At 63.8% G+C, this 56,794-nt stretch carries 57 protein-coding genes and 3 pseudogenes (1 of these 60 cut by a window edge); 30 read left to right on the top strand and 30 right to left on the bottom strand.

The window, feature by feature from the left end; translation table 11 throughout:
* The 5 genes from J1902_RS16345 to J1902_RS16325 all read right to left on the bottom strand — a co-directional run.
* On the bottom strand, positions 1–127 hold the beginning of the coding sequence (locus tag J1902_RS16345) for a helicase-like domain-containing protein (RefSeq protein WP_207617367.1). Its footprint begins 4,850 nt before the window's first position; 127 of the gene's 4,977 nt are visible here — the first part of the coding sequence; its start codon is at positions 125–127; the stop codon falls past the left edge of the window.
* Positions 128–240: 113 nt separating this feature from the next.
* Positions 241–543, bottom strand: coding sequence for a TnpV protein (locus J1902_RS16340; protein WP_207617366.1), 303 nt, complete (start codon positions 541–543; stop codon positions 241–243).
* Positions 544–691: 148 nt separating this feature from the next.
* Positions 692–991 carry a hypothetical protein gene (locus J1902_RS16335; RefSeq protein ID WP_207617365.1) on the bottom strand — a complete coding sequence of 100 codons (300 nt, stop codon included), beginning with the start codon at positions 989–991 and terminating at the stop codon, positions 692–694.
* A 39-nt stretch (positions 992–1,030) separates the two neighbouring features.
* Complete coding sequence (locus tag J1902_RS16330; RefSeq protein ID WP_207617364.1) at positions 1,031–1,168, bottom strand: hypothetical protein; 138 nt, start codon at positions 1,166–1,168, stop codon at positions 1,031–1,033.
* Between the two features lie 476 nt (positions 1,169–1,644).
* Complete coding sequence (locus J1902_RS16325; protein WP_207617363.1) at positions 1,645–2,415, bottom strand: ParA family protein; 771 nt, start codon at positions 2,413–2,415, stop codon at positions 1,645–1,647.
* A gap of 579 nt (positions 2,416–2,994) precedes the next feature.
* Here J1902_RS16325 and J1902_RS16320 point away from each other — a divergent pair.
* Positions 2,995–3,522, top strand: a complete 528-nt coding sequence (locus J1902_RS16320; protein ID WP_207617362.1) for a hypothetical protein — start codon at positions 2,995–2,997, stop codon at positions 3,520–3,522.
* On the opposite strand, the gene J1902_RS16315 is transcribed toward J1902_RS16320, so the two are convergent.
* Positions 3,519–4,973, bottom strand: coding sequence for a hypothetical protein (locus J1902_RS16315; RefSeq protein ID WP_242702111.1), 1,455 nt, complete (start codon positions 4,971–4,973; stop codon positions 3,519–3,521). The two genes, J1902_RS16320 and J1902_RS16315, sit on opposite strands and share 4 nt — an antisense overlap.
* A 542-nt stretch (positions 4,974–5,515) precedes the next feature.
* The gene (locus J1902_RS16310; protein ID WP_207617360.1) at positions 5,516–5,758 is read right to left on the bottom strand and encodes a hypothetical protein; all 243 of its coding nucleotides are present in this window, start codon (positions 5,756–5,758) and stop codon (positions 5,516–5,518) included.
* A 480-nt stretch (positions 5,759–6,238) separates the two neighbouring features.
* On the opposite strand from J1902_RS16310, the gene J1902_RS16305 reads away from it, so the two are divergent.
* The 4 genes from J1902_RS16305 to J1902_RS19455 are packed head-to-tail and all read left to right on the top strand — an operon-like array spanning position 6,239 to position 8,634.
* Positions 6,239–6,673 carry a hypothetical protein gene (locus J1902_RS16305; protein WP_207617359.1) on the top strand — a complete coding sequence of 145 codons (435 nt, stop codon included), beginning with the start codon at positions 6,239–6,241 and terminating at the stop codon, positions 6,671–6,673.
* Positions 6,670–7,665 (top strand): hypothetical protein, encoded by a 996-nt coding sequence (locus tag J1902_RS16300; RefSeq protein ID WP_207617358.1) that lies wholly within the window; start codon positions 6,670–6,672, stop codon positions 7,663–7,665. Before J1902_RS16305 ends, J1902_RS16300 begins: the two co-directional genes overlap by 4 nt.
* Positions 7,619–8,206 (top strand): hypothetical protein, encoded by a 588-nt coding sequence (locus J1902_RS16295; protein ID WP_207617375.1) that lies wholly within the window; start codon positions 7,619–7,621, stop codon positions 8,204–8,206. Before J1902_RS16300 ends, J1902_RS16295 begins: the two co-directional genes overlap by 47 nt.
* Positions 8,203–8,634 (top strand): hypothetical protein, encoded by a 432-nt coding sequence (locus J1902_RS19455; RefSeq protein ID WP_242702110.1) that lies wholly within the window; start codon positions 8,203–8,205, stop codon positions 8,632–8,634. The genes J1902_RS16295 and J1902_RS19455 overlap by 4 nt, the downstream gene beginning before the upstream one ends.
* A gap of 203 nt (positions 8,635–8,837) precedes the next feature.
* Here J1902_RS19455 and J1902_RS16285 read toward each other — a convergent pair whose 3' ends face one another.
* The gene (locus tag J1902_RS16285; protein ID WP_207617357.1) at positions 8,838–9,206 is read right to left on the bottom strand and encodes an ArsR/SmtB family transcription factor; all 369 of its coding nucleotides are present in this window, start codon (positions 9,204–9,206) and stop codon (positions 8,838–8,840) included.
* Between the two features lie 146 nt (positions 9,207–9,352).
* Between J1902_RS16285 and J1902_RS16280 the strand changes: the two genes are divergently transcribed.
* The 16 genes and pseudogenes from J1902_RS16280 to J1902_RS16210 all read left to right on the top strand — a co-directional run bounded on the left by J1902_RS16280 (position 9,353) and on the right by J1902_RS16210 (position 24,636).
* Positions 9,353–10,426: a CHAP domain-containing protein gene (locus J1902_RS16280; protein WP_207617356.1), complete on the top strand. Its 1,074-nt coding sequence runs from the start codon at positions 9,353–9,355 to the stop codon at positions 10,424–10,426.
* A complete protein-coding gene (locus J1902_RS16275; protein ID WP_207617355.1) occupies positions 10,423–10,941 on the top strand; it encodes a hypothetical protein in 519 nt (172 codons plus the stop codon). Before J1902_RS16280 ends, J1902_RS16275 begins: the two co-directional genes overlap by 4 nt.
* Positions 10,942–10,977: 36 nt before the next feature.
* On the top strand, positions 10,978–12,375 hold the full coding sequence (locus J1902_RS16270) for a MinD/ParA family ATP-binding protein (protein ID WP_207617354.1): 1,398 nt from the start codon (positions 10,978–10,980) through the stop codon (positions 12,373–12,375).
* A gap of 41 nt (positions 12,376–12,416) precedes the next feature.
* Positions 12,417–13,022, top strand: a complete 606-nt coding sequence (locus tag J1902_RS16265) for a DUF6668 family protein (RefSeq protein ID WP_207617353.1) — start codon at positions 12,417–12,419, stop codon at positions 13,020–13,022.
* Between the two features lie 42 nt (positions 13,023–13,064).
* Positions 13,065–13,337 carry a TrbC/VirB2 family protein gene (locus J1902_RS16260; RefSeq protein WP_207617352.1) on the top strand — a complete coding sequence of 91 codons (273 nt, stop codon included), beginning with the start codon at positions 13,065–13,067 and terminating at the stop codon, positions 13,335–13,337.
* 21 nt (positions 13,338–13,358) lie between these two features.
* Entirely contained in the window at positions 13,359–14,114 is a 756-nt protein-coding gene (locus tag J1902_RS16255; protein WP_207617351.1) for a DUF8175 domain-containg protein, read from the top strand.
* Positions 14,115–14,175: 61 nt separating this feature from the next.
* Positions 14,176–15,396 (top strand): TrbL/VirB6 family protein, encoded by a 1,221-nt coding sequence (locus J1902_RS16250; protein WP_307794478.1) that lies wholly within the window; start codon positions 14,176–14,178, stop codon positions 15,394–15,396.
* Positions 15,383–16,891 (top strand): SCO6880 family protein, encoded by a 1,509-nt coding sequence (locus J1902_RS16245; RefSeq protein ID WP_207617349.1) that lies wholly within the window; start codon positions 15,383–15,385, stop codon positions 16,889–16,891. The genes J1902_RS16250 and J1902_RS16245 overlap by 14 nt, the downstream gene beginning before the upstream one ends.
* Positions 16,892–18,472 carry a helicase HerA domain-containing protein gene (locus J1902_RS16240; protein ID WP_207617348.1) on the top strand — a complete coding sequence of 527 codons (1,581 nt, stop codon included), beginning with the start codon at positions 16,892–16,894 and terminating at the stop codon, positions 18,470–18,472. It abuts the gene before it with no gap.
* Positions 18,469–20,244 (top strand): type IV secretory system conjugative DNA transfer family protein, encoded by a 1,776-nt coding sequence (locus J1902_RS16235; RefSeq protein ID WP_207617347.1) that lies wholly within the window; start codon positions 18,469–18,471, stop codon positions 20,242–20,244. Before J1902_RS16240 ends, J1902_RS16235 begins: the two co-directional genes overlap by 4 nt.
* Before the next feature lie 9 nt (positions 20,245–20,253).
* Complete coding sequence (locus tag J1902_RS16230) at positions 20,254–20,694, top strand: DUF4913 domain-containing protein (protein ID WP_242702109.1); 441 nt, start codon at positions 20,254–20,256, stop codon at positions 20,692–20,694.
* Between the two features lie 439 nt (positions 20,695–21,133).
* Positions 21,134–22,521, top strand: a pseudogene (locus tag J1902_RS16225) (IS3 family transposase).
* Positions 22,522–22,889: 368 nt separating this feature from the next.
* Complete coding sequence (locus J1902_RS16220; RefSeq protein WP_207617346.1) at positions 22,890–23,831, top strand: peptidoglycan-binding domain-containing protein; 942 nt, start codon at positions 22,890–22,892, stop codon at positions 23,829–23,831.
* A gap of 68 nt (positions 23,832–23,899) precedes the next feature.
* Positions 23,900–24,280 (top strand): annotated as a pseudogene (locus J1902_RS19450) (6-phosphofructokinase); the annotation flags it as partial.
* A gap of 54 nt (positions 24,281–24,334) precedes the next feature.
* A complete protein-coding gene (locus J1902_RS19445; RefSeq protein ID WP_307794479.1) occupies positions 24,335–24,505 on the top strand; it encodes a DUF1016 N-terminal domain-containing protein in 171 nt (56 codons plus the stop codon).
* Positions 24,436–24,636, top strand: a complete 201-nt coding sequence (locus tag J1902_RS16210; protein WP_242702119.1) for a recombinase family protein — start codon at positions 24,436–24,438, stop codon at positions 24,634–24,636. Before J1902_RS19445 ends, J1902_RS16210 begins: the two co-directional genes overlap by 70 nt.
* Positions 24,637–24,930: 294 nt before the next feature.
* On the opposite strand, the gene J1902_RS19925 is transcribed toward J1902_RS16210, so the two are convergent.
* Together J1902_RS19925 and J1902_RS19920 are read right to left on the bottom strand one after the other, a co-directional pair.
* Entirely contained in the window at positions 24,931–25,299 is a 369-nt protein-coding gene (locus tag J1902_RS19925; RefSeq protein WP_372434579.1) for a helix-turn-helix domain-containing protein, read from the bottom strand.
* Positions 25,300–25,313: 14 nt separating this feature from the next.
* The gene (locus tag J1902_RS19920; RefSeq protein WP_207617343.1) at positions 25,314–25,523 is read right to left on the bottom strand and encodes a sigma factor-like helix-turn-helix DNA-binding protein; all 210 of its coding nucleotides are present in this window, start codon (positions 25,521–25,523) and stop codon (positions 25,314–25,316) included.
* A gap of 34 nt (positions 25,524–25,557) precedes the next feature.
* Here J1902_RS19920 and J1902_RS16195 point away from each other — a divergent pair, with 34 nt between their 5' ends.
* A complete protein-coding gene (locus J1902_RS16195; protein WP_207617342.1) occupies positions 25,558–25,992 on the top strand; it encodes a recombinase family protein in 435 nt (144 codons plus the stop codon).
* Between the two features lie 152 nt (positions 25,993–26,144).
* On the opposite strand, the gene J1902_RS16190 is transcribed toward J1902_RS16195, so the two are convergent.
* The 8 genes from J1902_RS16190 to J1902_RS16155 all read right to left on the bottom strand — a co-directional run bounded on the left by J1902_RS16190 (position 26,145) and on the right by J1902_RS16155 (position 33,816).
* A complete protein-coding gene (locus J1902_RS16190) occupies positions 26,145–27,044 on the bottom strand; it encodes a hypothetical protein (RefSeq protein WP_207617341.1) in 900 nt (299 codons plus the stop codon).
* A 91-nt stretch (positions 27,045–27,135) separates the two neighbouring features.
* On the bottom strand, positions 27,136–27,720 hold the full coding sequence (locus J1902_RS16185) for a P-loop nucleotide/nucleoside kinase family protein (RefSeq protein WP_207617340.1): 585 nt from the start codon (positions 27,718–27,720) through the stop codon (positions 27,136–27,138).
* Between the two features lie 62 nt (positions 27,721–27,782).
* On the bottom strand, positions 27,783–28,559 hold the full coding sequence (locus J1902_RS16180; RefSeq protein WP_207617339.1) for an SDR family oxidoreductase: 777 nt from the start codon (positions 28,557–28,559) through the stop codon (positions 27,783–27,785).
* A complete protein-coding gene (locus J1902_RS16175; RefSeq protein WP_207617338.1) occupies positions 28,556–30,055 on the bottom strand; it encodes a mannitol dehydrogenase family protein in 1,500 nt (499 codons plus the stop codon). Before J1902_RS16175 ends, J1902_RS16180 begins: the two co-directional genes overlap by 4 nt.
* An 81-nt stretch (positions 30,056–30,136) precedes the next feature.
* Complete coding sequence (locus J1902_RS16170) at positions 30,137–31,120, bottom strand: ABC transporter substrate-binding protein (RefSeq protein ID WP_207617337.1); 984 nt, start codon at positions 31,118–31,120, stop codon at positions 30,137–30,139.
* A gap of 46 nt (positions 31,121–31,166) precedes the next feature.
* A complete protein-coding gene (locus J1902_RS16165; RefSeq protein ID WP_207617336.1) occupies positions 31,167–32,252 on the bottom strand; it encodes an ABC transporter permease in 1,086 nt (361 codons plus the stop codon).
* Positions 32,249–33,013 (bottom strand): ATP-binding cassette domain-containing protein, encoded by a 765-nt coding sequence (locus J1902_RS16160; RefSeq protein ID WP_207617335.1) that lies wholly within the window; start codon positions 33,011–33,013, stop codon positions 32,249–32,251. Before J1902_RS16160 ends, J1902_RS16165 begins: the two co-directional genes overlap by 4 nt.
* Positions 33,014–33,111: 98 nt before the next feature.
* A complete protein-coding gene (locus tag J1902_RS16155; protein WP_207617334.1) occupies positions 33,112–33,816 on the bottom strand; it encodes a nucleoside/nucleotide kinase family protein in 705 nt (234 codons plus the stop codon).
* Between the two features lie 359 nt (positions 33,817–34,175).
* On the opposite strand from J1902_RS16155, the gene J1902_RS16150 reads away from it, so the two are divergent.
* Positions 34,176–35,186, top strand: coding sequence for a LacI family DNA-binding transcriptional regulator (locus J1902_RS16150; RefSeq protein WP_242702114.1), 1,011 nt, complete (start codon positions 34,176–34,178; stop codon positions 35,184–35,186).
* A gap of 351 nt (positions 35,187–35,537) precedes the next feature.
* The gene (locus tag J1902_RS16145) at positions 35,538–36,752 is read left to right on the top strand and encodes an AGE family epimerase/isomerase (RefSeq protein ID WP_207617332.1); all 1,215 of its coding nucleotides are present in this window, start codon (positions 35,538–35,540) and stop codon (positions 36,750–36,752) included.
* A gap of 225 nt (positions 36,753–36,977) precedes the next feature.
* Here J1902_RS16145 and J1902_RS20010 read toward each other — a convergent pair whose 3' ends face one another.
* The 5 genes from J1902_RS20010 to J1902_RS19825 form a co-directional block, all read right to left on the bottom strand.
* Positions 36,978–37,214, bottom strand: a complete 237-nt coding sequence (locus J1902_RS20010) for a DUF1889 family protein (RefSeq protein WP_504739366.1) — start codon at positions 37,212–37,214, stop codon at positions 36,978–36,980.
* A 43-nt stretch (positions 37,215–37,257) separates the two neighbouring features.
* Positions 37,258–37,542: a hypothetical protein gene (locus tag J1902_RS16140; RefSeq protein WP_207617331.1), complete on the bottom strand. Its 285-nt coding sequence runs from the start codon at positions 37,540–37,542 to the stop codon at positions 37,258–37,260.
* Positions 37,543–37,625: 83 nt separating this feature from the next.
* Positions 37,626–38,822, bottom strand: coding sequence for a hypothetical protein (locus tag J1902_RS16135; protein WP_207617330.1), 1,197 nt, complete (start codon positions 38,820–38,822; stop codon positions 37,626–37,628).
* Between the two features lie 43 nt (positions 38,823–38,865).
* Positions 38,866–40,497 carry a relaxase/mobilization nuclease domain-containing protein gene (locus J1902_RS16130; protein ID WP_207617329.1) on the bottom strand — a complete coding sequence of 544 codons (1,632 nt, stop codon included), beginning with the start codon at positions 40,495–40,497 and terminating at the stop codon, positions 38,866–38,868.
* Positions 40,498–40,499: 2 nt separating this feature from the next.
* A complete protein-coding gene (locus tag J1902_RS19825) occupies positions 40,500–40,889 on the bottom strand; it encodes a MobC family plasmid mobilization relaxosome protein (RefSeq protein WP_307794477.1) in 390 nt (129 codons plus the stop codon).
* Positions 40,890–41,142: 253 nt separating this feature from the next.
* On the opposite strand from J1902_RS19825, the gene J1902_RS16120 reads away from it, so the two are divergent.
* Positions 41,143–41,448 carry a hypothetical protein gene (locus J1902_RS16120; RefSeq protein ID WP_207617328.1) on the top strand — a complete coding sequence of 102 codons (306 nt, stop codon included), beginning with the start codon at positions 41,143–41,145 and terminating at the stop codon, positions 41,446–41,448.
* A 503-nt stretch (positions 41,449–41,951) separates the two neighbouring features.
* Here the strand turns inward: J1902_RS16120 and J1902_RS16115 are convergent.
* The 3 genes and pseudogenes from J1902_RS16115 to J1902_RS16105 form a co-directional block, all read right to left on the bottom strand.
* On the bottom strand, positions 41,952–43,955 hold the full coding sequence (locus J1902_RS16115; RefSeq protein ID WP_242702108.1) for a primary-amine oxidase: 2,004 nt from the start codon (positions 43,953–43,955) through the stop codon (positions 41,952–41,954).
* A 552-nt stretch (positions 43,956–44,507) separates the two neighbouring features.
* Positions 44,508–44,834, bottom strand: a pseudogene (locus J1902_RS16110) (transposase); the annotation flags it as partial.
* Positions 44,835–46,048: 1,214 nt separating this feature from the next.
* On the bottom strand, positions 46,049–48,553 hold the full coding sequence (locus J1902_RS16105) for a 3-keto-alpha-glucoside-1,2-lyase-like domain-containing protein (RefSeq protein ID WP_207617326.1): 2,505 nt from the start codon (positions 48,551–48,553) through the stop codon (positions 46,049–46,051).
* Between the two features lie 658 nt (positions 48,554–49,211).
* On the opposite strand from J1902_RS16105, the gene J1902_RS16100 reads away from it, so the two are divergent.
* Together J1902_RS16100 and J1902_RS16095 are read left to right on the top strand one after the other, a co-directional pair.
* Complete coding sequence (locus J1902_RS16100; RefSeq protein WP_207617325.1) at positions 49,212–51,488, top strand: zinc metalloprotease; 2,277 nt, start codon at positions 49,212–49,214, stop codon at positions 51,486–51,488.
* The gene (locus J1902_RS16095; RefSeq protein ID WP_207617324.1) at positions 51,485–51,784 is read left to right on the top strand and encodes a hypothetical protein; all 300 of its coding nucleotides are present in this window, start codon (positions 51,485–51,487) and stop codon (positions 51,782–51,784) included. Before J1902_RS16100 ends, J1902_RS16095 begins: the two co-directional genes overlap by 4 nt.
* A 208-nt stretch (positions 51,785–51,992) precedes the next feature.
* Here the strand turns inward: J1902_RS16095 and J1902_RS16090 are convergent, their stop codons facing one another.
* Positions 51,993–52,238, bottom strand: coding sequence for a hypothetical protein (locus J1902_RS16090; RefSeq protein WP_207617323.1), 246 nt, complete (start codon positions 52,236–52,238; stop codon positions 51,993–51,995).
* A 254-nt stretch (positions 52,239–52,492) separates the two neighbouring features.
* On the opposite strand from J1902_RS16090, the gene J1902_RS16085 reads away from it, so the two are divergent.
* Positions 52,493–53,500 (top strand): DUF2278 family protein, encoded by a 1,008-nt coding sequence (locus J1902_RS16085; protein WP_207617322.1) that lies wholly within the window; start codon positions 52,493–52,495, stop codon positions 53,498–53,500.
* A gap of 235 nt (positions 53,501–53,735) precedes the next feature.
* Here J1902_RS16085 and J1902_RS16080 read toward each other — a convergent pair whose 3' ends face one another.
* The 3 genes from J1902_RS16080 to J1902_RS16070 form a co-directional block, all read right to left on the bottom strand.
* Positions 53,736–54,389 carry a hypothetical protein gene (locus tag J1902_RS16080; protein ID WP_207617321.1) on the bottom strand — a complete coding sequence of 218 codons (654 nt, stop codon included), beginning with the start codon at positions 54,387–54,389 and terminating at the stop codon, positions 53,736–53,738.
* Positions 54,390–54,554 (bottom strand): ParB family protein, encoded by a 165-nt coding sequence (locus J1902_RS16075; protein WP_207617370.1) that lies wholly within the window; start codon positions 54,552–54,554, stop codon positions 54,390–54,392.
* A gap of 63 nt (positions 54,555–54,617) precedes the next feature.
* On the bottom strand, positions 54,618–55,223 hold the full coding sequence (locus J1902_RS16070; RefSeq protein WP_207617320.1) for a DNA-binding protein: 606 nt from the start codon (positions 55,221–55,223) through the stop codon (positions 54,618–54,620).
* Positions 55,224–55,756: 533 nt separating this feature from the next.
* Between J1902_RS16070 and J1902_RS16065 the strand changes: the two genes are divergently transcribed.
* Together J1902_RS16065 and J1902_RS16060 are read left to right on the top strand one after the other, a co-directional pair.
* Positions 55,757–56,518, top strand: a complete 762-nt coding sequence (locus J1902_RS16065) for a GmrSD restriction endonuclease domain-containing protein (RefSeq protein WP_307794476.1) — start codon at positions 55,757–55,759, stop codon at positions 56,516–56,518.
* 136 nt (positions 56,519–56,654) lie between these two features.
* Positions 56,655–56,794 (top strand): HU family DNA-binding protein (locus tag J1902_RS16060; protein WP_207617369.1); only part of this gene is annotated, 140 nt, incomplete at its 3' end.

Here is a 56,794-nt window from a genome sequence, read left to right as displayed (position 1 = left end):
GGGTACGCTCGTCCGCCCAGTCTGCCTTGTCGAACAGCTGGGGGACGGCGCCCCAGCTGGACCACCGCGCCAGGCTCCGCTGCTCCGCCTCCGTGGCCGGGCGCTGCCGCGCATCCAGTTCCCGCACGATGCGGATCGCTTCGAGGTTGGCCGCGAAGCGTGCCTTCTGCCCCGACGGGGCCAGGTCGGCCTGGGACTGCGGCCTGAATCGTGCCGCCGCTGCTGACGGGGCCGGCTGGTCTAGTCGTTCTGGGGCAGGGGCGTCGTCTCCATTTCCTCCGGTTCCTGCGGCAGGTCCGCGTAGATCATCTCCTGGTACACCATCTCCCGGGCGCGCAGCTTGGCCATGTTCACCAGGCCCACGTATTCCAGCGGCGGCTCGTCGCCCCGGACCGGGGTCAGCTGTTCGCTCAGCTCCCAGATCTGCTGCTGGATCTCCTCCCCCAAAGTCGAAAAGTGTGTCTCGGGGTCCGCGATCTGCGCGAACGTCGCCGGGTCGTGCTTCTGCATCGTTTCCATGGCGTGTCTGCCGTGCTCGTTCATTTACAACCTCTTCCGGTTCGCCCCACAAGGACTCCAGACTCAGCTGGCCCTCAATGTGGTTTTTCGATTTTCTCGGTGCCATGTGCGCCTGTTCCCCTCCGTTTGCCTCCACGCTAGCGAAGGCACCGGCGGATTAACAGCCGCGGCTTTACCCTGGCGGGGTTCTCACTGCATTGACGACGGAGACGACCACAGCGATGACGAACGCCACCATGAGGACGGCGAAGATCACCAGGGCAGGATTGATCCAAGAGGGGACCAGGTCATAGGCGGCGTTGCACTTGTTGTGCATCGGAAAGATCCGGCTCGGTTCCTGCCAGTTCTCGCTCCGGTAGCCGCTGTCGTACGTTTGACCCCTGGCCGCACAGGTCTCGTCGACCTCGTGGCCTCCGGCCCAGGCCCCGATCATGAAAGTGACCGCGACCGCGACGAAAGAAACGAATGCCATCCGCAGCCAGACCAGTGGCGTAATCCGCCGCATCTCCGATCAGCCCTCCTTCTCAGCCCCGGACTGGCCCGGCGCGGTCTGCAGGCTTTTCCGTTGCCGGGCGAGGTCACGAATGACGGTGGCCTCGCTGACGTCGATGGTCTTGGCGATGTCGTGCACCTGGCGGGGGACACACACGACAACCGAGATCGCCGAACGCTTCGCGGTGTGAATTCCGTACCGATCCTTCTCGGACCCCGAACACGGTCATCTGAGCCTTCGCATGTACTAAGGATATTAATAAATCTGTCTAGACGGATTTATTAACGTCGGAGCCTGTCCCGAATGGCCTCATCCAAGAAGTCGATGATGGTGATCCCGGTTTCATCAAGGTAGGCATCGAGTTCGTCACGGAGGTTGATTTCAATCTTTGACGAAAACGGCTCCATCCTGCGCTTACTCCGGGGCCGGCCCGGTCCGGGACGCTTTAGGGATGGGCCTGTTTCCCCTGCCTGCTGGGAGGCGGGCGTAGCCTGCTCTCTTCGCTTTTCAGCTGGCTCAGTGCGCTCGGCACTAGTAGTTTCCGCTACGCTCCTAGGATCCGTCGATGTAAGCACTTCAACGACATCAGCAGTGGGTACTTTTCGGATAGACGACTTTCTCTCCAGCGCCAACTACTTCGCTCCGTCCAAGAACCGTGCGTGTGCCACGAATTTTTCCGTCATGATGGCTGCTCCTCTGCCGCTGAGCTTGGTCAGTGGCGATCGAGTACTGACCGAGTCCTGCATCGCAGTTCTGAGTGGAAGATGTGGCGTCTTAATATCGCTGCCATAGGTCCCTTCAAGTTCACCGATTTGAAAGGCGTGTTCGGAGGTCAGGGGTGAGCTCGTCTTGTTGATGATGATGCCCATGAATTCCAAAGCGGGGTTCAAATGGGGCAAGGACTTGACCTTCTTGACTGTTTCCAGGAACTCGGTGACTCCTTTCACCGAGAATGCTGCAGGCTCAGTGACAGCCAAGACCCGGTCCGCCCAGATCAGGCCGTTCAGCGTCAAGCGGCCGAGGGCGGGAGGCAAGTCGATGAGGATGTGGTCGTATTCTGAGAGCTCATCCGCTCCCCATGCCGCCGTCTTAAGCCGCAGCTCAGGCGTCAGCATTGATTCAGACTCCAGCCGCGCTAGAGATTCCGAGCTGGGGATCAGATCGATTCCTGACCAGGATGTTTCCGTAATGGCCTGCCCGAGAGTGCCAGCTTCGCCTCCATAGAGCACATCAAAGACATCGAACTCTCCAGTTCCTTCCAACGCTTCTGTGACGTTGGCCTGCGGGTCCAGATCAATGACCAAGACCTTCTTCCCGATGAGCCGGAGGCCGGTGGCCAGGCCGAGGGTCACGGACGTTTTACCGACCCCGCCCTTGCGATTGCCTACTGCCGTGACTTTCACGTCGATCCTCTCGTTGCAAATTATCTCCAGACAGATTGGCAGACGGACGGACATATGTCAATCCGTCTGTCAATCAATACATCATGACGTATTTAATTATTGAGTGATGAGAGCAGACTGCGACTCCATGACCGGGCGCCGCATGCCTTGTAGTCTCCTGCTGACCGGAGGGGGGCCGTCAGCATATGGGGACTTTCGCGTTCGGCCATCACGTCAAACGTCATCGACACTCATCAGTAATTCAATACGTCATGACGTATTGAATTACTGGGGGCCTCACGTGCTCGGACATGCCACTCCACTTCCTGGGGTCTCTTCAACTCCCACACCGAGTGGCTACTTCTTGGGCTCGCAGCAGAGGCCTGCACCGTTGTTCATTAAATATGTCATGACGTATTTAATGAACAACCAGCGAAAGCGATCTTCGTTCCTCGGGGTTAAGCTCCTAGGACCCGATGGGGCCCATGACGTCCCGGGGCCAGCGAGGTCCAAATGGTGCCCTCATTGGCATGGATAAGGATCATGTCAGGGTTTCCTGACATGCTTTCGTGAGGAAACCCCGACATTGAGGAGTGATTCGTGGGCTGGGATGTGGGTGATGGCTTCCATGAGGGCCGGGCGGGTTGTGTGGTGCCTGACGGGCGGGTGGCGCGGGCCGTCACCGGTGCCGGTGTCCTGGTCGAGGGCGTCACGGGCCGCTATCCCCGGGATGAGGTCCTCCGGGGCCACGAGCTCGTGCCTGACAAGGATGTCGTTGGCTGGCAAGGGGCGTGTGAGTGCGGTTGGCAGGGTGTGCGGTGGGACCGGGTCCGGTCCTCTGCCCAGGCCAATCTGTCCAAGCGCCGCGCCTACGTCGCGTTTGATGGTTTCGCGACCCCGCCGGTCGCGGTGGAGGATGCCATCCTGCAGGAATGGCGGTGCCATGTGGCGTCGTGGGAGGTGGACATGGCCGCCCGCAACCATGCACGAGCCTTGGAGCGGCTCAACCAGGCCGTGGCGGCGGCCAGGACCGCCGGAGCCAGCTGGGCCGACATCGGGCGGGACACAGGCATGTCGCGCCAGTCCGCACACGAACGCTGGACCCGCCGCCCGGACACCCGCAGTTAGGCCGCGTACCATATCCGGTGCGCCAGCCCGGGGTCATCGGGAGAGGGCGGCAGCCAGTACTCATCAACCTCGACGTCGTGGACCTCGTATTCGGCTAGGTCCGGAACCAGGTGGCGGTCCAGCCAAGCATGCCAGGCGGCCCGCTCCCGGCGGTGCCGGCTGATCTGCGCGGACACCTCCTCCATCACACCCAGACGCCTGGCCAGATCCAGGAGGCCTACTGCCGGATTCACCCTCCAGCTCCGGTCCTGACGGGCAATCATGTCCAGCGCGGCCATGTCGGCCAGGGCCGTTTCCACGGCCGAGCGGCTCAGCCCGGTGGAACGGATGATCTCGGCGCCGGTGGGGGCGTGGCGGCCGCGTTCGATGGCTTCGTACACCAAAGCCGCAGGGTCCCCAAGCCCGCGGAAAACCGGCCGAATCCCGTGGATCTTGCCCCTGCGCCAGCTCAGCTCCCGCGCCAGCTCCCGGTACGCGGCCGGCAGCTGGACTAGGTAGACGTCCGCCGTGCGCCGGCGCCCCTCGGCGACCTTAACCAGAATCCCATCGGAAGCCGTCACCAGGACCGGCAGGAGCCGGGCGATCGTGACGTGGTGTTTGCCCAGCGCCGTGGCCAGCGTCCGGCACCCTACATCCAGCACATCGGTCTCCATCGTGCGCATGTAGCCCAGGATCGCCCGCAGCAGCAACCGCAGCCCCAGGCCTTCCCGGCCGCGGTCCTTAAGCCGGTGGTCCAGGACCGCATACAGAACGTTCTCAACGTCGTTCACCAGCTGGTGGACAGCAGCTTTGCTGCTGGAGATTCCTCCCCCCCCGGTGGGTTCAGGGAGGCTTGTGTTGTTAATAAACGCATGCTTTGCCCCCCGCTGAGGGGTGGCTGGTTTTTGGATCCAGGCGCAGGCCCTGGCCCATTCCCGGTGCAGGAGCCGCTCCTGCCGGGCCTGGCTCCCGTACAGGGCCGCCAGGCCCGGGAACTGGCCAGCGAGTTCCCGCTGGACCTGCTCCAGGGTCCAACCACAGGCGGCGAAGTGGTTCAGCACCGCCATCCGGGCCTCAGACGGGCCCTTGTACCGGGCCGTGTCGTACAGGCCGGTACGGGCAACCCGACGCAGTGTGGACTCGCTTCCCGAAAGAGGGTCAGAGGCGGTTGCAGGCATCTGCATGGCGCGGTTGGCCATTTTGGCATTGCGGGCTTTCAGTTCCCGAGTGCGGTGCAGCTCCGGTGTGAGCGCAGTGAGCAGGCGGTCCACGGCGGCAGCGGGGTTGCGGCGGCGCAGGACGTCGTAGGCCGCCGCCAAGGGAGTGAGTAATACCTGGTGGCCACCAGACTTGTGGACCGATCCCGGAACACGGATGCAACCGTCAGAAACGTTCTGATGCGGGCCTGGATCAAGGCTCGGAGCCAGCAATGTCATCGCCTCAACGAGCTCACGCACAACTGCGCCGTCCATGCGCTCGACCAAGGGGACGTAGAGATGGCGGCCTCCGCTGGGCGAGAAATCCTCCACCCAACGTAGACCGCACTCCGCCAAGAGCCTGCCCAACCGGACAGCGTCCTGATCCACCACGGCTCTTGCGGCTTTGGACGTATCCAAGTCAAGACAGACGGTGGCTACGGACCCATCAACTCCGTGGACCACGACAGCTGCCGGCCGCTCGGGCAAGGCTACCGATATTCTCGGCGGATTCTGAGGGCGCGGGTACTGGAATCGATCGCCGATCCACCGGCCAATACGGTACGTCGGCTGCCCCGCGATAAGGGGCGCCAGCGCCGCCCAGGCCTCCTTGGGAGATCCTTGATAGGCGACACTCGGGCGTTCATGTGTTGACGACGAGGGCATTGCCTGTAGCATTAAGGCCGTAGCTCCTTCCAGGAGGGTACGCAAAAGGACACCTACTCGTAGGTGTTCGGTTCAGTTCAGATCGTGATCCGCCAAGATAAGGATCTGAACGACATACTTTTTGAAGGCCCGCGAAAGCGGGCCTTCTTGGTTTAACTTGCCTTAGCGATAGGCAGAGCTCCTTGGAGTTGTTCACGGTCGAACCACGCAGGCAGACCGTCGGACTGAATCTCCGTCCGAATGTGCTTGAGGACCACTTCCATTGCCTCGCTCACGGACATGCCAGCCTTGCGGCCAATCTCGAATACGAGTTCTTTATCTTCCAGAGGGACAGACGTCACCAGCTGGACATTGTCCTTTGCTGTCCCGCGCTTACGGCGAAGTGAGGTAGTCATACAAGAAAAGTTAGCGTTAAGGCTAACGCTTTCGTGGGATCGATTGGCCTGGCGTGTCGTTGGACACTCTCTAGATGCCGCCGGTCGGAACGCTTCGTAGCGGGCGGATCCGGTGACTGGTGCCCGCTCGTGAGAGACACGCACGAGGGCGCGGACGTCGGAAGCGATGCCGTCAGCGATGCTCCGGGGTTCGTCCCTGGCATGTTTGAGGGCGCCGCTGCTCGGCGAGTAGCGCTTCGATCCTGGCGGCAATTCCTCGTCCCTTCCCGTGGCAAGCGTTCTTGTTGATTTGATGCTAGGCCGGCTCTTCATGTCATCCTGAACTTAGAAGCCTGGGGGATCTAAGTCAGAGAATAGTCTAGTCACACATGCGTGAGTCATGTGTGACGTTTAGTAAAAGTTGGGGAAGAAGTGTCACCGACGATGCCCGGGAGTAGCGCGGCCCTGGACAGTGGCTTGTCGCCCCAAGTAGCCGTTTCCATGCTGACCCTGCCAGAGCAAATCACCTTCGAAGCACTTCTTCAGGGGGTCTCCTTGGCCCACGGTAAGCCAGTCGTCATTCGTGAGGTCCCTGGCCACGTCCTGTCCGGAGTGTCGGGGCTTTGGGTTGAATCAGCGCATCGCTCTCTTGTGCTCGTCCGGAGCGGACTTTCCGAGTTGCACCGAATGCACGTGATCTGCCATGAGTTTGGCCATATCCTCCTTCAGCATCAAGGGTGCGAAGGGCTCGCCGCTTCCATGCCGTCAGTCTTCAATCACGTAGGCCGGACGAAGGGCATCAAGCGGATGCTTGCGCGATCCCCTCAATGGAATGACATGGAAAAGGCCGCCGAAGAGGTGGCTTACCGGCTTTCCGGCTTTGTGTTGGCCAAGCCAACAGTGCCGGGCAGCGACTTCGAAAAGGTCTTTGGATGAAACTCCTGCAGATACTGCCCGCTCTCATCCTTTGGTCTGTGGTGATAACCCGGATCATTGGGTTGAAGTTCGGGTGGAAGCCAGGAATCCTCAAGGCGATGGTTCTCGTGTCGATCGGCACGACACTGAACATAGACGCGGTCTACTTGGCTGTTGATGCAGGGCTGGGCCATCGGAACATCCTGAACCTGGTCGTCCATGTCGCTTTGGGGCTTGGCATGACCGAGCTAAGCCGCCTGATCGTGGCTGCCACGGGTGCGTCAAACGCCCGCTGGCGTCTGCTGGTACTCGTGGGCATTGGCTTGGCCGGCGCGCAGGCAGCCCTGCTGTTCTCGACGGGAACGCCTGGATCGGCCACCAATTTCACGGACGTTTTTGCGGGCATCCCCGCCATCGCTTGGTACCAGGGCTTGTTCTTCGCATGGATCGGCCTTATCACCGCTTACACGGGGGTAGAGTGCCTGCGCCGCAACCGGGCAGGTGAAACGGCGTCTTTCCGTATCGGATTCGACATCATTGCCGTCTCTTGCTTCGTCGGGGTGCTGGCGGTGGCAACCAAGCTGCTGCTGGTGGCACAGGAAGCGGCTGGGGCAGAGAACAGTGTCTCGGATATCGTGTATGTCGGATATCGCGTGTTGATCGCTCTCACCTTGATCGGCTTCGCGGTGGGCTTCGCGCTTCCTGCGTACCATCGGGGCCGGCAGCAGTGGACTGACCGCGCACGGTGCCGCAGCGCGCTGGTGAGGCTTCAGCCGATTGTGAGCAGGCTCCTTGAAACCGATGCAGGTCAACAGGCCCGAGAGGCTGCCGCGCTTAGCCTGCGGCCGCGATCCTCTCAGGATCAGCTGTACCGCTGGGTGATCTTTGTTGACGACATCCGGATTGAGAATCCGGAGCTCCTGTCAGCTGAGGAAGTCGACTTACTAGATGATATTGAGGCAAGAATTGCACGACGAGGCCCGGTTGGCGCCCAGGTTCCCACTGGCAGCTAGCTTTTCCAAGATTTTCACCCCAGCTGGTGTCCTGCTGGTGGTTGTTGTTCTCGCCGGTGTCAGGGCTGGACTCGGGATCCTGGGTGTTACGGCCCTTGCCCTCGGCGTCATTGTCGTTCCGGGGCTCGCCTACAAGAAGTTTTCGCTGCTGGCTGGGCCATTCGGAATGCCCGCGACCTGGCGAACGAGAGTAGTAACCATATTGACCGTTGTCGGGGCTCTGGCTTGTGCCTTGCTGAACGTTCCGGCCCCCGTTCCTGCGACCGTCGTCGCGCTGGTAGCCGGCAACGCGGGGTTGGCTTTGGCCCGCCGCTGGATGAACGCATCTGCACATGTGTCAGTTCTGACCTTCGCCGTTCTCTGGGGAACCGCGGTGTTCGGCCCGGCCGCAGCGTGGCTGTTGGTACTATCACCGATGATGCTGATCAGCCGGACCGCTCTCAGGGAACACACCTGGGGCGAAGCCGTGGTCGGCGCATTTATCGGAATGGTCTCCTTCGGCTGTTTTGTCGGAGCTAATAATTGGAGCTGGATCTCTTGAGTGATTTTGATCTGTCCCCGCGGCGGGCAGCCGGGATCCGGCGAGCTGAAACGCTCGCACGGAAGATCAATCTCCTTCTGGACGTCATCGTGTCCGATACCGGCAAACCCTTCGACTACACCGCCATCAGGGACGGGGCCCAGAAAGCCGGCTACTACCTGTCGCGGACCAGATGGTCCTTGCTGAAGTCCGGGAAAGAGCAAGTCGTGCCGGATGAGGCACTCCGCGCAATAGCCTCCGTCTTCGACGTCGACGCCGAATACCTCCTCCAGGAGGGGGGCAAGCTGCCCGAGCGAGTTGAGGCAGAGCTGGAACTGATCCGCAGCATGAGGCGCGCTGAAGTGCGCAATTTCGCTGCGCGGGCCCTTGGCCCCGTGGACCCGGAAGCGCTAAGAGCCATCGCCAAAATCCTCGATGAGGGCGTGTAGCCGCCGCCCGGCAACCCTCAGGCAAGTTTGACAGGACTCGTCACACTGCTATCGTCTTAGCTGTACTCACACATGCGTGACTCACGCCTGAGATCTGGAACCGGTCGACGAAACATGAACCCACCTCCGCGCAATCCGTCGCTTCCGCGCTCGGGGAAAGTGCCTGTGGCGCCAGCTCGAACGGCCCGCCATCGGACACCGGGTCACTTGGGGATTTCCGCCTGGCCTTGGGGGACAGGCGGCATCTCGCCCCTGCCGTGCACATACTTTTGGACCAGCCTGAGGAGATGCTCGGCCCTGGGCCGGTTGAGGGAATACGTCAGGGCGCGCGTTGACCGCTCGGAGGCTGGAAGGTTGGCTTCGATAACCCCGACGCTCTCGAGCTTACCGAGGCTCTGCACAAGCACGCTCTGACTAATGCCCGTGGACTCGGCTATCTGATAGCGCATCGAGGGCCCCTTGATCCTTAGGTGGCGCAGGATCTGCATCCGCACAGCCGTTCCGTAGGCCACGAGCGCGGCGTCGAGGTCCTGGGACCACTCGGGATCAACGGGGCGGACTTTCTTGGGCATAGTCCCTATTCTGCCGATAGATCAAAGGGGCTTGCTAATCATCATGATCAATTTAATACTTTAAATACTAAATCGCATACTTATAGTGTGTAGCTGTAGTCACTTTCCGAACACTGGGGAGTCCGTCGATCGCGCAAGGGGCAACTATGAAACCGAAGGGGCTATTGATCGGCGCCGCTGTTGCGGTGCCGTCCTTGTTCTTTGGGCTGATTTTCTCGATGGTGCTGCTTCTTGCCAGGCCGGCCGCTGCCGATTGTGGCCCCACCGGTTCCGTCACGGCCAGCGAAGACACCAAGGTCGAGGGCTACACGGCGGAGCAGCTTAGGAATGCTGCGGCGATCATGAACGCGGGCCGGACGTTGAATCTGCCGGTCAGGGGCCAGTTGGTCAGTGTGATGGTGGCCTTGGGGGAGTCGGGGTTGCGGGTGTTGGACCATGGCGACGGCCCCGGCCCGGATTCCAGGGGCCTGTTCCAGCAGCGCGATAACGGTGCGTGGGGGTCATACGAGGACCGCATGAGCCCGTCGATCAGCGCCGCCAACTTCATCAAGGCGCTCCAGAAGGTGGAGAGCTGGGAGCTGTTGGAACCGACGATTGCCGGCAACAGGGTCCAGCGCAATGCCGACCCGTACCACTACCAGAAGTACTGGAGTGCGGCGGTCCGGATCGTTGACGTCCTTTCCGACGCGTCCTTTTCCCTTGAAGGCAGCGGTTGCCCGCTGCCCGGTGACTCCGGGGCCGGGGATGACCTTCCCTGGAGGGATGCGCCGAGCTGGGTGCAGGTCGGCGCCAACGCCGCCAGCACCTCGCCGCTGGGCATGTACAACCGGGAGTGCGTGGATTTCGCGCTCTGGCGGGTGAACCAGCAGCTGGGCAGCACCAGCGCACCGTTCAAGGTCCACAACGGCACCTTCCGGCCCGACGGCCGGAAACTCGGATCGGCGGTGGCCTGGAGGGACGGCTGGCAGGCGAAGGGCTGGCCGATCGGCGGTACGCCGCGCGTTGGCGCGGTCGTCTGGTACGCCCCCGGGGTAGGCGGCGCGGACGGCACCTACGGTCACGTGGCCGTGGTGAAGGAAGTCAAGGGCAACGGGACCTTCGTTGAAGAGGGCTACAACGGCAATCCGCCACCGGACGATCACAACTACTACACCCGGACCGTCAGCAACGGCGTGCCCAGCGCCTTCCTCTACCTGCCCACCGAACAGGAGCACCCGTGAAGAAACCCCTTGCCCTTCTGGCCGCGGCCCTACTGTGCACCTCGTGTGCCCAGGCCGCCGGCACGTCTCCGGAGCCCCCGGCGAAATCCTCCACCAGCGCCGCACCGTCTGCTCCCGTCTCGTTGAGCGCGGGCAGCGGCCCGCAGGCCCCGGGAGCGACCCCGCCCGCGACGATGGGCATCACCTGGGATGAGGCCGGCAGGAAGTCAGCCGTGGAAGTGGCCGAACGGGCCATGGCCGATTTCGCCCGCCCTCGCACCGAAGCGACCCGGTGGGCCAATGACCTGGCACGCTGGATGACCCCGCAGGCCACGGCCGACTACTCCGCGGTCGACCCGGCCACTATCCCCGCCACCCGGCTGACGGGGCCCGCCCGGCTCACCGTCGATGAGGCCAACGGCTACGGGGCCGCGGCCACGGTTCCCACGGACGCCGGAACCTACACCGTGCAGCTCCTCCGGACCGCCAAAGATTCCCCGTGGAAGGTCCACCGGCTCACCCCGCCGGCTTCCTGACATCCCAGCCATCCCCGCCACGAAAGGAAGAACCCCATGGGTCTCAACCCAGCAGACGTCCTGGCTTTCCCGAAGATCCAGGCCATTGTCCGCGACAACGGCACGGCCGAAGTGGTTGTTGCCGGTAACTCCCGGAACGTGCAAACGGCAGAGTCCCTGCAGGAACTCCGCGAGAACGCCCTGGCCGTCGTCGTCGGAGAGGCCAGGACCTTGAACCGCCCCGTCCGGGTCCAGATTGATGACCCCGAGGGCCACGGTGAACTCCTCGTCAGTCCCGACGGCAGCAAAGAATCCGTCAGCTACACCGCCAAGGCCCCACGCCGCCGCGCCGAGCCGCCCGCAACGACTGCACCCACCCCGGCCACCGTCCCCGCCCCGAGAGGAAACGCCATGACCCCCACGCCCGAAACCACCACCCCACCGGCACCAGCCGTAGAGGAAGCGGCCGTGGAGGAAGCGGCCGTGGAGGAATTACCGAGGCGGCGCAGCCTGAAGGACACCTCCTTCCTGGTCAGCGCCCCCGTGCTGGAACCGGCCACGAAGGGCTGGCGGGGCACCCTGACCCGGATGGGATTCCGCATGGATCCTTCCGGGGATGAGATGTCCGAGCGCGAGGACATCAGGACCGTCAGCCAGCACTGGCCCGGCCCCCGCACGGTGGCCGTGGTCAACCGCAAGGGCGGCGCCAACAAGACGCCCACGGTCGTGATGCTCTCGGCGATCCTGGCCCGCTACAGCGGCGCGGCCACCGTCGCCTGGGACAACAACGAATCCCAGGGAACCCTGGGGTGGCGCACCGAAAAGGGCGCCCACGACCGGAGCGTCCTGGACCTGATCGATGCCTCACAGTCGCTGCTCTCACCGTCCACGAACGCCGCGGAAATCGCCAAGTTCGTCCACCACCAGACGGCGGACAAGTTCGATGTGCTGCGCTCGGACGAAAACGAGGAAGGCGACCACGAGGTGACCGCCGACGAGGTCGACATCGCCCACCAGGTCCTGACCCGGTACTACCGTCTGGTCATCATGGACTCCGGCAACACCGCCCGGGCGGCGAACTGGCGGCGGATGATCGAGCACACCAACCAGCTCGTGGTCCCGGTGACGGCGATTGAGGACCGCGCCGAGGCGGCCCGCCTGACGCTGCAGACCCTCGAATCCCGTGGTGGCCACGACGCCGAACTGGCCCGCAACGCCGTCGTGATCGTTTCCGAATCCACGGACGCCAAACGCAGCATGAGTGGCGAGGCACTCAAGCGGGCCAAGGACGAAGCCCGGCGGATCGCCGACGGCTTCGCCCCCTACGTCCGGGCAGTCGTGCGGATCCCGTACGACCCGGCCTTGGTCAACGGTCCCATCCGCTACGAAGCGCTGCAGCCGGCCACGCAGCGGGCGTGGCTGGCCGCGGCGGCCGCCGTCGCCAGCGGCTTCTAACCACTGCTCCTTCACACCACGACTTCTTGAAAGGGGGACACATGAACCAGTCACTGAACCCATGGATCACCAGCCCGGCCACGGGCACCGAAACCGAAGCCAGTGCCATGGAGCCGCGCCGTCCGCCGGCAGCGACGATCACCGGGCCCCTGCGGGGAATGGTGGAGCCGGATGCGGCGGACCGGCTCGGCCACCGGCCGGTGACCGGCACGGCCACCGTCTGGGTAGCCGGTGTTCACGGGGGAGCGGGGGAGAGCCGACTGGCCGGCATCCTGGACGGCGCACGGCCGACGGAACACGCCTGGCCCGTCCCGAACCGAGACCAAGACCAGGACCACGGCAGGCCTGCCGTGGTGCTGGTCTGCCGCTCCGACATGCGGGGCTTGAAGGCCGCGCAAAGCGCGCTCATTCAGTGGGCGTCCGGTGCGGCTCCGGACGTTGAGCTGCTGGGCCTCGCGGTCCTGGCCGACGCACCCGGAAAGCTGCCCAAGGCCCTGAGAGAGTTCGCCGTCCTCGTCGGCGGGGGAGCGCCCCGATTGTGGCTGCTTCCGTGGGTCGAATCCTGGCGGCTGGGCGACACGGGCGCTGGCCCGCCCGCCCGCGAGTACCAGCGCTTCGCCACGGATCTCGCCGCCCTCACAAACTAACCACCGACTTCAAAGCAGCTTTACCCCTCGAAAGGTCTCATCATGCACAACGTCATTGCCCGCCTTCCGCTCAGCGTCATCCCCGACCCGACCCCCGAGGTCCCTCCGCAGGCGGGCGGCCTGCTGACCGTGCTGAACTGGGCCTCCGGTATCGGCCTGGTCCTGGGCGTCCTTGGCGTGATCATCGTCGGCATCGGCATGGTCATCCAGCTGCGCCGCGGCGAAGGTGGAGAGTCCATCGGAAAGCTCGGCTGGGTCCTTGCCGGCTGCATCATCATCACCGGCGCAGGCGGCATCGTCCGCGCATTCGTCTGACCCTGCTACCGGAGGTTCATCATGAGCGAATCCACGCAAAGCACCACCGAACAGAATCCGTTCACCAAGCCCGGATTCATCATCTCGGCCGCCCTGGTGCTCGCCCTCAAAGCTGCCGTCATCGTTCTCTTCTTCCTGCCCAAGGGAGACAGCACCACACGGCCTGCGCCGGCCCCTTCGGAAAGCAATGCCGCGTCAGCACCCCCGGAGCCGGCCAAGGCTGCGGGGGAAAGCGTGTGCGGGCTCCCGTCGACGTCGGAAACCGCACTGGGTGCGGCCCCGAAATCCAACTGGGAACTGGTCGCACGGATGGCCACACCAACCGATCCCAAGACCTTCGGACCAGGGGTGAAGGACGAGGACGGGTTCCGTTCATGCTTCGCACACTCACCGACCGGAGCCCTCTACTCAGCCGTCAACCTTGCTGCGCTCGGTTCCTCCAAATCGCAGGAAATGAACATCAAGTTGGCGGAAAACCTGATCGTCCCCGGCACCGGGAGGGACGCGGCAAGAAGACAAGCCGCGACGCTGGCCCCGTCCGCTGGATCAGGAGAGAGCATCCAAGTTCGAGGATTTCTCCTCAAGTCCTACGCGGCCTTGGAAGCCAACGTCGATCTTGCTTTTGAAACGCCAGAGGGGGGCTTGGTTCACGCCGTTCTTCCACTCCAGTGGATCGACGGAGACTGGAAAGTAAAGGTCTCTGACAGCGGTCAGCTCATCAATGACGTGGCCGCGCTTAGTGACATGAGCGGCTTCATCTCATGGTCCGGGGTCTGAAGTGGCTGAATGCGCTCCACTAGATGTTCTTTGCCTCGGCGGAAACGTAGTATCCGGCGCCGTGGACGACGCGATTACGAATTTGGCGAAGTCCATCCTGGAAGGCATGAGCCAGATGGTGACCACGCTGTCCACGTTCTGGGTGAGCATGCCCACCGCCAACCTCAGCACGGACGACGGCATGGCGCCCAGCCCGGTCGTGGGTTTCCTCGAATCGGAGCTGACGTACTGGACGCTGGTCCTGGCCGTTTTATCCGTCATCATCGGCGGCACCCGGATGATCTGGGAGCAGCGCGGGGCACCGTTGAAAGACCTGCTCCGGTCCCTGGTGACCCTGACGCTGGTGTCCGGACTGGGCCTGGGGGTCATCTCCATTCTGGTGATCGCAGCCGATGCGTTCTCCGCGGCCATCATCGACCGCTCAACCGACGGCAAGGGCTTCGCCGATGCGATGGCCCTGCTGGTCGCGATGAACCAGACGGGCGTCGGGGTGTTCATCCTGATCATCCTGGGGCTCGTGGGGCTGCTTGCCGCCTTGGTGCAGATCGTTCTGATGGTCGTACGGACCGGCATGCTCGTGATCCTCGCGGGGATTCTGCCCACCACCGCAGCCTTCACCAACACGGAGATGGGCAGGCAGTGGTTCCAGAAGGCAGTCGGCTGGACCATCGCCTTCATCCTCTACAAACCGGCCGCGGCCATCGTGTATGCCATGGCGTTCAAGCTCATGGGAGCGTCCTCGGGCGGCAACGTGCTCGTGGGGTCCATCACGGGGTTTGCGCTGATGGTGGTCGCACTGCTCGCCCTCCCGGCCTTGATGCGCTTCGTCACCCCGATGGTCGGTGCCGTGGCTTCCGGGTCCGGCGGGGGAGCAGCAGCCATGGCCGGGGCCATGGCCACCGGTGCAATCTCCCTGGGACGCTCCGGGAGCGGACGGGGCAACGCGTCACCGACACCGCCCAGCCAGCCATCACAAGCGGGAACCAGCCCGCAGGGCAGCCAAGGCCGTGGCGGGAACACCGGAGGGACCGCCAAACCGGCCCCCGCCTCACCGGGGGCCTCCGGTCCCGGCGGCCCGCCCGGAACCGGCAGCACTGGCGGAACCGGTGCCGCGGCAGGGGCCGGCGGCGCAACAGGGGCGGCCAAGGCAGCAGGGCCGGCGGGCCTGGCCCTCGCCACAGGTGCCCGAATAGCCTCAACGGCCTCACGGGCCGCACGACAGACCGCGCAGGACTCAACCCGGCACGATTCACCACAGGAGGGCCCCAGTGGCAGCAACTGACACCGAATACAAGGAACCGTCCTACGGAAACTGGCGGGTTCCACGCTCTGCCGGTCTGGGCGAGCTGGGCGCCATCGGCACCGGCATCGTCATGACCGGCCTGCTGGCCGGCATCATCACCTTCGCCATCTGGGGCCTCGGCGCAGGGCTGACCGTTCTGGCCGTGGCCGGGGTCCTGGTCCTGCTCCTGACGGTCAAGGACAAGCACGGACAGTCCGTGGCCGACCGCTTCGCCACCCGGATGAGCTTCCGCCTGTCACGCTCGGGAGGGACGAACCTGTACCGCTCCGGCCCGCTCGGGGTGACGGAATGGGGCATGTACCAGCTGCCCGGGCTGGCGGCGAAGTCCCGCCTGTACGAGTTCAACGACTCCTACAACCGCCCCTTCGCCATGCTCCACGTCCCCGCCACCAGCCACTTCACCGTGATCTTCTCCACCGAACCCGACGGCGCCGCCCTGGTCGACCCGGAACAGGTCGACGCCTGGGTCGCGAACTGGGGCGGCTGGCTCGCCGGGCTCGGCGACGAGGCGGGCTTGGAGGCCGCGGCCGTGACCGTGGAGACCGCACCGGACTCCGGCTACCGGCTGCGCAACGAAGTCGAACTGAACATCCACCCCGACGCGCCCGACGCCGCGAAGGCCATCCTCCGCGAGGTTGTGCGCACCTATCCGGAGGGCTCGGCCACGGTCCGGGCCTGGGTGTCCCTGACCTTCAACGCCAACCTCCGCACCGGATCCCGCAGATGCGGGCCCGAAGACGTCGCCCGCGACCTCGCCTCCCGCATCCCCGGACTCGGCGCCCGGCTGCAGGCCACCGGCGCCGGCATCGCCCGGCCCATGCCGGCACAGGAACTCTGCGAAGTCGTCCGCACCGCCTACGACCCGCCCGCGGCCCTGATCATCGATGAAGCCCACGCCGCCGGCACCCCGGTCGCCCTGGCATGGGGAGAGGTCGGCCCCACGGCGACCCAGGCCGGCTGGGACGGGTACCGGCACGACGGCGCCTTCTCCGCCTCCTGGACCATGACCGGCGCCCCGCGCGGCTCGGTGAACTCCTCCGTGCTCGCCCGCCTGCTCGCCCCGCACGGGGACATCGACCGCAAACGGATCTCGTTGCTGTACCGGCCGATGGATTCGGCCCGGGCGGCCGCCGTGGTCGAACGGGACCAGAACAACGCCAACGTCCGCATCAGCTCCGGAAACCGGCCCAGCGCCCGGGCTTTGGTCGATGCCCGCTCCGCCGCGCAAACGGCCGCCGAAGAAGCCCAAGGCGCCGGGCTGGTGAACTTCGGCATGGTCGTCACCGCCACCGTCACCAACGCCGCCCGGCTACCCGACGCGGTGGCCGCCGTCGAACAGACCTCCGGCACCGCCCGGGTGCTGCTGCGCCGCGCCTACGGCTCCCAGGACACCGCCTTCGCGGCTTCCCTGCCGCTGGGCCTGGTCCTGCCCAAACACATCCTGCTGCCCACCGAAATCAGGGAGGCACTCTAAATGGCACCCATCTTCCCGCTGCGCAAAAAGGCAGCACGGACCGCATTCAGCACCGACGACGTACCCGTGAAACCTGCAAAGTCTCCCGGCGTCCGGGCGCGGGTACCGGGCTCACGCGGCTGGGGCGGCCGCGGGGGAGGGTCCGCGGCCCTGGTCCCGGCCGTGCGCGAATACCGCGGCACCACGGTGCAGGTCTGCGGGCTGTGGCCGTTCAGCTCGGGCACGTCCTCGCCCATGATCGGCGTCCCGCTGGGCCGGCACGAGGAAACCCAGGCCACGGTCTGCTGTGACCCGATCAGCTGGTTCCAACGGGCACGCCTGATTTCCAACCCCTCGGCGTTCCTGCTCGGCAAACCCGGGCTGGGGAAGTCCACGCTCGTGCGCCGCATGATGCTGGGCCTCTCCGGGCAGGGAGTCCACCCGCTCGTCCTGGGAGATCTGAAGGGCGAGCATGTGGACGCCGTCCAGGCCCTCGGCGGCCAGGTCATCCGCCTCGGCCGGGGCCGCGGCTACCTGAACATCCTCGACCCCGGCCAGGCCGTCGAGGCCGCCCAGACCCTCGAGGACAAGGGCCACCACGACGCCGCCGTCCGCGTCCGGGCCGACGCCCACGGCCGCCGGCTGAACATGGTCGTCTCCCTCATCACGATCAGCCGCACCACCCCGCCCACCGACCAGGAACAAACCATCCTGGACCGCGCCCTGCGCGTCCTCGACGACACCTTCGACGGCGTCCCCGTGCTGAAGGACCTGCTCGACGTCATCACCGCCGCCCCGGACGAGCTGCGCCAGGTCGCCCTGGACCGCGGCGACATGACCGTCTACCTGCAGGAAACCCGGGCCCTGGAAGCCACGCTCCTGGGTCTGACAGGCGGCGGGAAGCTCGGCGAAATCTTCTCCCGCCAGACCACGAACCCGATGCGGCGCGACCGGGCGGTCGTCTTCGACGTCTCCAGCATCGACGAGACCGAAACCGACCTGCAGGCCGCCGTGCTGCTGGCCTGCTGGTCCTACGGCTTCGGCACCGTCAACGTCGCCAACGCCCTCGCCGACGCCGGGCTGGAACCGCGCCGGAACTACTTCGTCGTCCTCGACGAGCTCTGGCGGGCCCTGCGCGCCGGCAAAGGCATGGTCGACCGGGTGGACGCCCTGACCCGGCTCAACCGCTCCGTCGGCGTCGGACAGGTCATGATCTCCCACACCATGTCCGACCTGCTCGCCCTCCCGGCAGAAGAAGACCGCATGAAAGCCCGAGGCTTCGTCGAACGCTCCGGCATGGTCATCTGCGCCGGCCTGCCCGCCTCCGAGATGCCCCTGCTGACCGCAGCCATCCCGCTCTCAAGACAGGAACAACAGAAACTCATCTCCTGGCAGGACCCACCCGCCTGGGACTCCCGCGGCGGCGACACCGAACCCCCAGGACGCGGGAAATTCCTGATCAAGGTCGGCGGCCGCCCCGGCATCCCCGTCCAGATCGGCCTCACCTCCATCGAAGCCTCCCTGAACGACACCAACAAACGCTGGTTAAAAACCCTGCCGGAAGCAACAGCTCCAATGCTTGAGGAAGAAGGTGCGGCATGAGCGCCCCGAACCGCAAAGGCACCGGCCTCGACGACGGGCTAGGAATCTGGCTCGCCATCGGCGCAGCTGCCGTCATTGGGGGCGGCAGCTGGGTCGCAGCCCACCTCGGATCCTGGATGGCCGGCCTGCCAACCCCTCCGGCCCACCCGATCGACCTGGTTGCCGGGCTCGTCAAGGGCCGGGTGCCCTGGCCCGTCCAGTCCACGGTCGTGGCTGCTGTAGGCGCCTTTCTGCTGGTCGCCGCCGTCGTCCTGGTCCTCGTCATCCGGTCCAAGGGTGCGGGCAAGCGTGCCAGGGTGGACAAGGCCGCCCGCTACCTCGGGCGGGGCAAGTCCCTGGCCGCGTTCTCGGAGAAGGGCGCCATGGCCACCGCCGAACGCCTGGGAGTGAAGGACACGCCCGGAATCACGGTCGGCCGTGTCGTGGCCACCGGGCAGAAGTTCATCCAGCCATGGGAGGACCTCAGCATCGACATCTGGGGTCCGCGGACGGGCAAGTCGACCTCCCGGGTTATGCCGGCGATCCTGGATGCCCCGGGCGCGGTGGTGTCCACCTCGAACAAGCGCGACGTCGTGGACGGTACCCGCAGTGTCCGGGCCGGGGTCGCTCCGGTGTGGGTCTTTGATCCTCAGAAGATCGCCCAGGAGGAACCCGCCTGGTGGTGGAACCCGCTCTCCTACGTCACCGATGAAGAGAAGGCGTACAAGCTCACCCAGCACTTCGCCGTCGGTTCGCGGACGCCCGGGTCGAAGCCGGATGCTTACTTCGACCCGAAGGCCGAAGACATCCTCTCCTCGTACTTCCTCGCCGCCGCCCTGGGGGATCTGCCCATCACGCAGGTGTACCTGTGGGTCACGGAACAGGTCAGCCGCAGCCCCATCGAGATCCTGAAGGACCACGGCTACGAGCTCCAGTACAAGGGGCTCGAATCGACGCTGAAGCTGGCCGACAAACAACGCGACGGCATTTTCGGCACCGCCGAAAAGATGGTCCAGTGCCTCAAAAGCAGGAACACCCTGCGCTGGGTCGCACCCGAGGTCGGCGCCACCGTCGCCACGGACTCCCGCCGGCAGTTCAACCCCCAGGACTTCGCCCGGTCCAGGGAGACGATCTACATCCTGTCCAAGGAAGGCGCCGGCTCCGCCGCACCGCTGACCACCGCCCTCACCGTGGCCATCGCCGAGGCCATGGAGGAACGGGCAGAGCGACGTGGCGGCCGGCTGGATCTGCCCGCACTGTTCGCCCTGGACGAGCTCGCCAACGTGGTCCGTTGGGCCGGCCTGCCGGACCAGTTCAGCCACTACGGCTCCAAGGGCCTGATCGTCATGGGAATCCTGCAGTCCTGGTCCCAGGGCGTTGAACTGTGGGGTGAGGCGAACATGCGCAAAATCTGGTCCGCCGCCAACATTAAGGTCTACGGCGGCGGTGTCGCCGAGGACGGGTTCCTGCGGGCCTTCTCGGACCTGATCGGGGACTACAGCTACACCAACGTCTCCGTCTCCTCGGGCAAGTCCGGGCGCAGTCGCTCCCGCCAGGAAGGCAAGGAGCGGATCTTCGATGTCTCCAACCTCGCGGAACTGGACCGCGGCCGCGCCGTCGTCCTCGCCTCCGGCGCACCCGCCACCCTCGTCCGCACCCTGCCCTGGTACACCGGACCTCATAAGGAGGCAGTCGAGGCTTCCATCAAGGCAAACAGCCCGCAGCACGAAGACGACGACGTGCTGGTACCGGCATCTGAAGGCGCGGCCGCCAATCCGTGGATCACCAAGTAGGAGAGAACATTGGCAGAGGAAATCGGTCTGTTCGCAGACCCAGACACCGACGGCAGCCACACGCACGAGGCCCCTGCAGCGGAGCCGGCCGAGGCGCCCCAGCAGCTGGTGTTCGGCTCGGCCGAGGAGTTCCTGCACGAACAGCTGCTGCCCACCTACGTCCGGGACGTCGATGACAGGAGCGCCAAGTGGTGCATGGAATGGTACTTCCACCCCGAAGCCGTGTCTCGCGTAGAGGCCCTTTGGCGGGCGTGGGAGCACCTGCGCCTCGACGGAGCCACAGGGATGAGTGTGTGGTGGCGTGACCACGCAGACCACCACATGCGTGTCCTTATGGATCCCCAGGGCCCGTTCTACAACTGCGACAAGTCCGGTCACAGGGATCCCGCCCATCTGGAACCAAAGCGTGCACCGGCAGGGTGGTTCCCTGACGTGAGGCTCCAGGGTTAGCAGCCAGAATGAGGAGAGGGGCGGTCCGCCAGGACCGCCCCTCTCTTGTCATGTCTCTGGTTACGCTTCGGTCGCCTGTTCCCAGACGGACACGACGTCGTCTCGGTACCCGGTGGACCGGCGGGTTATCTGCGCGGAAGGCGGGCTCGCGTCTTGCAATCCGAGAGTTGGGAGGCAGCTCAGCGAAAAGGTCGTACAGTCCGTTGGTGGTCTTTTTGTGTCTTGTTACTTTGTCGCTCAACCAGATAGCTATGCGGTGTCGCCGAACTGTGTTGCGAGACAAGGTCGTGTCCTACGACGTAGTCGGCCTGGCTCACAGTGTCAGGCTGGAACGGTACCAAGGGCTCATAGCAAGTCCGCTTGATCGCGTGGGGCGAGAACCAGGAATCCAGTAATCATGTCCAGTCCAGTTTTGAGTGCGGTGCGCGAAGATAGTTCCATGAGTAGTCCCGGACCGCGGGCCGGTGGACCGAGGCCCCGCCGGTCGTTCACCCCCGCGCAGAAGCTTGAATTTTTGGCCTCGTACGAGGCCGCCTGCCAGGACAATGGGGGCGGTGCGTTCCTGCGCCGTGAGGGACTGTATTCCTCCCAGATCACTGAGTGGCGCCGGCTGCGTGACGCCGGTGTCCTGGCTGGCAAGAACCCCGGTGAAACCGTCGGGAAGCTCTCGGCGGAGCAGGCTGAGATCGCGCGTCTGCGCCGCCAGCTGGAGGTGACAGAGGGCCGGCTGAAACCTCCGAGGCAGCCCTGGCTGTGATGGGAAAACTTCACGCGCTCTTGGAGGATCTCTCCGCCAAGAGCGAGGACGCGCCGAAGTCCAGGAAGCGCTGATGGGGGCTTATCAGGAACTGCTGGATTTGACGGTTCCCCAGCGCCGGGCTGCCGCCCTGGCCGGGGTCTCCCGGACCACGGCGAACCGGAAGCCGGCCCCGTCGCGGGACCATGCGGCGGTAGTGCCGGCGAACAAGCTCAGCGACGCCGAGCGGGCCGAGATCCTCGCCGCGGTCAACTCGCCCGACTTCGTGGACCTGGCACCAATGCAGGTCTACACGAAGCTCCTCGATGCGGGCATCTACCTGGGCTCGGTGTCGACGATTTACCGGGTCCTGGAGGAAAGCAAGCAGGTCAAGGAACGCCGCCGGCTGGCCAAACACCCGCCCCGGGCGGTCCCCGAGCTGGTCGCCACGGCCCCGGGACAGGTGTACACGTGGGACATCACGAAGCTTGCCGGCCCGGTGAGGGGCAAGTACTTCGACTGCTACATGATGGTCGATATCCATTCCAGGTTCATCGTCGGCGCGCACGTGCACGCGACCGAATCCGGGGTGTTGGCGGTGGAGATGATGAAGGAAATCTTCGGAATCCATGGCGTCCCGCAGGTCGTGCACTCGGACCGGGGCACATCCATGACGTCCAAGACCGTTGCCGCGCTGCTCTCGGACCTGGAGGTCACCCGATCGCATTCCCGGCCCCGGGTGAGCAACGACAACCCGTACTCGGAGTCGCTGTTCAAGACCCTGAAATACGGTCCGGAGTTCCCGGAGCGCTTCGCGTCAGTCCATGACGCCGGGGCCTTCATCGGTGGCTTTGTGGACTGGTACAACTGTCCATCACCACCAGCACTCCGGGATCGGCTTCCACACGCCCGCGAACGTCCATTACGGCCTCGCCGCCGGCATAGCCAGGGAACGCTCGGCAACGCTCGCTGCGGCGCGTGCGAAACACCCCGAACGCTTCACCACGACCGCCGACCCCAAAATCCTCGCACTCCCCGGACCCGCGTGGATCAACCAGCCCAAGGAAACAACAGAAAAACTAGCCGCATAACTCCCGCTGGTACCGTTCAGCTTGAAAAATTCCGCAAGACCCAGCACAAGCGGCTAACGTGACTAACCGTTCCATTGCAGCTCAACCCCCGACGCGGTAGCGTCAGACATGCACCTTGTTGATGCCGAGCGTCGACTACATCCCACTCGGATTGGAAGAGCCCGCATTATCTATGGGCCGAGGAGGCTGTGGGCCGAACTCATATAGATTGATTGATCCCAGTTGGCTTGTTGCTTGCGCTAAATAGTAACCCCGCCTCAGGAACGGAAACCTCAGCAATGTCGCATGAAGACCAATTCACAGCAGTAGGACCTCCCCTTGCCGGGTCCGGCGTTCCTCGTTCAGCGTTCTCCACTAAAGCCACAGGAATGGTTTACGGCGTCAACGTTGCCGGCGACCGCGCCGGAGTTGTGGGCAGATGCGGCAGCGAAGCTGGACCCGAATCGGACGTCGAAGGTGTCGGCGCGTACGGTAGCGGCAACACGATAGGGGTGTTCGGCCAGACCGTCAGTGGTGGAATCGCGCGCGTCGCTGGTGTGTACGGCCAGGACAACCAGGGGAAGACCGGTGTATTGGGTACGGTCATGCGCGGCGGGACAGCCGTGGCAGGAATTAACGTCAGCAGTCTCGGAAACCCTCTTGCTACATTTGATAATCTGCCCAACCCTGGTAGCGGGAGCGGAACTGGCGTTTATGGCACGAGCGGATCAGGTACGGGCGTCCATGGCACGAGCAATAGCGGATTCGGTGTGCATGGGATGAGCGTCAACAGCACTGCCATCCTCGGCCATAGTCAAGGCGGAATCGGCAGCCATGGTGCGAGCGAGCGCAGCACCGGTGTGTTCGGAACGAGCGAGTCGGGCTTCGGCGTTCACGGGAACAGCAACCGCGGTCCTGGCGGCGTGTTCGAGTCAGGCGCGAACGCACAGCTTCGGCTGCTGCCGCGCGAAATGGCGACGCCCGAGGGCCGGGTGGCGGGTGCGGGCGGCGAACTGCTGGCGACGGTGGCGGGCGGCGATTGCAGGCTCTGGTTCTGCACTCGGGCCGGCGACCCCTCTTCGGCTTCGTGGGACCTCGTCGCCGGCACGCGGCCGTTCCCCGGTGCGCCGATTGTCGAGAACGCGACCGGCATCGACGTGAAGCGAATCCAGATGCGGCTCAACATGGTCTTCGGCACCGATCTCAACGGTGACGGCGAGTTCGGGCCGATCACGAAAGAGGCCGTTTCCGCGTTCCAGGAGCGGGAAGGGATTGCTCAGACGGGGGTCGTGGACGCCGGGACGTGGGACGGGCTGTTTGCGCTGACGTAAACTACGCCGCTGCCGGGACTTGCCCGGCAGCGGTAGCACCTTCGGGCAAGCCCGGTCGCGGTGGGGCTGCGAGCTTACGGGTCGTAGATGGCGTACCCAAGACGATCGGCAATGATCTGTCAGCGACAGACTATTCCTTCGGCTTCCACACCGCCGTCGAGATTGCCACCGAGGCTATTGACCGGCTCAAGACAACGGGCGCATCTCACCACCGGTGTATGATCGCCTAAGTCATGGGCAGGCACGCTGGCTGGATAGCCCTCCACGCTGGCCTGGCAACCAGCGCACACGCCATCCTCATCCCCGAAAAAGGGTCAGCCTCGATGAGGTCCTTGGTTGTAGTTGCAGAGGGATTCCTGTCAGACGACATGAGGGAGCCCCACTCCGTGCGAGGGCTCGACGCCTTCAACCGCCCCCGTCTGGGAGGCATCGGGGACCTGCTCGCCCCCTCATCGAGAAGCGGACGGCGTCTCGCTGCCGACCTGAAGTCCGAGTTCCCCCACATGCGCGGCTTCTCTTTGTCCAACCTGAAGTACATGCGCTCCTTCGCCGCCGCATGGGAGGGCCCGGGACCAATTGGCCAAAGCGACTTTGGCCAATTGCCATGGGGCCACATCATCGAGCTCCTGAAGACACCACCGCCCGGGTGGTGCGGCTGCGGGACTCGGGGCTGACCCTGAAGGCTGTGGCCAGGCGGCTGAACGCCGCCGGCGTGCCGTCCGCCTCGGGGCAGCCGGACTGGAGCGTGGCCAAGGTCCAGTCCGCGCTCAGGAGCCTGACCGCCCAGGGCCGGTACCGGGGATAGGGCCGCCAGTCCGCCAGGACAGCGGCGGACTGGCGGAGTAGTAGTAATAGTGAGCTGGCCCTAGAGCGGGAAGCGGCACTGACCGCCAGGGCGGATGCCTCAAGACTGGCCGAGGCGGTGCGGCAACTCACTGCCTCGGATCACCATGGGCAAATGGGCCGGATCATCGGCCCCTACGGCTGACACCCTCCCACAGCCGCCGCCACGGCCTGACCTGCCCAGGGCCGCTCAGGGCAGGCTCAAGGGCCACAGGCTCCCGTTCCATAGGCTCAGGCCGTGGCGGCTCAGGACTGCTCACCTTGCCTGCCTCCAGCATGCGTAGGGCCATCCGCAGATCCTCCGAGTTCTGCCGGAATGACGCCGCCAGACGCTCCGCGGCATCCGCCCTGGCACGCTCACCGGCCAGAGCCTGCTCAAGTTCCCGGATGCGCTCAGCCATGGGCGCTGCAGGCTGCCCGGCTGGGCTGCCCAGGTCAGGCTCAGGGGCTGCTGCCCCGTTCGGCTTCCAGCCCACCGCCAGCAGATCCGGCAGGGGAATCTTCCACTCGCCGGCGGGGTCTTATACGCGCCCGGGAATTTCCCGGTCTCCCGATAGCGGCGCACGGTGGAGCGGCTGACCCCGCAGCGGTCGGCAGCTTCCGAAAGCGTCCAGGCAGGGCGCATGCTCGTGGTGGTCATCAGGCCGGCACCTTTCGAGCCTTACGGCCGCGTAGAACCAGGTTCTCAGCCGCCTTGGGGGTGCAGTCCAGCCGCTCCGCAATCTCCCGGTAGGTTAGGCCCTCGTCTTTCCAATCCGCGGCCTTACGCTGGCGCTCAGCCGCTCTTGCCAGGAACTCATGCCGGGGCTCCGCAGCGATCCGCCGAATCGTTCGCTCCGAACAGCCCATATGGAAGCAATCTCACAGGTGCCTCCCGGGAGGGATGCTCGCCGTTCACGAAGTCGACCGACTCGGACGCAACCTCCTCGAAGGCCTCGTTGTCCTGAATGACCTGTTCCAACGCGGCATAGCCGTCAAAGTCCTTACCGGGATCGCGGCCGGTGAACACATACAGCGTTCCTTCATCCTCGACATCGCCTTGGCCCTGTCAGAAGACCGCCGCCGTGACATCTCGGCCAAAACCAAGAATGGGCTGGAAGCCGCACGCCGAAACGGTCGGGTCGGAGGCCGACGCCCCGTCGTCGACAACGACAAACGAGCCGCCATCCTCGCCCGACGTGAACGTGGGGAATCGATCCGAACCATCGCCGCCGACCTCGGCATATCCATCGGCGTCGTCCACAAGACCATCACGCAAACAACCAACCAAAGCCAACAAACCGACCAAGACCCAGCACAAGCGGCTAAACGTGACTAACCGTTCCATTGCAGCCCAACCCCCGACACCGTGAGCTTAGCGTTCAATTTCCCGGCGTTACTACCAAGACCCCGAGCTCCACACCCGCCCCTAAGCGCAACACACTTTGTGTTTCTGGGCACCAGCCGAAGCGCCGGCGTCACTTTTATTCGCTAGGAAGCGACGAGCGTGCCGTCCACAACGGCTTCGAGCTCTTGCAGGCGCGGGAGTGCCCGTGTCGTCAGCAGTTGCTCGCGGACTTCTGCCGAAACGGCGAGGCTGTCCTTCCAGAGCGAGCGACCTGCCATGGCGCCGCCGGCGCCATTCGCGACGGCGATCTCGACCTGCTTGATGAACGTCTCGTGGTCGACGCCGGCGGACAGAACTGCCCACGGCACGCCAGCAGCTGCCTCGGTGACGGAGGCACTGGCCTCGGCTGATCCTGGGTACTGCAGCTTAAGCACCTTCGCGCCGCACTCGGCGGAGAGGCGTGCAGAGTCGGCGACGAGGCCGGGGAACGCCGCGGCGTATTCCTCCTCGTTCTCGCCTTCGAGACGATAGACCAGGATCTCAACGATGAGGAGGAGACCCTCCTCGGAGCATGCCTTGACGAGTTCGCGGATCTCGTCCGCGACGCGCGAGCCGGCATCCTGAAGGTCTGGGCGCATGTACCAGAGCATCTTCGCGACGTCACCGCCAAGATCGCGCACCTTACGCGGCGACATCCCTGGGACGTACTTTGTATAGCGCAGGCCGTCGACCGTCTCGAAACCGGACGCGTCAAGACCGACGACAAGCGCGGTGCCGCGCGAGAGAACGCCCTCATCCGCCACGCGGGGGAGCGCGATTTCGGGATCGAGCAGAATCGCCGGCGCGGCGTTGCCCAGATGACGGACCAGGTCTGCCTTCGCGTCGGAGAGCTGCTCGGCGGTGATCGAGTTCGGCCCGTCAGGGGCATCGTTCATGACGGCCTTCATGCCATTGCGCTGGTCGGCGGCGACGATGAGCATCTTGCCGCCGGGAGTCGAGATCGCTGCCATACTGCGGCGTTCGAGAGTCGTAAGTTTGTTCACTGGTTTCTCCTAATTGAATGGTTATGGTTTTGCGGTGTCGAGGCTTCGGGGCCGATGCAGGCGGAATGGCGCGACAACCTTCCGCGGGAGCTCAGTGCACGGCCTCGCGCACAGCGAAGTCCTCCAGGAATTGATCGATCTGTTCACACGGGGTAAGCAAGCCGTCGATACGGATGTGCCCGACACCGGGCGGGCGTGTCACGCCGGGAGAGAGGAAGCGCTCCGGCTCCTTCACCTTCTCGAGGTCGCGTGCAGCGCCGCGGAGTTGCATGCGGCTCACGACCTCGTCCGGCGGGGTGTCCATCCATACGAGGTGCACGCGCGAGGCCGGGATCACCAGGCGCTCAACGAGCCGCGCCCACGCAGCCGGGAAGGTGCGCTCCGAAGTGAATGGAGCGACAACCACCACGCTGTTGCCCAATCCGAGATTCTCCCGAGTAGTGTCGAAGAGGCAGGTGTAACGAATGTCGTTCACGCTCGCGCGCGCCGGGGGTTGCGCCGTAGGGACGTCGACCAGGAATTCGCCGCCCATGTATTCGAACAACGGATTCGTGAGGGTGTCGAGGTCAAGGAAGGTCCAGTGGAGTTCACGGGCAAGATTCTGCGCGAACGTTGTCTTGCCACTCGCGGGCACTCCGCAGACGATAATCGCTTCGGAGGTGCGTTCTTCGGTCATGTTCGTTCTTATCCGTTCCAGATTGCGGTCAGTTCGCGGCGTCCCTGTGCCAGGGACTACGGTCAGCGGCTGGTGTATCCGCCGTCGATGGGCAGGGAGACGCCGGTGATCATGGAGGCGGCGTCGCTGAGGAGGAAGACGATGGGTGCGGCGATTTCCTCGACGGTTGCCCAGCGTCCGAGGGGCATTTGCTCGAGGAAGGGACCCTCGATCTCGGGCTTTCCCCAGTACCAGGCGGACATCGGCGTCATGACGACGGTGGGGTTGACGCCGTTGACGCGGATGTTGTGCTTGCCGAGCTCGAGGGCGGAGACCCGGGTGATGTTGTCCAGGGCGGCTTTGGAGGAGCCGTAGGAGATGTGGCCGGTGAGTGCGACGAGGCTGGCCTGGCTGGAGACGTTGACGATGGCGCCTCCGTTGCCCTGGCGGATCATGGAGGGCACGGCATACTTGATGACCAGGAGCGCGCCGCGGGCGTTGATGCTGATGACCTTGTCGAAGACGTCGATGTCGGTGTCCTGCGGGGTGGCGATTTCACCGCCGTAGCCGCCGCAGTTTACGACGCCCCACAGGTCCAGGCCTTCGATGGCGTCCTTGATGCTTTCCTCGGAAGTTAGGTCGAAAGCCAGAGGTTGCGCACCTGTTTCATCGCAGAGCGCGGCCAACGAGTCGAGTGTTCGGGCGCTGGCGATTACCTTTGCGCCGGCCGCGGCGAGCTGCCTGACGGTGGCGGCCCCGATGCCGCCGCTGGCTCCGGTGACGAGGATGGTGCGGCCGTTGAAGTCGCTCATTGTCGATCGTGCCTCGACGGCTGTGCTTGCTGTGGGTGAGTTGTTCATGAAGTTCTCCTTGTAAGTATCGAAGGGTTGGTCAGGTTCTGAATGGCGGCGGGTGCCCCGGAGCGTTGCAGGGCTTCACGAGCCTGCCGGTATGCGGCGGCAAAACGGGCGTTCTTGCCTAAATCTCCGAAGACCTCGGTCACGTTGAGGAACGCACCTGGGTTTTCCTGGTCAGCGCGGATGGCGTCACGGAGTGCGTCCAGGCGCCGGTCGGTGATTTCGATCGGTTCGCCTTGTTCGTCGGTGCCTTCCAAGAACCGTGCCCAGGCTGCGATCACGAGTGCCGCCCGGTCTACGGGGCCTCCGAGTTCGAGCTGTTCACGGACGACCGGGAGCACGAATTTGGGGATCCGTTCGGATGCGTCGACCATTTGGCGGGCGAGGGTGTCCCGGATGGCTGGGTTGGAGAAACGGTGGATGAGTTCGTTCCGATAGGCGTCCAGATCAAGCCCGGGCACGGGCCGCAGTGTGGGTGTCGCCTCCTGTTCCATGAAGCCGACGATGAATTCGGCGAACAGCGGGTCGGTGCAGACGTCATGTACGTACCGGTGGCCGGCGAAGTACCCGAGGTAGCTCATGACTTGGTGGCTCGCGTTGAGCAGCCGTAGCTTCATGAGCTCGTACGGCTCGACGTCGTCCACGATCTGCACGCCGACGTCTTCCAGGGGCGGGCGCCCGGACGTGAACCTGTCTTCGAGAACCCATTGTTCAAAGGGTTCGGCGACGACCGGCCATGCATCCGTGAAGCCGTAGGTTTCGGTTACCGCAGCCCGGTCCTCGTCGGTGGTGACCGGGGTGATGCGGTCGACCATGGAGTTGGGGAAGGCAACGTTGTCGCTGATCCAGCGGGCGAGGTTTGGGTCTTTGAGTCGGGCGAAGGACACCAGGGCTTTGCGGGCGACGTTGCCGTTCCCCTGGATGTTGTCGCACGACATGACGGTGAACGGGGCAGTGCCCTGCTCACGCCGCTGTGCCAGAGCCGCGGTGATGAGGCCGAACACGGAGTGGGGAACGGTGTTGGGCTTCAAATCGTGGACGACGGCGTGGGCACGTGGCTCGAATTCCCCGGTGCTGTCGTTGATGCTGTAGCCGCCCTCCGTAACGGACAGGGAGACGATGCGGGTAGCAGGGTCCGCGAGTTTGCGGATGACCGCGGCGGGGTCGTCGGGGGCGAACAGGTATTCGGTAATGGAACCGATGATCCTGGCGTCTTCGGTGCCTTCCGCGCTCTTCAGTACCATCGTGTAGAGGCCGTCTTGGGCATTGAGGACGTCGCGCATTCGCGCGTCCGAGGGCAGAACGCCTACGCCGCAGATTCCCCAGTCCTGCGAGCCGCCCCGGTTCAGGAGCCTGTCGATAAACATGGCCTCGTGCGAGCGGTGGAATCCTCCAACGCCGAAATGAACGATGCCGGTCCTGACTGCAGAGCGATCATACGTCGGTACCGGCAGCCGGCGGGCCAGTTCCGGAAGAGCGGCTTCATTCAGGGACGTCATATCATTTTTCCTTCGGTGGAGAGGTGGAACGGTGCTGTTGCCCGCTTGGAAGGGCGGGCAACAGCACCGGCAGGCCGGCTTCTAGCAGGAGGACTTGTAGACGTACTGGGCGCCTTCACCGCTGATGTTGTCCGCGGTGATCTGCTTGAACCCGGTCTGGATCTCCTTCTGGGTGGACTCGCCCTTGATTGCCTTGATTGCCTGCTCCACACCCTGGGTGCCGATGGATGCCGGTTCCTGGGCAATCAGTGCCTGGACGACGCCGTCCTTGAGCTGCTTGACCTGTGCCGGTCCCGCATCGAAGCCGACGATCTTGACCTGGTTCTGTTTGCCTGCCTGGCGTATGCCCGTGGCGGTTCCCTCAGCTGCGAACGTGTTCGTTGCGAAGACACCGACAATGTCGGGATCCTTTGCCAAGGCCGCGGAAACCAGCTTGGCTGCTTCGGCCGGGTCGTTGTGGCTGTACTGCACGCCCAGGTACTGGAAGGAGGAATCAGCCTTAGCGCCTTCCTCGAAGCCTGCGACCCGGGCATCGGCTGTCGAGACGCCGGGGTCGGTGGAGATTACGAGGACTTTGCCGCCGTTGGGGTTGAGGTTCTTGATCGCTTTGAAGGCCTCAAGGCCGCCGCCCTTGTTGTCCGAGGCGACCGCTGACGAGGCGAACGACGGGTCCTGTACCGTCGTGTCGACCAGGACGACCTTGATGCCGGCTGCGGCGGCTGCCTTCAGGGGCGCCTGCATCGCGGCCACGTCCGTGGGTGCGATGAGAATGGCGTCCGGCTTGGAGGCCACAATGGAATCGACGATGGGCTTTTGCAGGGTCGGGTCGAATTTGGCTGGCCCCTGGGTGTTGATGGTTGCTCCGGCCGCCTTGGCAGCGGCGTCGATGCCGCACTGCATGCTGACGTAGAACTCATCGCCGGCAACTCCCTGGACGAACGCCAGCTTGGGCTGGGCACCGGCGGAGCTGCCGGTGGAGGCGCTGCCGCTGGCGCAGGCCGTGAGGGACGCCGCGGCGATGACGCCGGCCGTGAGCAAGGTGATTTTAGGGGTGACTAGCTTCATTGTGTAGCTCCTCTGTTTGCTTTGATGTATTGGCGTTGGGGAGAAATCAGTTGGATCGACGTCCGAAGAGTTTTTTCTTGCCTTCTTCTTTGGCTGTATGTCCTCGGGCTGCCGCGGTGCGGCGCCGCTGGTCGACGTAGACGGCGGCGACGAGGACGGCACCGACGGCGACCTGCTGCCAGAACGGCTGGACGCCGACGATGACGAATCCGTTTTGCAGCACTGCGGGGATGAAGAGGCCGACGACGGTTCCGAAGATGGTGCCGACGCCGCCAAAGAGTGAGGTTCCGCCGATCACGACGGCGGCGATCACGTTCAGGTTCGTGGCGGACTGGCCGGCAATGGCGGTGGTGCCGTACTGGGACAGGGACAGGATGCCTGCCACGCCGGCGAGCCCGCCGGAGAGTGCATAGATGGAAATCAGCTGGCGGTCGACTTTCACACCGACCCGGCGGGCGGATTCCTCATTGGATCCGACGGCGAAGGTGTAGAGGCCGAATCTGGTCCGGTGGAGCACGATCCCGAAGATCAGAATGAGCACCAGCGCTATGAGGGAAATCGTCGGCAACGTGGTTCCCGGGACGTTTCCATAGCCGATGGTGTCCTGGAGCACCGCGGGAACTTCTCGGATGTCCACGCCTCCGGTAATGACCTGTGCCAGCCCCAACGCTCCCCCGAGTGTTCCCAGGGTGACGATCAGGGGCGGCACCTTGGCCTTTGCGATGAGGATCCCGTTGAGAAGACCCCAGGCGAGTCCGCAGCCGACGGAAACGAAGATCCCCACAAGAGCCGTTCCCCAGCCCGTATCGCCCATGGCCTGCATGACCTTGGCAGCCACGACGCCTGAGAAGACAAGGTTGGATCCGACTGACAGGTCGATGCCCGAGGTGACAATGACGAAGGTCATGCCGATACCCAGGACGCCCAGGATGGAGACATTCTGGATGATCTGGCGGACATTGCCCCAGGTCGGAAATACTTCCGGCGCCATGGCTGCGAAGATCAGGAAGATGACCAGCAGGACGAGCAGGATCTGGAACGACTGAACCTGTAGAACCTGTCGAAGGGAGTGGGTGCGTGAAAGTACGCTGGCGGTCCCGGCTGTGCGGGGGGTGGCTTCGGTGGTAGTCATGATTGTGCTCCATCAAGTGCGCCGGTCATTGCACCGACTAGTTCTTCCACAGTCGTTTTCTTTGCCTCGTAGGTGGCCACTCGGCGTCCGAGCCGGAGTACCTGGACCCGGTCGGCGACGTCGATGACGTGCGGCATCGAGTGGCTGATGAACACGACGCCCACACCCTTGTCCCGGACGCGGCGGATCGTGTCGAGCACGTTCCTGGTCTGCACGACGCCCAGGGCGGCCGTCGGTTCGTCCAGGAAGATGACGCCCTTTGCCCAGGCCACGGCCCGTGCAATGGCGATTGCCTGCTTCTGGCCGCCCGACATGCTGCCGACGGGGTCGGACAGGCTTCGTACCGTGGCGCCAAGTTCGTCAAAGGCTTCCCGGGACTTCAGCCGCATGGTCTTGTTGTCCATGAATCCCAGCCGACCCTGAAAACCCGGCTTGGGGATCTCGCGGCCGAGGAACATGTTCTGTGCCGCGTTCAGGTGTGGTGCCAGAGCCAGGTCCTGGTAGACGGTTTCGATGCCAAGGCTGCTGGCCTGGCTCGGGGAGGTAAGTTCGACCTCGCCGCCCGCGAAAAGGATCTTGCCTGAGTCCAGAGCAAGGTTTCCCGAGAGGGCTTTCACGAGGGTCGATTTTCCGGCGCCGTTGTCGCCGATGAGGGCAACGACTTCGCCGGCATGGACGTCGAAGTCGACGCCATCCAGGGCGCGCACGTTGCCGAAACTGCGGGTCAGGCCGCGGGCTTCAAGAACCGGGATTGTTGTCATCGTGTAACACCTGTCAGCTGGTACGGGACGATTGTCGCGGCCACGGTCTGCCGGCCGGAGACACTTCGTTGTGTTGTCACTTCTGGGTTCCTCTTCATTCAGGCTTGAGCGAAGGTTTCATGGCTATGGGGACGGGCCAGGTCGATGATCAGATCCGCCCGTGTCCGGGTGGCGTCAACGACTTCGGCGTTGCGTTGGTCGCTGCCCAGTGCCCATGCTTCTGCTTCCTCGTGCGGTTTTCCGAAGGCCTTGTGGCGCCGCACCAGCCGGAGCTGCCGTTCGTCTTCGTTTACGTCCAGGTACCAGACCTCATCTATCTGCTCCCGGCTCTCCAGCCAGCCTTCGGCGTCCAGGAGAAGGTAGTTTCCTTCGGTGATGACCAGCGGGACCTCGCGGGCCACCGGAATCGCGCTGCCGATGGACTCCTCCAGGCTGCGGTCGAACACCGGGGCATAGACGACCGGTTCCCGGTTGGATTTGAGCCGGTGCAGCAGGTTCGCGTAACCCCACGGATCAAACGTGTCCGGAGCGCCCTTGCGGTCCCGCGAGCCGTGGGCGGCAAGGACCTGGTTGGCCAGGTGGAATGCATCCATACCGACCCGGGCCGCCTGGCCACCCAGGGCCTCAGCGATAGCCTGTGCCACCGTGGACTTTCCCGCACCGGGTGCCCCCGTGATTCCCAGAATGCGCCGCGTTCCGCCGGCAGCCAGGGAGCGGGCCCGCTCCACCAGCTCATCCAGCGTGCAGCTCAGCCGCTCGGCTCCTCGGACGGGAGCCGACGTCCGATCTTCAGCTGTGTTCATCACTGTCTCCTCCGTTGGTCATGCCACGGTGAAGAAGCTCTGCTGCTACACCATTGAAGCGCTGCCTAAGTCAAATGCGAGAGGCCTGAAACGCGGACCCGGCTTACTTCCTGGGGGCCTCGCTGTGACCTGCCTTACAGCAATCTAGAGGCCCCGTGTCATCGATGTCAAGGAACATAAGAAAATCCATGTCATCGATGACATGAGTTGCTTGAAGTTCCCGTAAACATCGGGCAGGATGGGGTGTACGGGTGATTGTCACCGATGACATCTTCAGGTGCATGCTGACAGTTCCCACATTTCGGGCGGTCGAGCCATAAGGCTGTTACCAGCGGTGAAGGAGTCGAACAGTGACTACCATGCAGGACGTGGCCACGCGCGCCGGAGTGAGCGCCAAGACGGTTTCCAGAGTTTTCAATGACGACCCGCACGTTACGGAAGACACGCGGCAACGCGTGCAGTCGACCATGCGCGAACTCAAGTACGTGCCGAACATGCTGGCGCGCACCTTCCGCGAAGGCAAGTCAGCCGTCATAGGCATCGCAGTGCCTGACGTCGCCGACCCCTTCTTCGCTGCCATCACGAAGGAAATTGAACTGGCGGCACGTGAACACGACATGGCGATAGTCGTTACCAGCCTGGGGGATAACCCGTCCCTGGAGCAGAACATCATTGAAACGACAGTCCGCCGCCAGATCGGCGGCCTCATTATTGCCCCGATCGCCGCCGATCAGTCCTACCTCGCCCGCTGGCAGGACAGCTTCCCCATCGTGTTCATTGACCGCACGCCCATTAAGCTCAACGCCGACTACTTCGTCGAAGATGACTTCGGCGGAGCCTTCGAAGCGACACAGCACCTCATCGCGCACGGGCACCGCCGCATCGCCATCGTCGGGGACTCGACAGACGTCCCCACCACGAGGCTGCGCCTGGAGGGGTACCGCGCCGCCCTAGACGACGCCGGCCTGAGAAACGACGAAGAGCTGGTTGTGCTCGGTTCACGCAACGCAGACGGTGCCGCCCAAGCCTGCAAGACCCTACTGGCACTGCCCGATGCACCCACCGCCATCTTCTCCTCCAACGCCCGGTTCTCAATCGGCGTTTTTCCAGCCCTTCAGGCATTGAACAGAACCGACATTGCACTCATCAGCTATGGCGACTTCCCAATGGCAGATGTTCTCCAGCCCTCGGTTTCAGTCATCGACCAAGACCCTCGACGGGTCGGACGAGTGGCGGCCGAACGCATCCTCGCCCGGCTTGCAACGCCCGCCAAGAGGTTCCGACGGAAAAATGTCCTCCCCGTCAGGCTGATCGAACGCCAATCGTGCCAGTCCGTCCCTGCGCTGTCTGCACCCGTAGACGTACCGTGAAGCCCCAGAAGCTGGGCCACCTGAATGCCCACTATCGGCCTGCCGGCAGAGCAACAGCAGGGGGTGGCGTGCGCCCGCCGGGCCGGACTCAATCAAACATTTTCGTCGGACTCACACATTCCCGGTGTTCGGAAGTTACAGGCTTTGTTTCATCTCATGCCGGGGGCCACGCACACCGCAAACTGAGCCATTGTCGCGCTCTGACTCTGACGGCGAGTGATAAGCAACGAGGCGCCGATGAATCACCCCGACGATATTTACCACGCACATCGGGCTATTCTCCCGCCCGGTAGCAGGGCCCATTCCTTTTTCATAGATAGATCCAGCCCGAAGCGAAACGAAAGGCCAGCCTTGCACATCCATCCCGGCCCCCTGAATAGGACCAGTCATGAGGAAGTCAACCGCCTGATTGAGTTCGCGAAGGCTGCGGGTGTTCCTGACGGGTTTGGGTTCCTTGATCGCTTCGGGAAAGTGGACAAGAGCCGTTCTCCCGCGTGCTTCGTAACTGCTCGGATGACCTATTGCTTCAGTATCGCCTCCTTGCTCGAGGTACCGGATGTAATTCGCTATGCCGCGCACGGCATTGCCTGCCTGTCAGGCCCATTTTGGGATGAAACATTCGGCGGCTATCTGAGTTCTCTTGACGGAACGCCGTCTTCGCAACGGAAGCGCGCGTACGAAACATGCTTCGTCGCATTGGGGGCTTCCACTGCCGCCACCGCGGGCATCCCTGGCGCTGAAGAGTTGACGGCGAAGGTCTCCGACGTGCTACAGACCAGATTCTGGTCGCATGAATCCGGCGCTCTCTTCGAATCCTGGGATCGAGAGTTTGCCAAACCCGAGCCGTACTGGGGCGCCAACGTCAATATGCACGGGCTTGAGTCGATGCTCGCACTCTATGGCCACACACGAAACACGGGTTGGCGAGATCGTGCCCTGCGGATCGCGGAGACTTTTATCAATGTACGCGCCCGTTCGGCGAAGTGGTGGCTCAACGAACACTACGGGCAGGACTGGACGCCGCTGCCCGACTTCAATGTTGATAATCCTCGCGATGAATTCCACCCCTACGGAATGACGATCGGCCACCTGTTCGAATGGAGCCGCCTCCTGCTCGAGCTTGAGTCAACATTTGAACTGCCCCCGTCGTGGCTCAGGGAAGCCGCTTCCGGCCTCTACGAAACGGCTGTGAAATATGGATGGACCGTGGACGGTAGGGAGGGCTTCGTGTATACCGTTGATTGGGACGGCCGACCCGTCATTCGTGACCGCCCTCACTGGGTGACTGCGGAAGCGATTTCCGCCGCCGCGACGTGGACCAACCTCACAGGTAACCCGCGATACGCGAATCAGCTTCAAACTTGGACCACGTACGCACAAAGCCATTTTGTCGACACGGAGCACGGCAGCTGGCACCACCTTCTCGACACTGACAACCGTCCGAGCTACACAATGTGGTCCGGAAAGCCAGATATCTATCACGCGCTCCAAGCCATCCTCCTGCCTGATCTACCAGTTGCTGAGAGCACTGCGCGCGCCATCATCGCAGCTCCAAACAGGACCTAAAGAGATTAGTAGATGAGCCACACCATTGATTCCATCGCGATGAGGTCCAGCAATTCCAGAGTGAGGGAGGGCATTGGTCGCGACTTAAAAGTTCAGGAGGTGGTAGTGGCAATTTTGGAGGCCCACACCGACACGATGTCGTCCCTGTAGGGGTAGCCTGTGCCCTTGGTGACGAAGCGTCCGCCCTGAGTCAGCTTGTCGGCATACGTGCGTAGCTGGGTGACCTCACCCCCATTTGAGGCCGGCTGCGAATGCTGCCGCCTCGAGGCCGGCGTCGTTAACGGTGTATCCGGCTTGGATGAGCTTTCGCAGTGCATCCACGGCGTAGTCCTTGCCGTATCCGCGGCTGATGCCAGTCGAGGGGTTCCTGGAACTGGCGACAGACTTGAGTGCCTGTGCAACTACGGGGTGGACGGGTGCCGGCGTCTCGGTGGCGGAGAAGGGTGGCTGCCTTGTGCTGATAACCAGCCTTCGAACGTGCTGTCCGCCGTCCAGAGGATGGCGACTATATACGGTCGGCGTCCTGGTAGGTGCCGCGATCGGTAATCTCCTGCATCTGGGATGGCTCTGGGTGAATGAGGAACTTGCTCGGCTGATTGGTCTTTACAAAGCGAACGAGCTGGTTCAAATCTCGGGCCGCCTCGGCGTCTCCTTCACCGGTTCTGCGGTCGGGAAGGACAAGCTGCACGTCACTGCCTCGGCCGAGGAAGTCTGCGAAGAGTTCCGCTGCAGCGTCTTGGCCGATGGTCTGTGCCCAGTCAGTTCTGGTGATGTGTGCCCACTGCGTCATCCAGCCAGCGTCCCACAGAGGGCTGACAATTTATGGCCAAGGGCGTGCACCTCAACCGGTGCAGGCCCTTCCCTGTAAAACAGTTAGCGGCTGGGGCCGCTTTTCGTGCGCTCTGGAGCTACACCGGCGCCGCCACGGGTCTTTCGTGCCTTGGCTGCCGCTTTGCCTTGCGTGAGGGCAGTGCTGGGGTGCGTGCCCTCACCGCGTGCAGCGGCCAGGCGTCCCTGTACTTGGTTCTCGCTGGCCGTTCCGGCGAGTGAGGCGGCGAAGGCCTGGTGATGGTCAGCGGAGCCGTATTCTGCGGCTGAGCTGGCCACGGCTTTCTCGCCCTGGTCTTTCAGTCGTTTGCTGTCGTCGCCGGTGACCCGGTTCTCGAGTTCGCGTCCCATGCCTTCGATGCGTGCGAACAGTTCGGCTTCGGTGCGTTCGTAGCGCTGTTCCAGCGGCTGGTCCGGGGAGCCTTTGAAGCCGCCTTCGGCGAGGAGTTTCGCTTCGTGCCATTCCTTCGCTGCGTCCACGAACGCGGCGTCTTTAAAGTGGTCTTCGCCGGCTCCGTTGAAGTTCGCCGTGGTTTCTTCGCGCAACTGGTCGATGGTGGGACCGTTGATGCCGTCTTTGCCGATCAGGTACAGGCGTTCCTTCACGGCGGCGCCGGCCGCCTCAATTGCAGCCGGGGTCTTGGCATCGTGGGCGCTCTGCAAAGCCTCGGCCAGGACAGGGTTGTTCAGGTACTCCACGGGAACCTGGTGCCTTTCCATTTCCGGGGCAAGCTTCTCGGCCTTGGCCCGGAGTTCTTCGGCTTGGGCTGCGGCGATGAGTGCCATGCCTTTCTGGTGCTCGGCTACAGCGGCGCGGCGGGCCTGTTCGGCGCTGATCATTTCGATGCCGGATTCCAGGTATGCGGCGTCCGTGCCGACGTCGCGGGTGTTGATGCCGTAGCGGTTCTGGACCTCGTACTGGATCCGCTGGGCAGCGGCCAGTGCGGTTGGGTCGTAGTCCTTCCAGGCCTCGGCCAGGGCGTGGACCTGGGCGATGTCCTGGGGCTGCGCCTGGTCCCACCATTGGTCCTTCTGGACCGGGGCCAGTGCGCCCTGCACGGCGGCGTGCTGGGCTGCTTCACGCACCTGTGCTTCATGTGCGGTTTGGGTGTCCTGCTGCTCGCGCTGGCGCAGGGATTCCTGCCGCATCCGGGCCAGGGTTTCGGCAAGCCGTGAGGCGGCCATCAGGGACTGCCTGAGGCTGCCGTCCACTACCTCGTCAATGCCGTCTGCTTCGCTCATGATCGGTACTTCCCCCTCGTAGTTGTTCTGATCTCTTGCGGTCTTAGCGGTCCAGCACCGGTCCGTTGTCCGGGCCAGCATGCTGATGCGTCCTGGCCCTCTCGGGTGTGGATGGGACCACGGACCCGGGGCGGACCGGGGCCATGCCCCGGCGTCCGATGTCGGCCGCAGTTGGCTCGGTGCCGGCACCGGCGGCCGGGGGCTCACCAATGCCGACCAGGACGGGTTTGGGCATGGTTGCGGTGAACGGTGCCAGCTGCTGTGTGACGACCGCACGGATGCGCTGGGCCTCCCGTGTGCGGCCGGCCTGCTGGTGCATCTCGTACACGGCGAAGGCGGTATTGATCAGCTGCACCATGAGCGCGGTCTGCGCCGCGGTTTTGTCCTTGCTGGCAGCGGCCATGAACAGCATCGCTGTTCCCGCGATGGAAGGCAGCGGCACCGGTTTGCCATGGTCCCTGGGTGCGCGAAGCTGGGCCGTCCGGGACAGTTCAGCAGCGGTGGCCGCCAGCGGCCCGGGCACAGCTTCGATGCGGTGGGACCATGCCGCGAACGCACCGGACGCGTCCCGTGCGGCCTTCGCCCAGGTCGCATGGTCATCCTTCGGCAGGGCGCGCAGGCGTTCCACCAGTTCGGTGGCGTTGCGTGTGTACTCGACCCAGACCTGCGGACCGGGAACGGCGTTCTCCGGACCGTTGGTAATGACCTTGCGCCTGTTCCTCGCCGCGGCGTTCCATTCGGCTGCAGCGTCGATGGCGGACTGCGGTGAGTCCGCCCATTCCTGCCGGAGCGCACCGAGCTTCAGGTCGGAGGCGAGCGTTCCGCCGCCGAACCAAATAGGCCGTTCCCCACGCGCCGGGCGTTCGGCCACGGAGTAGCCGACGATAACGTCGGTGGTGTTCTTCGCGTAGCGCGGACGGACGAGCAGTCCGGTGTCGCGGGCCCGGCGGACGAACTCCGCCTCACTACCCGACGCGGACGCACTGGCCCGCACCTTTCGTGCCAGGGACGCACGGTGCATCTCCCGTTCGTCACGGACGGCCGTGGCCTTCTCGGCCCGCTCGTAGCCGCGGGTGGCGTGCACGGTGGAGAGCTCTTCCAGACCGTACTTGGTCTCAAGTGCACGGCAAGTTTGCTGTGCCTTCGTGTAGTCGCCGTGGGTGGATGCCTTGGTGCCGTCTTCGCGGACTAGGGACACGGCGATGTGGATGTGGTGGTTACCGTTCTCGCTGGTTCCGTGGTTGATCGCAGCCCAGCGGCACTGTGCTTTTCCGCTGGTCTCGGTGAAGCCCATGGCGTCAACGAAATCGTTGGCGATGTCACCCCACTGCTGGTCGGTGAGTGCGCCTTCCTCGGCACGCAAACTCAGTGAGCAGTGCCAGACGCTGGCATCCTTGTGGCCCACGAAGACGCGCTCTTTCATAGCGGCATCCCACTGCACGTCCTTGACGCGGACCTCAACGCCGAACGTCTTGCGCGGCTGATCCAGGTGCTTGGCAATGGCCAGGGCGTCATCCCGGTCCAGCACGCCATCGTCATACCAGGCCATGATCGCAGCATCGCCGGCAACAAGGTGCGGATCACTGTGCGCGTTTTTCGTCTTGTCCGCATCTGTCGATGCCAGGTAAACCATCAGACCGCCCATGCGTGCACCCCGGGTGATGTTGGGGATCATCCCTACATCAGCCCCTCAACCGCACGGTCAATGCGCATCGCGACTTCACGCACGTACGCAAGAACTGCGCGTGCATCCTGCGGGAAATCATCACCTGCATTGGCATGCCTGGCGATCTGGTTCACGTTGTTCGATACGCGGGCCAGCAACGTATGCAACGCCATCAGTTCAGCAGCAGCGGCCTTGCGCTGGGTCGGGGTCTCAGATGTCTCCGAGAGTGCAGCAGAAATGAGCAGGTTGGGCACCGTCACACGTTCCCGTGCCGCACGAGCAACGAGAGCCACTTCCTCCTCGGCAGTGACCCACAGGTCACGGCGCTTCTTCGTCCCAGCGGGCTTGTTCTCACGGCGCCGGCGGGAGAACCGGGAACGATCGGCATTCTCCTCAGTCACCCGTTCCCCCACTCCTGTAAAAAGCCCAGCGCAGCGACCCCGGAAACCGGGGACCACACAAGCAAGTGTCCCAAACAAGGACGGCAGGACGGTGCAGGACACGCCCATTTACACCCGTGTAAATGTATAGCTTGCTCCGTCTGAGTTGCCGATTCCGAATATCCGGCGGTCTGCCGATGGTCCCGAATGTACCGGCTCCGGCTCTGCGTGTCGGAGCCGGTACCACGTCGGCCCTCCGCACTAGGGTGGGTGCATGGCAACCATCGATATTGAACAGACCCGCACCCAGGCACGGGCGCTCCTGGATTCGCGCATCGAGTCGGTGACCAACCTGGTCAAGACCCGTCAGCGGATCACCGACCTGCGCGAGCAGCTCACCGAAGCGGAGCGCGAGGACAAGCGCGCCTACGTGCGCGCCACCAAGGACGGGTGGAGCCCGGAAGAGCTGAAGAAGCTCGGCCTGGAATCAGGCGCCGCAGCACGCAGACGCAAGCCGGCGAACCGCGCCGTCAGCGATGGTGCAACGTCTTCCCAGGGCGAGGGTAGCGGCGCCGGGTAGACGCTGCCCCTCGCCCACATGGGCACGGCAAAAGCTAACTCCTCCGGGCTTTTCCCGCACACATATGGACGACGGGACCCACCCGACCGCCTGCGCACAACCGCCAGGGAACCACGGGCGGGAACGACACCACCATGACCGGCGGATATGCACAGCCTCCCTCGGAATTCCCACCGCGGCACCCATCTAACCCGAAGACTCTGATTCGTAGCCCGGAGGGTGCCGTGGGCGACGGAAGCCGTGGACCGGTCGGCCCATGCGGGAAAAGATCGTCAGATTCTTCACAGTTGTTACCCGGCATCAGAGTCACCCTGCCTGCAGATGCGGGCATACGGAGCATCAGAATCGAAGACCTCCTGACACTCAATTCAGGTTGGATCGGACCAGAAACACCCCTGAGTTTCATGAGCCAAAATTCGACGCGGTTCGATGCCGATAGTGGAGACTACGTCAACCTGGTTTGATGGCGTTGATGACCCCTCATACCGGCTGCTCCAGCCCTTTCAGCCCGTGTGCGTCGTCGGGGACATCTGCTCGTCGGGGATGCCGGGGTGGCCGGCATGGTGTGGCCGGGGCAGGTCGAGTGACGGGTTGCCGTCGAAGAAGCCGTCCGGCAGCAGATGGAACCCGGCCTTGGCCACCGGCATGACGGGCCACTCCTCGACTCGCGGCACATGGTGTACGCCGACGACGTACCAGGCCACGATGTCGGTGTTGTCGATGTTGCGGTCGGCTTCGGTCCAGCGGGGCAGGCCGTCGGGGCCACGGTTCTGCCAGGGGTAGTCGCCCGCGGCGTAGCGTTCGTGTTGGTCGTAGGGCGTGACCCACAGATGCTTCGAGGCGAACTTGGCGCGGCGCAGCATCGGCGAGTCCTCGTGCAGGAAGAGGCCCACATTGGCCCCGGGCTGCAGGCGGTACGCGACGGACTCGCCCATCTCGTTGAGCCGGCTGGGATTGGTGATCCTCCAAAACCGCGCGCTGCCCGGGTTGATCGTCCGCCGGGCCTGCCGCTCGGTACGCAGCGGCGTTTCCCGCGTCACCCATGCCATGCCGTAGGGGTTGTCCTCTCCGAGCGGGATCGCCTCCGAGTTGACCTCCACGACGGTGTTCTGGACTCCGTCGATGTCGGTGTCCAGCCGGACGCAGAAGAAGTGTTGGTGGTTGGGCCCGTACACGCCCGGAGCCACCGCGGTTCCGTATTTCGGCTTATCGCCGGGCCGGTAGGCGCCGGTGGAGAGCACACCGGTGAGCTTGACTTCGAACTCGATGCTGCCGTCCTGGTAGAGGTACCAGAAGAAGCCGTATTCGTAGTTGCCGAGGTTGACGATCGAGGAGAGCACCAGGCGTCGCATGCGGCGCACTTCGCCCGTTTCCTTCTGGTAGTCGAGGTGCTTCCAGGCGATGCCGGTGTCTTCTTCATGCATGCAGATGGCGTTGGGCAGCAGGATCGGATGCCCGTCCTGGTCGGTGGCGAGCCCGTCGAAGTAGCGGGTCTCGCCGAGGCAGTCGCAGCCCGGGGTGAGTGAGGTGACGAGCAGCCCCAGTCCGACCTCGCCCTCGTCGAAGGCGAGCTTGTGGAAATGCGTCGGAGCGGGATCGCCGTACGGCACGACCATCTCCGCGACCGAGGCGCGGTACAGGATCGGGCGCAGCTGGCCGCGGTCATCGTAGCGCACGTCGAACAGGATGAGTCCCTCGCGTGCGGTCCAGCCGACGTGCAGCTGCCACTTCTGCCACTCCACGCGGTGGCCGTCGACCGTCCAGCTGGGTCCCTCGGGCTGGGTGATCTCGATTGGCTTCACATCGTTGCGGAGCCGGCCGAACTGGGGACGGTTCCTGTCGCCGGCGGCCGTCATGAGCTCGGGGATGTACTCACCCTGGAACTCCGGGATGGGCACCACGCCGTGGTCGGTGACGTCGATGACCTTCATCTGGTCGAGGTCGACGACCGCCGTCAGTCCCTCCACCGGCCGGGCGTACTGGTGACCGTTCTCCACGGGTGGACGAACCCAGGTCAGCGGCCGGCAGACCCGGCGGTCACCGGGATCGGTGTCCGACAGCCAGGCGCCGGGCCAGGGATCGACGTAGGCCAGCGACAGGTCGGTGACGCCGCGCCTGCGCAGCGCCTCCTGCCACCGCGGGTCGGCCATGATGAGCTCGGGGACGGCGAAGATCTCTTCGATCATGTACGCCGGCTGAACGCCGGTGATCTCCTCACAGCGGTTGACGCGCCGGTGGGTGAGTGACACGACGGTCTCGTACGTCTTCCGCGCGGATCGGTCGTAGACGACGGTGAACGCCTCGCGCTCGAGTGGCTCGCTGCCGTCCCAGGCCAGCACGTCCTGCTTGGGCGGCTCGTGCAACCAGATGGAGACGATGCGATACGGCTGGGGGATCCGCTTCGCCTCCCCGAGGATCCGTACCGCAGCTTCGAGTTCGCCGGCGCTCAAGGGTGTGAGCGGATGGGGGGTGACCCCTGTCGGTGCCGGGACCATTGATGTGGACATCCTGATACTCCGTCCTACTAGAGGTCCGTGTGTCAGTCGGCGCCGGGTAGCCGTGCAGGAAGGCCGAGGCTGTCAATGCCAACCGAATATGGGGCCATTTGCCAATTGAAAACGGGGGCACGGGTTGTAGTTTTATTGTGCCAGAAGCTGTGGGCTGCTGCGGAGATTGCGGATAGTGGTCCCCGTAAAATGGGGGATTACTGAAACGAGGAATCCGCAGGATGTCTGCATCGCGTCAACGGTTCAGCCAAGAGTTCAAGGACGAGCTGTGCCGGGAAGTTATTTCCACCTCCAAGTCGGTCAAGGAGACGGCGACGGCCTGCCGCCGGCGACCGCCATGCCCGGCTTCACGACTAAAACCGGCCGCTGCCCGCGGCCGCCTGACCGAAACGAAACCAACCGACTGTCTCACATCCTTGACACCTCAGAGTAACCGCTGTACCCAAATGGTCGTTTCAGGTGCCACGTGTGGGATGGAACAACACGGATAACGTGCTCGAGTCCGACTGCTCAATATCGGGCATTATCGTGTGCTCATTTCAGTGCCTGTTCCTAAACCCTGTTGGCCAGGCGTTTGGCGGTGATTCTGATCATGGACCAGCGGACCATGGCCTTGTGGTGGGCCGGCAGGCGTTCGTAGTCACGGACGCAGCGGCGGTGCCGGGCGATCCAGGCCAGGGTCCGTTCAACAACCCAGCGGCGGGGCAGGACGTGGAAGCCTTGGCTGTCGTCGGAGCGTTTGACGATGGCCAGGGCCAGGTTCAGGGTTTCCTGCGTCCAGCCCACAAGTTTGCCGGCGTAGCCGCCGTCGGCCCAGACGAGCCGGATGCGCCGGCAGGAGGCGGCGAGCATCTGAAGCAGGGGCCTGGCCCCGTCGCGGTCCTGGACTGAAGAACCATGCCTGGATCCAGTCCCGTGTTGCCGGGCTGAACCTCAAACGACTCCTGAAACTGGGGCTCACCCACCAAAACGGGGCCTGGGCGATGGCCTGAACCGGCCAGGGCGGCACAGCGCCACGGGAACCCGCCGCCCCGGCCGGTGCAACCATTCACAGACCTCCCGACCGTCCAGAAAATGAGCAGAAACCAGGTCTTCGGATGCCCGCTGAAAATGGTTGCGGGGTCGGTCCAGGCGTCCACGCCCGAACCGGCCCCTCAAAATGGCGCTTAGTTCAGCACCGTCCTAGCACTGTTAGGAGGGCGACCCCATGGCAATTGTGCGGACCCTGTTGCGGACTTCTTCCGCCGCGTCGCCGTCAAGGCTCGTGCCAACGACCTCGATGAAAGTCCTTGACCCCAACGATAGACAGGTAACCATAACGGCAACGCCGTTGCCGTTAAGCGTGCCTGCACCTGCGATGTGAGGATCGGAAACGAAGCTCACTTCAAGGCCGGTCTCACGGATTGCGAATTCCGCGTCTATCATAGCCTGCGCTTGCGACTTTGCCCGTGTGTCTGAACCGACATGGATAGCCGGAGATCCTGCCATGATTTTCTCCTCTGCGTGATTTGACGTGAGATCTATTCCGTCTTGCGCTTTGTCGCACCGGCCGGGGATAGCGCGACGTACCTAAACAGTGACTCTCCTGTTGGCGGCGGCCCAGAGTAGGCAACTACTCAATAGTACACCTTATTATTTATCAGATTGTAATGCCACTGTCAACTTGTTAATGCCATCTGTCAACTTGTAATTCCCCCTGTCAACTGCAATTAAATTCTGGCCACTGGCTGCAGTTTGTTTTGACCGCTCCAAAGTTGCCGCGACTGGTCAATTTGAAGTTGCAGCCCACAAGCGGCGGTGCGCAGCCGGCAATCCTGTGGAGCTTTGGTCGGTTCCGGTTTTGTTCACTGCCCTGGATAGCCCGTGCCCGACAGGCGGTCAAGGCGGGAGGCTGTGCCTTTGTCTGCGGCGCTTGATATCGGTGATCGGCTCGGGCTATCCGGCCGGGTAACGGGGAATCGTCAATCAGCCGCAAGAGGTCCCTGTGTATGGGGACGTAGCTGTCCCGGATCCTGGCCTTCTTCCTCTTCGTGCCTCAATGGTCTGCCCTACCTGCCGGCTTGGGCGGGGGTTGGACGGGATCTGAGTGAGAGCTATAGCTTCTTGATTCGCATGTGGCGGAATGCCACCCTTCCGTTGTGTGCCTGGAGGCCTATGAAGCTCGGCACAGTCGGGGTGCTTGGCAGTCCCCGCCCGGCAGCGGTGTTGGTCACTTTGGTCGTGCGGACTCCGTTGAGCGTGACGGTGTAGGTCTGGCTAACCACGTCAATCTGCAGGTCATTCCATTGTCCGGGCGGTAGCGAATTGACTCTGTTGAAGCCAGGATCGACAACGTCGTAGATCGCTCCCGTGTGTCGCTCGTCCGGGCCGGCTAGATCGTCGATTTGGACTTCAAAGCCGAAGTGGACTGGCACGTAGGCTGGGTTCCCGTACTGCTTTTTGTCTGGGTCCGGGAAACGGACGAACACCCCGGAGTTGTCATCGAATCGCGAAAGCCGATATTGCAGGCGGAGGCTGAAATCCGGTGGTGTTGGCACGTTGCACCAGGACAGGCCAAGTTCGCCACCCGGCTCGCTGACCAGTGCTCCATCGACCAGAGGGAAGGCACCTGGTCCGGCCAGCCGCCAGTCCCTCGCATCCATGCCGTCAAGGAGCACTTGATACCCGTCCCCTGCGGTGTATGGGAGTGCTTCACCAGGCTGCCCGTCTGGCTGGGGTCCTGGCTTGAATGCCAGGTGCTGAGCCAGCCGCCGCGCCAGCGCAGCGCCCGTGAGCATGGGGTTCGGGCTTCCCAGCCGCGGGAAGCTGGCCGGACCCAGGGCGTAAGCGTTGGATACGGCGTGTAGACGTCCGTCGGTGTCACACGCGGAAGTTGTCGGGTCCGTTCCCATACGCAGGCTGCCTGCCTCGTGGTGGGTCGTGCCGAGCCTATCTCGTCTGGGTTCGCTGTACGGGAGCTTGTCCTTGGCTGATGTGCCGGAAGCTGCTGTGACCCATTGGTTGTTCAGCGGATTTACGAGGATCTCGTAGCCTTTCCCTCCGGCGAACGCCAGTGCCACCTCGTCGCTGCAGGCATCCATGGCATCCCACAGGTCCGTGTCCCTCTGAGACGCCTCGAGTCCAACAAATGCCCGGTTGGTTCCGTAGTCGAGCTCTGGGTCCTTGCGCACGAAACTTTTCGGGTTGTCCGTGTCCATCTCCCCGATGCCGCGGATGGTGATGACAACGTGGGAGTCGCTGGCGGTTCTGAACCGGTTTAAGGTATCGATGTCGGGAATCTTTTTCCATAGCTCGGCCTCGCTGTTGTTGCCCTGTGGGCCGAGCCCGGCGGCGGTGATCTGTAGGTGGAAGAACCGCTCCTTCCCTTGCACCACCGCGCTGCCCTTGAGGAAGAGCGCGGCCTCGGACAGTTCGGCGATTGCAGGGTCAACCGGCAGGGATGTACGCGGAACTCTGATTGTCAGATTCGAGCGCAAATGAGCCGTCAGCCCCTTGCCGATTTCACCGGTTTTGGGCAAACCGTCAAAGGAGACCAACGCCAGCCGGGTGCTCTCGATGGTTCCGGCGGCAATGACAACGACGGCGTCCTGGAGCACTTCGATGTCGCCCTGGTTGGTCTGGACTTTGGTAACACGGCCACTCTCCGAGACGAGCCTCTCCACATGGCAGTTGGGGACTATCATGAGCCGGCGGCGCAGGTTGTCCAGACGCGGCCACTCTCCCCAGGCTGTGCGTGCGGCCTGGACGGTAAGCGGTGCAGCGCTGAACTTGTTGCCTGGGAAGAAACCAGGCCGGGTGAGGGCCTGCACGGCCAGCGGGGCCTCCACTTTGGCCTCATTCTTGAGCTGCGAAACGGTACGCCCGTCAGGGCTGGCCAGTCCGAGAATTTCTGCGACCTCTGCCGGGGTTGCGGCGGCTCCCAGTGCGGTTACCGCTGGATGGTCCGGGAGTGCGGACAGCGACATGGCGTGGGTGAAGCTGCCGTCGGCAAGGATCCGGCGCAGGGCATTCTGGAGCGGCCCGTAGATGAAGTCATTTGTTGAGTCGCTGCCGAGCTGTTTGGCGGCCTCAACGTAGCCTTTCGGGCCAGTCAGGTCGGCGGCGACGGCGGCTGGCCAGCCGGAAAGTTCATTTGGCAGTGGCTGGGGAGACCAGCCGCCCCAGTACAGCGACCGGCCGCCAACGCAATAGGCCAGCCCGGTGAAGGGTATGTCGGAGTGCCAGGCGAGCCCCCAGACCTCATTGCGCGGCGTCGTCGCCTGACCTGCACTGCGCAGGTCTTTGATCGATGTAGGACCTGGGGTATCCAGGCCGATCATCGGCAGATTCTGGACATGCTCGCCCACCAGCATGGGACCCGCTTCCAGGACCAGCACGCGGTGCCGACGGCCAGCGTCGACAGTTAGCAGATGTTGCGCGAAAACGCCGGCGAAGCTGCCGCCTCCTATGACGATGACGTCGAATGGACGAGCGTCGGCATTAATATTCGGGTTCTGGGCATCCCGGGCTTCGCTCATGGTATTGCAGGTGTATCTGCCCAGCACATCGCGGCTAAAAAGCGTCACTTCCGGGCCAGTCGACTGCGCCATTGTTGCCATGGCGGCTTCTCCTGTCGTGAATCATGGAGCGTTGGTTTCCGCTGCGAGGGCCGGCTGCACCAAGCCGAACTGCAGATCAGCCGAGCCCTTTTGCAGAACGGCGCGTCGACAATTCTGGGAAGTTCAGCGAAGCCCTGTGGAGCGCCGAAGCGCTGCGGCCGCCCGGCTCAGGTCAGACGGACGACCTCACCAGAGTCAGCCAACGGCATCCGCTGTAGGAAGCGGGATGTAATGTAGTGGCGCTCTGCCATTTTTCCCAGTCAAACAGCATATTGACGGGCTACCTTCCAGTATGCACGTCCGGATACTTCGGTCAATGCTGCTACGCGGGCATCTTTGAGAGTCAACGCGACATCTTGACACACGTTGTTAATGGGTCCACTCTGAAGCTGTTTGTCTCGTATTGGCATGGTTGTGCACCTGAACCGGCCGGAACTTGCTTGGCCGTTCTTGGCCGTTCCTGCTGAAAATAACGCTGTAGTAACGCATAGCAGCAGTACTGATTGTGATGCGCCGGGATTTCGAAATCCTTGTGCGCCGGGATCGGCGCCCATCTACCGTGAGCGTGGCCCACGGACAATGCTGATTCTATTCGCTTTGTTGGATAGCGGACTCAACACGGCCTCTGCAGACTTTTCCCAACGATGGAGGAAACACAATGACCGATGTTAAGGGTGAAGGATTGCCCCTGCAGCACGTTTTCACTTCGAATGAGATTGAGTATGGCGAACCAGAGGAATTCTCGGAGTTGGATTTCATCCAGATCCCCTTTCCTCGCTCTCTGAGCGGCCTCTATTCATGGAGTTTCCTGCATCCGCCGATGCCGGTTCCCGGTGCAGGTCCCAACCTGGACGGAACCCATGAGGTCAGTGCCGAGCCGCAGGCCGCGGTCCCGGTCTTTCCGCTGTTTGGACGCGAGGAGCTCCGTCTCGACGTCGACGGGCCCTATCCGCAAATGACGGCCAGCGGCACGTCCTACTCACGATTCACCGAGCTCCATCACTGGATCGCGTCCCTCGTCAAGACGGGCAACAACCGCTGGGGCGGGCCCATCTGGTACCGCGATGGAAACACCACCGCATTTCCGTATACCCGCGTGGATATCGCGGTGGTGCGCGTGGGCATCCTTGGCCAGCCCAATAAGGCAACGGTGACCTTCAGCGGGGCCGGGATAACCCCCCTCGCACGCACCCACACCTGGAAGGCCAGCACATACCGCCCCGTGGAATTTGAATTTGACGCAACCGCCGATGCCAACCCGGTGGTATCGATCAATACACACGATCACCCCAACCGGCCCGTTGCGCTGCCCGGCGAAAGTCTTTCCCTTGACACCGTCTATCGCAGGGCAGGCTTCGCGGTGACAAACTCAGGCGGTAACGGGCAGGTCCCTCTGTCCGGCGCAGGCGCAAACGGGGTCTGGAGCGACGCCGAAATGCACGATGCAATGCAGACCTTTTGGTCACGGTTCACCAATGCACCGCGATGGTCACTGTGGGTCCTGTCGGCGGCTCTGCACGATCAAGGAACATCCCTGGGCGGCATCATGTTCGACGACATCGGGCCCAATCATCGGCAGGGAACGGCGATTTTCACGGAGTCGTTCATCCAAAACGCACCTCCGGGCGATGCCGCGCCGAATGCCTGGATCCGCCGAATGAAGTTCTGGACGGCAGCACACGAGATGGGACACGCATTCAACCTGGCCCATTCATGGCAAAAATCACTCGGCACCCCATGGTTGCCTCTGGCAGATGAACCGGAGGCACGGTCGTTCATGAATTACCCGTTCAGCGTCTCCGGGGGACAGTCTGCCTTTTTCGCCGACTTCGGGTTCCGTTTCAGCGACGCCGAACTCCTCTTCATGCGCCATGCGCCAGCCCGGTTTGTCCAGATGGGCAATGCGGACTGGTTTGACCACCATGGCTTCGAAAGCCCCGACTCGTTGGAGCGGCGGCCTGAATTCCGGTTGGAGGTGCGTGCGAATCGGGAGAAGCCGGTATTTGAGTTTCTCGAGCCGGTGACACTCGAACTCAAGCTCACCAACGCCAGTGCCGAGCCTAAAATTGTCCGGGCCAATATCCTCAGTCCCCAGGCAATACTTGCCATCATTAAACGGGACGGTAAGCCTGCCCGCCAATGGCAGCCCTACGCCCAGTACTGCACGGAGCCCGCAGCGCAGGTCCTCCACAGCGGTGAAGCGGTGTATGAATCATTGCCGATCTACGCGGGGCTTAACGGTTGGGACGTCTCCGAGCCAGGGGTGTACGACATTTCAGTGGCAGCCGAAGTAGACGGGGAAATCGTCTTCAGCGATCCCTTCCGGCTGCGTATTGCTCCGCCCCGCAGCTGGGACGAAGAGGCGGTGGCGGGCGACTTCTTTACCGAAGATGTCGGTCGCACCCTGGCCTTCACCGGCACGGCAGTCCTCGAAACAGCCAACGATACGCTCCGGGAGACCATGGAGAGGTTGCCCTCGAGTCGCGCAGCGATCCACGCCGCCGCCGCCCTGGCTCAACCCCTCGTCAGGGACTACAAGACCCTGAGTATCCCGGATACCGAAACAGAGATGACATCTGTGGCGGCAGCCAACGGATCGTTCAAGAAAAGACATGCCAAAGTAGATGAAGCCCTGAGCCTGGTCGAGGCCACCATGACCGGTCAGGAAGCAGCAGAAACCTTAGGACACATCGAATTCCGGCGAAACGTTGAAACCTTCAGCGAAGCGCTGGACCGTGCCGGCGCCGAGGATTCAGCCGCATCCATGCAGACCTCCCTGCACGACGTACTGTCAGATCGCGGCGTTCTGGAGTCGGTTCTCAACGAGGTGGCAGATAAAATCGAGGACTATGAACCGTCCGACCGGTCTGCCGGGAGGAAGAGCCGATCCTCTGCGAGTTCGTCCCCTCAAAGGAAGAACAAGCCATCTACGTGAACATCGTCCACGTTGAATTCCAGGAAGGATGGGACGGTGGCCAGGTAGAGGTCTCCGTCAATGGCGGCCTCTGCTACCAGGGGACGCCCACCACCCGGATGCAGACCGGCTTTGCTGACTCGTTCTCAGCCGAGGTTGAGACAGACACGATCGAACTCGGCGTGTCCGTACCCGGCCTCTCGCTCTCGGTGGAGCGCTCAATTTCCGTCGCCAAAGAACACTGGATCGGTTTATCGCTCAAGGACCATAGCACGATCAGAGTGGCTGAACAGCCGGCACCGTTCGGCTACCTGTGACAGCCCGGCGGACTCTGGCCCTTTCCGCCGGTGATCTTCCAGCCACAGCCCGGAAAAGCGCTCACAATATTGAGGCGGCGCCGCAGGGGCGTTACACAGCAGAATCCGCGAAGAAAGGACCCAGAAGCCGCAGCGCGTCCGATTGCCATGAAACCAAGACCGCGGTGAGGACCGGCAACGGTCGTTTCCACCGTCAATATAAGGAGTTTCACCATGGCGCGTTCAATACGTGTCTTCTATTCAGAAGTGCAGGGCGGGTAAGAAGAAACTTCAACTGGACCCCGATTAACGCCAAATCGGCCGTGATCATCACTGCGGCCGAATGGCTGCGCCCCGCAGGCCCGTACCGGGCGATCTGGAACACATACGGCCCCATCTCGGGGAGGCCAATGTATTCGTGACGAATATCGGTGTCCACGGCGACGAGGGCGGCGGAGTGGAGTTTCATCTGCACTCGGATTTTCCTTCCCCCCTCAACGTGGTCGTCACGATCACAGTGCTGGAGGATTGCGAGCAATTCACCACCGCGTAATTCGGACTCCATCACACACCATCGAAAATCCGGTCCTGCACTGCTCTCAGGCTGCGCTTGTTGTGCCGATCGTCGCCTCGTGACAAACCGGGCGGCGGCGCACAGCAGGGTTCTGAGGCGGCCGCCGTCGGCGGGGCCACCGCCGACCGGATTGAACCCATGAATGGGAGGAAGCCATGCCTTTGAAGAACTACGGTGTGCTGGCGGCCAGGGCGGTGGACCGCCGCCGGGAGGGGGCGTCCGACACGCCCCACTACCAGATCCATCTGCAGGACGACGGCGGCACACACTACCGTGCCGCCGTGAACGTCCAGTCCCAGCAGTCGCCCTCGGAACTGCTGTATCTCACGGATGACAATTTCCGGCATCCGGTTCTGGGTCTGTTGCCCGGTGCCGGAACCGGATGGACGCGGCTGCCCTCCGGGCCCGGCCGGGCCAACCTGGATTTCATCCGCGGCAACCTGTTCGATCCGGCGAATATGCGGCTGCTGCCGCCGGAGGCAGCAGGTCCGGACAATGACCTGGCGGACCTGCTGGACCATTACGTGCTGCGGGCCGCCGGTGACGCGGATGCGCGGCTGTTCGTCTTCGGCGAGCCCTGGGGCCCCGAGCCGGGCATCCCGGACAAGGTCTTCGGGTTCGCCCCCGGCAACGGGGTGCACGACGTCCACATGAACCAGGGCAACAGTGCCGCCTTCCGCCGGGACGACGGCGTATGGCAGGACGGCGCCCTGCTGCTGCACTTCCCCGGCGAGGACCGCTGGGTGGCGGTCTTTCTCGCCTTCCAGAGCCAGTCCTGGCATACCGACGACGTCACGGGGCACTCGATCGAAGGCGCGCGGCCGCGTCCCGAACCCGGGGAGGCGGCGCTGCGGATCCTGTCCGCGCTCGTCAACCCGGCAGGCCCGGCGCCCGAGGCGGAGTCCGTGCTCCTGCTCAACGCCTCCCCGGAGCCGGTCGACCTGACCGGATGGCGGATCGCGGACCGGCTGAAGAAAAGCTGCCCGGTTCCGGCCGGCCGGCTGGCTGCCGGGGCAACCCTGCAGGTGCCCATCGCCGACGGCGTGCAGCTGGGCAACAGCGGCGGGGTGATCACGCTGCTGGATCCACAGGGGCTGAAGGCGCACGGCGTGTCCTACACCAAGGACCAGGCCAGACGGGAGGGCTGGACGCTCACCTTCTGATCCGCACATCGTACAGATCAAATCACAACACAAACGTGAACAGAGTCTGTCGATGATCATCAATGAAGCACGGGAACCCGTCGCATTACTAAGGAGTGCGTTAGTGGTCGACGAGTGTGGTTACGCGGTCCTGAGGTAGGCGAGGTTGGGGTCGTGGAAGAAGCCGGCCACGATGTCAGGCATCATTCGCACGCATGGTCCGTTCTTCCAAGACCTCGCCAAGAAGTCGATCTACTTACGCCCTCATTAGTAATTGGGTGAAGCCGGCTGCCTGGTAGGCGCGGATGTGGCGGCTGGTCCGGGCGGTGGTGCACAGCGGGCTGCCGGCCGGCACGACGGCGGCCAGGTCTGCTTTCGCGAAGCGGAAACCGGCCCCGGGATCTTCCTCCGGATGCTTGGCCAGGTAGGCGATGGTGTACGGCTGCGCGGGGTGCAGGTCCCGCTTCCAGGCCGTGATGGCGGAGTAGGCCTTGGCGTGCCGGATGGGGCGGCTGCGCACGATGGCAACGGCACAGACCGCAAACACGGTGGCCAAGATGACCATGCTGGTGTTCAGCACGGCCACAACCCGTTGAGCCTCCTGCCGGGTGCCGGGATCCGCCAGGCCCAGCGACGCCACCGCGCCCAGCATGGGAACGACGGTGACCGCCAGGAGCCAGGTGCTGCGGCTCCGGCCTGGTTTGCCGGATTCGATGCCCATGGCCATGCGCCGGTTGCTGTGCCACAGGCATCCGTCGAGGGCGGCCGGCACCAGGTACACAAGATGCCGGCAGTACCCCAAGGCGGCCCGAAGCCTGAGCATCGGCCGCGTGGACTCGCTGGAGAACGCCAGCGACACCGTCCAGGCCAGGGGCCACACGTCGGCCAGAGTGGCCTTCTCAACCTGCATTCACTTCGCCTGCCTGTTCTCGTTCCGGTGCCGGGATTCTTCGCGTGTCCGGCGCCCTGGCCGCAGCGCCCCGGCCGGGACGCCGTCCCATGTCCTCCCGTTGTTGTGTTTGCGTTGCAGGCGCTTCACTTCGCGCAGGGTGGCGGCCTCGATGAGTTCGGTGATGGACGCGGCCCGGACCTGCTCGGCATCGCTTTCCGTGAAGTACGCCGGGAAGGATGTGAGCTTTTAGCTGCCGGCATTCTTCGTCTCCGGGGAGACACGCTGCAGCAGGGCGTTGTGCACCTGTTCCAGGGTCGTGGCTCGTGCTTCGGCGGTGGCCAGCTTCCGGGCCGCGTCCGCGGCCTCCCTGCCGGCGGCAGCCGCGGAATCCCGCGCGTCTTCCAGCTGCTTGCCGATGACGGCGAGCTGGCGCTCCAGCGCCGTCCGCTGCGCCTCCAGCCGCTCGATCTCCTGGGCATGCCCGGCCGCGGCCGTGTCGCTCTCGGCGGTGGCCTTGTCCAGGTCGGCGACGAGCTCGGCGATCTCCAGGTCCCTGTCCTTGCGTTCCTGGGCCCAGCCCGCTTCAACGGCGGCGTGGCGCTCGGCGGCCAGGGTGGATGCCTCCGTCCAGCAGGCGCCGGCCAGGCGGGCTGCCTGCTCCAGCAGCACCGCGGGGGTCGCGGCGAGCTGCCCGCCCGCGGCCTGCTTCTCCTCGGCCCATTCCTTCAGGTACCGGGTGGCGTCGGCGTTGCTCACGCCCGCGGCCGCGCGGACCGTCGAGACAGTCGGCCGGCGCTCGGCACTGATCTCCTCGGCCGCGGCGAACACTCGGTCTTTCACGCTCAGCGTCATCAGAAGCACCTCATCAAATCCATTAGTAGTAGGAGTAGTAACAATACTACTCCTACTACTGGGCTTGGGATAGGAGGTCGGAGCACCGGCTCCGGGCGCCGGCTGGCGTGATCCGGCCGTCGGGGTTGATCTCCGTGCCGAACCACCTCTCGTCCACGTAGGGGGACTGACAGGAACCACAGTTCGATACAATTGACTCCCTTGGTAGGGGCGTCTACAGCCGCATGAGACGATGCAGACACTGGCAAGAAGCACCATGCAAACCCCCTGAAAGGCATGCAGTGAGATACGCAAAGTCCCTGGTCGCTCTGGCCCTGATTGCGTCCGCTGGACTCACGCTGTCGGCATGTGGGGGCTCCCCGTCCACGTCGGCCACCGCGGTCCCGTCCACCACTTCAGCCAGTCCGTCACCGACACCGACGCCGGCCGGGGCTGGGTCGCCGCTTGACCCTGACGGCGTGACGGCACCTGCCAGCGGAGGCGGCTTCGCAGCCCCGCGCTCACAGCCGGCGTACGCAACGAAGGCGCTGGATTTGCTGGCCACGCTGCAGGTCAAAGGCAGGGCACCCAAGACCGGGTACGACCGTGCTGCTTTCGGCCAGGCATGGGCAGATGTCGATGGAAACGGCTGCGATACCCGCAATGACACGCTTAAACGCGATCTGACCGCGGTGACCTTCACCAGCAGCGTTCCGTGCAAGGTCCAAAGTGGAACCCTCGCGGACCCTTACACCGCAAAGAGCATTGACTTCCTGCGCGGCGCCGCCACCAGCGGTGCAGTTCAGATTGATCACGTGGTCGCACTCAGCGATGCCTGGCAGAAAGGTGCCCAGCAGCTGACCATCGAGCAGCGCACAGCGTTTGCCAATGATCCCCTGAACCTCCAGGCAACTGACGGGCCTACAAACCTCAAGAAGGGTGACGGTGACGCTGCCACCTGGCTGCCGCCGAACAAGAGCTTCCGTTGCGAATATGTCGCCCGCCAGATTTCAGTGAAAGCAACATACACCCTGTGGGTAACGCAAGCTGAACACGACGCGATGGCAGGCATCCTCGGGGACTGTTCAGCTCAGCTGGCGCCTACCAATGAGAAGGCGCCGCCCTCGCCTGAGCCGATCCAATCCGCCGTGGCACCGGCACCCGTAGCACCCGCGCCGGTGGCGCCAGCGCCTGCAGTGCACTACGCAAACTGCGCAGCAGTGAGAGCAGCCGGGGCAGCTCCACTCCATGCCGGCCAACCAGGCTACAGCAGGAGCCTGGACCGCGATGGCGACGGCATTGCCTGCGAAAAGTAAGCCCCTACCGGAGCGGCCAGTCCGGTTCCGTGCCGGGTCTATGGACCGCCCCGGGCTGTGCTGGTAAGTTCTGCGATGTCGGCTTGTATCCGGCCGTGTGCTTTGTTTACCGACCCGAAGTCCGGGAGGACATGCTATGCATAAGAACCGTGGTGAGTTGGTTGCAGAAGTTGCAGCAAAGGCCGGAACCAGCCATGCTGCCGTCAACTCCATCCTCAACGCCCTGTTCGAGGTTTTCGAGACCTCCCTCGCCCAGGGCGAGAAGATCGTCATCCC

The sequence above is a fragment of the Arthrobacter cavernae genome (genome assembly GCF_017368795.1).
Classification (GTDB): domain Bacteria; phylum Actinomycetota; class Actinomycetes; order Actinomycetales; family Micrococcaceae; genus Arthrobacter; species Arthrobacter cavernae.
Note: the sequence above shows the minus strand (reverse complement) of the source record. Positions and strands in the feature narration are given on the sequence as shown.

Coding starts and splice junctions, on each gene's coding strand:
- J1902_RS16310 (WP_207617360.1), bottom strand. CDS start 5,758: ATGACTACCTCACTTCGCCGTAAGCGCGGGACAGCAAAGGACAATGTC.
- J1902_RS16115 (WP_242702108.1), bottom strand. CDS start 43,955: ATGTCCACATCAATGGTCCCGGCACCGACAGGGGTCACCCCCCATCCG.
- J1902_RS16335 (WP_207617365.1), bottom strand. CDS start 991: ATGGCATTCGTTTCTTTCGTCGCGGTCGCGGTCACTTTCATGATCGGG.
- J1902_RS16220 (WP_207617346.1), top strand. CDS start 22,890: ATGGTTTACGGCGTCAACGTTGCCGGCGACCGCGCCGGAGTTGTGGGC.
- J1902_RS19925 (WP_372434579.1), bottom strand. CDS start 25,299: ATGCGCCCTGCCTGGACGCTTTCGGAAGCTGCCGACCGCTGCGGGGTC.
- J1902_RS16315 (WP_242702111.1), bottom strand. CDS start 4,973: ATGGACGGCGCAGTTGTGCGTGAGCTCGTTGAGGCGATGACATTGCTG.
- J1902_RS16235 (WP_207617347.1), top strand. CDS start 18,469: ATGAGCGCCCCGAACCGCAAAGGCACCGGCCTCGACGACGGGCTAGGA.
- J1902_RS16130 (WP_207617329.1), bottom strand. CDS start 40,497: ATGATCCCCAACATCACCCGGGGTGCACGCATGGGCGGTCTGATGGTT.
- J1902_RS16080 (WP_207617321.1), bottom strand. CDS start 54,389: ATGCAGGTTGAGAAGGCCACTCTGGCCGACGTGTGGCCCCTGGCCTGG.
- J1902_RS16185 (WP_207617340.1), bottom strand. CDS start 27,720: ATGACCGAAGAACGCACCTCCGAAGCGATTATCGTCTGCGGAGTGCCC.
- J1902_RS16175 (WP_207617338.1), bottom strand. CDS start 30,055: ATGACGTCCCTGAATGAAGCCGCTCTTCCGGAACTGGCCCGCCGGCTG.
- J1902_RS16305 (WP_207617359.1), top strand. CDS start 6,239: ATGCTGACCCTGCCAGAGCAAATCACCTTCGAAGCACTTCTTCAGGGG.
- J1902_RS16160 (WP_207617335.1), bottom strand. CDS start 33,013: ATGACAACAATCCCGGTTCTTGAAGCCCGCGGCCTGACCCGCAGTTTC.
- J1902_RS16280 (WP_207617356.1), top strand. CDS start 9,353: ATGAAACCGAAGGGGCTATTGATCGGCGCCGCTGTTGCGGTGCCGTCC.
- J1902_RS16170 (WP_207617337.1), bottom strand. CDS start 31,120: ATGAAGCTAGTCACCCCTAAAATCACCTTGCTCACGGCCGGCGTCATC.
- J1902_RS16255 (WP_207617351.1), top strand. CDS start 13,359: ATGAGCGAATCCACGCAAAGCACCACCGAACAGAATCCGTTCACCAAG.
- J1902_RS16180 (WP_207617339.1), bottom strand. CDS start 28,559: ATGAACAACTCACCCACAGCAAGCACAGCCGTCGAGGCACGATCGACA.
- J1902_RS16135 (WP_207617330.1), bottom strand. CDS start 38,822: ATGAGCGAAGCAGACGGCATTGACGAGGTAGTGGACGGCAGCCTCAGG.
- J1902_RS16270 (WP_207617354.1), top strand. CDS start 10,978: ATGGGTCTCAACCCAGCAGACGTCCTGGCTTTCCCGAAGATCCAGGCC.
- J1902_RS16285 (WP_207617357.1), bottom strand. CDS start 9,206: ATGCCCAAGAAAGTCCGCCCCGTTGATCCCGAGTGGTCCCAGGACCTC.
- J1902_RS16260 (WP_207617352.1), top strand. CDS start 13,065: ATGCACAACGTCATTGCCCGCCTTCCGCTCAGCGTCATCCCCGACCCG.
- J1902_RS16210 (WP_242702119.1), top strand. CDS start 24,436: ATGGGGCCACATCATCGAGCTCCTGAAGACACCACCGCCCGGGTGGTG.
- J1902_RS19920 (WP_207617343.1), bottom strand. CDS start 25,523: ATGGGCTGTTCGGAGCGAACGATTCGGCGGATCGCTGCGGAGCCCCGG.
- J1902_RS19445 (WP_307794479.1), top strand. CDS start 24,335: ATGCGCGGCTTCTCTTTGTCCAACCTGAAGTACATGCGCTCCTTCGCC.
- J1902_RS16100 (WP_207617325.1), top strand. CDS start 49,212: ATGACCGATGTTAAGGGTGAAGGATTGCCCCTGCAGCACGTTTTCACT.
- J1902_RS16150 (WP_242702114.1), top strand. CDS start 34,176: ATGCAGGACGTGGCCACGCGCGCCGGAGTGAGCGCCAAGACGGTTTCC.
- J1902_RS16340 (WP_207617366.1), bottom strand. CDS start 543: ATGAACGAGCACGGCAGACACGCCATGGAAACGATGCAGAAGCACGAC.
- J1902_RS16105 (WP_207617326.1), bottom strand. CDS start 48,553: ATGGCAACAATGGCGCAGTCGACTGGCCCGGAAGTGACGCTTTTTAGC.
- J1902_RS16195 (WP_207617342.1), top strand. CDS start 25,558: ATGCTCGCCGTTCACGAAGTCGACCGACTCGGACGCAACCTCCTCGAA.
- J1902_RS16140 (WP_207617331.1), bottom strand. CDS start 37,542: ATGACGCAGTGGGCACACATCACCAGAACTGACTGGGCACAGACCATC.
- J1902_RS16300 (WP_207617358.1), top strand. CDS start 6,670: ATGAAACTCCTGCAGATACTGCCCGCTCTCATCCTTTGGTCTGTGGTG.
- J1902_RS16265 (WP_207617353.1), top strand. CDS start 12,417: ATGAACCAGTCACTGAACCCATGGATCACCAGCCCGGCCACGGGCACC.
- J1902_RS16155 (WP_207617334.1), bottom strand. CDS start 33,816: ATGAACACAGCTGAAGATCGGACGTCGGCTCCCGTCCGAGGAGCCGAG.
- J1902_RS16240 (WP_207617348.1), top strand. CDS start 16,892: ATGGCACCCATCTTCCCGCTGCGCAAAAAGGCAGCACGGACCGCATTC.
- J1902_RS16120 (WP_207617328.1), top strand. CDS start 41,143: ATGGCAACCATCGATATTGAACAGACCCGCACCCAGGCACGGGCGCTC.
- J1902_RS16165 (WP_207617336.1), bottom strand. CDS start 32,252: ATGACTACCACCGAAGCCACCCCCCGCACAGCCGGGACCGCCAGCGTA.
- J1902_RS16070 (WP_207617320.1), bottom strand. CDS start 55,223: ATGACGCTGAGCGTGAAAGACCGAGTGTTCGCCGCGGCCGAGGAGATC.
- J1902_RS16085 (WP_207617322.1), top strand. CDS start 52,493: ATGCCTTTGAAGAACTACGGTGTGCTGGCGGCCAGGGCGGTGGACCGC.